General features: G+C 42.0%; 50 protein-coding genes and 1 pseudogene (3 of these 51 running past the window's edge). 29 read left to right on the top strand and 22 right to left on the bottom strand.

Features of this window, described 5'->3' with window-relative positions:
- The 7 genes and pseudogenes from BMW86_RS00420 to BMW86_RS00390 form a co-directional block, all read right to left on the bottom strand.
- Positions 1 to 857, bottom strand: the 5' portion of a protein-coding gene (locus BMW86_RS00420) for a serine hydrolase (protein ID WP_089777884.1). It extends 580 nt beyond the left edge of the window; 857 of the gene's 1437 nt are visible here — the first part of the coding sequence; its start codon is at positions 855 to 857; the stop codon falls past the left edge of the window.
- 182 nt (positions 858 to 1039) lie between these two features.
- Entirely contained in the window at positions 1040 to 1645 is a 606-nt protein-coding gene (locus BMW86_RS00415; RefSeq protein ID WP_089777882.1) for a hypothetical protein, read from the bottom strand.
- Positions 1642 to 2157 carry an RNA polymerase sigma factor gene (locus tag BMW86_RS00410; protein ID WP_089777880.1) on the bottom strand — a complete coding sequence of 172 codons (516 nt, stop codon included), beginning with the start codon at positions 2155 to 2157 and terminating at the stop codon, positions 1642 to 1644. The genes BMW86_RS00415 and BMW86_RS00410 overlap by 4 nt, the downstream gene beginning before the upstream one ends.
- A 12-nt stretch (positions 2158 to 2169) precedes the next feature.
- Positions 2170 to 3060, bottom strand: coding sequence for an alpha/beta fold hydrolase (locus BMW86_RS00405; protein WP_089777878.1), 891 nt, complete (start codon positions 3058 to 3060; stop codon positions 2170 to 2172).
- A gap of 177 nt (positions 3061 to 3237) precedes the next feature.
- Positions 3238 to 4371, bottom strand: a pseudogene (locus BMW86_RS00400) (epoxide hydrolase family protein).
- A gap of 77 nt (positions 4372 to 4448) precedes the next feature.
- Positions 4449 to 5288, bottom strand: coding sequence for a helix-turn-helix domain-containing protein (locus BMW86_RS00395; protein ID WP_089777876.1), 840 nt, complete (start codon positions 5286 to 5288; stop codon positions 4449 to 4451).
- A gap of 142 nt (positions 5289 to 5430) precedes the next feature.
- A complete protein-coding gene (locus BMW86_RS00390; RefSeq protein WP_089777874.1) occupies positions 5431 to 5802 on the bottom strand; it encodes a winged helix-turn-helix transcriptional regulator in 372 nt (123 codons plus the stop codon).
- Positions 5803 to 5926: 124 nt separating this feature from the next.
- Here BMW86_RS00390 and BMW86_RS00385 point away from each other — a divergent pair, with 124 nt between their 5' ends.
- Entirely contained in the window at positions 5927 to 6916 is a 990-nt protein-coding gene (locus BMW86_RS00385) for a quinone oxidoreductase family protein (RefSeq protein ID WP_089777872.1), read from the top strand.
- 4 nt (positions 6917 to 6920) lie between these two features.
- Here BMW86_RS00385 and BMW86_RS00380 read toward each other — a convergent pair whose 3' ends face one another.
- Positions 6921 to 7484 (bottom strand): hypothetical protein, encoded by a 564-nt coding sequence (locus BMW86_RS00380; protein WP_089777869.1) that lies wholly within the window; start codon positions 7482 to 7484, stop codon positions 6921 to 6923.
- Positions 7485 to 7685: 201 nt separating this feature from the next.
- Positions 7686 to 8585, bottom strand: a complete 900-nt coding sequence (locus BMW86_RS00375; protein ID WP_089777867.1) for an alpha/beta hydrolase — start codon at positions 8583 to 8585, stop codon at positions 7686 to 7688.
- Positions 8586 to 8673: 88 nt separating this feature from the next.
- Between BMW86_RS00375 and BMW86_RS00370 the strand changes: the two genes are divergently transcribed.
- A complete protein-coding gene (locus BMW86_RS00370; protein WP_089777865.1) occupies positions 8674 to 9543 on the top strand; it encodes a LysR family transcriptional regulator in 870 nt (289 codons plus the stop codon).
- Here BMW86_RS00370 and BMW86_RS00365 read toward each other — a convergent pair.
- The 3 genes from BMW86_RS00365 to BMW86_RS00355 all read right to left on the bottom strand — a co-directional run bounded on the left by BMW86_RS00365 (position 9520) and on the right by BMW86_RS00355 (position 11454).
- Positions 9520 to 10383, bottom strand: a complete 864-nt coding sequence (locus tag BMW86_RS00365; RefSeq protein WP_089777863.1) for an oxidoreductase — start codon at positions 10381 to 10383, stop codon at positions 9520 to 9522. The genes BMW86_RS00370 and BMW86_RS00365 overlap by 24 nt on opposite strands.
- 181 nt (positions 10384 to 10564) lie before the next feature.
- The gene (locus tag BMW86_RS00360) at positions 10565 to 11029 is read right to left on the bottom strand and encodes a MarR family winged helix-turn-helix transcriptional regulator (protein WP_218149078.1); all 465 of its coding nucleotides are present in this window, start codon (positions 11027 to 11029) and stop codon (positions 10565 to 10567) included.
- 5 nt (positions 11030 to 11034) lie between these two features.
- Positions 11035 to 11454: an SRPBCC family protein gene (locus BMW86_RS00355; RefSeq protein ID WP_089783501.1), complete on the bottom strand. Its 420-nt coding sequence runs from the start codon at positions 11452 to 11454 to the stop codon at positions 11035 to 11037.
- Positions 11455 to 11592: 138 nt separating this feature from the next.
- On the opposite strand from BMW86_RS00355, the gene BMW86_RS00350 reads away from it, so the two are divergent.
- From BMW86_RS00350 to BMW86_RS00330, 5 genes are all read left to right on the top strand, one after another.
- Complete coding sequence (locus tag BMW86_RS00350; protein WP_089777861.1) at positions 11593 to 12792, top strand: glycosyltransferase WbsX family protein; 1200 nt, start codon at positions 11593 to 11595, stop codon at positions 12790 to 12792.
- 434 nt (positions 12793 to 13226) lie between these two features.
- The gene (locus BMW86_RS00345) at positions 13227 to 16346 is read left to right on the top strand and encodes a SusC/RagA family TonB-linked outer membrane protein (protein WP_089777859.1); all 3120 of its coding nucleotides are present in this window, start codon (positions 13227 to 13229) and stop codon (positions 16344 to 16346) included.
- A 23-nt stretch (positions 16347 to 16369) separates the two neighbouring features.
- A complete protein-coding gene (locus BMW86_RS00340) occupies positions 16370 to 18070 on the top strand; it encodes a RagB/SusD family nutrient uptake outer membrane protein (RefSeq protein ID WP_089783500.1) in 1701 nt (566 codons plus the stop codon).
- 28 nt (positions 18071 to 18098) lie between these two features.
- Positions 18099 to 19214 (top strand): glycoside hydrolase family 88/105 protein, encoded by a 1116-nt coding sequence (locus tag BMW86_RS00335; RefSeq protein WP_089777857.1) that lies wholly within the window; start codon positions 18099 to 18101, stop codon positions 19212 to 19214.
- 14 nt (positions 19215 to 19228) lie between these two features.
- The gene (locus BMW86_RS00330; RefSeq protein WP_089777855.1) at positions 19229 to 21097 is read left to right on the top strand and encodes a glycoside hydrolase family 97 protein; all 1869 of its coding nucleotides are present in this window, start codon (positions 19229 to 19231) and stop codon (positions 21095 to 21097) included.
- A gap of 57 nt (positions 21098 to 21154) precedes the next feature.
- On the opposite strand, the gene BMW86_RS00325 is transcribed toward BMW86_RS00330, so the two are convergent.
- The gene (locus BMW86_RS00325; protein ID WP_255372817.1) at positions 21155 to 22684 is read right to left on the bottom strand and encodes a DUF1565 domain-containing protein; all 1530 of its coding nucleotides are present in this window, start codon (positions 22682 to 22684) and stop codon (positions 21155 to 21157) included.
- A 209-nt stretch (positions 22685 to 22893) separates the two neighbouring features.
- On the opposite strand from BMW86_RS00325, the gene BMW86_RS00320 reads away from it, so the two are divergent.
- On the top strand, positions 22894 to 23859 hold the full coding sequence (locus BMW86_RS00320) for an SRPBCC domain-containing protein (RefSeq protein WP_089777850.1): 966 nt from the start codon (positions 22894 to 22896) through the stop codon (positions 23857 to 23859).
- 40 nt (positions 23860 to 23899) lie between these two features.
- Here the strand turns inward: BMW86_RS00320 and BMW86_RS00315 are convergent, their stop codons facing one another.
- Positions 23900 to 24394 (bottom strand): MarR family winged helix-turn-helix transcriptional regulator, encoded by a 495-nt coding sequence (locus tag BMW86_RS00315; protein ID WP_089777848.1) that lies wholly within the window; start codon positions 24392 to 24394, stop codon positions 23900 to 23902.
- A 145-nt stretch (positions 24395 to 24539) separates the two neighbouring features.
- Here BMW86_RS00315 and BMW86_RS00310 point away from each other — a divergent pair, with 145 nt between their 5' ends.
- From BMW86_RS00310 to BMW86_RS00290, 5 genes are all read left to right on the top strand, one after another.
- Positions 24540 to 25874 (top strand): TolC family protein, encoded by a 1335-nt coding sequence (locus BMW86_RS00310; protein WP_089777846.1) that lies wholly within the window; start codon positions 24540 to 24542, stop codon positions 25872 to 25874.
- A 15-nt stretch (positions 25875 to 25889) separates the two neighbouring features.
- Complete coding sequence (locus tag BMW86_RS00305) at positions 25890 to 26966, top strand: HlyD family secretion protein (protein ID WP_089777844.1); 1077 nt, start codon at positions 25890 to 25892, stop codon at positions 26964 to 26966.
- On the top strand, positions 26966 to 28546 hold the full coding sequence (locus BMW86_RS00300; protein WP_089777842.1) for a DHA2 family efflux MFS transporter permease subunit: 1581 nt from the start codon (positions 26966 to 26968) through the stop codon (positions 28544 to 28546). Before BMW86_RS00305 ends, BMW86_RS00300 begins: the two co-directional genes overlap by 1 nt.
- A 189-nt stretch (positions 28547 to 28735) precedes the next feature.
- Positions 28736 to 29185 carry a DUF2141 domain-containing protein gene (locus BMW86_RS00295; protein WP_089777841.1) on the top strand — a complete coding sequence of 150 codons (450 nt, stop codon included), beginning with the start codon at positions 28736 to 28738 and terminating at the stop codon, positions 29183 to 29185.
- A 64-nt stretch (positions 29186 to 29249) separates the two neighbouring features.
- Positions 29250 to 29936, top strand: coding sequence for a DUF4397 domain-containing protein (locus BMW86_RS00290; protein ID WP_089777838.1), 687 nt, complete (start codon positions 29250 to 29252; stop codon positions 29934 to 29936).
- 55 nt (positions 29937 to 29991) lie between these two features.
- Here the strand turns inward: BMW86_RS00290 and BMW86_RS00285 are convergent, their stop codons facing one another.
- Positions 29992 to 30483 carry a GNAT family N-acetyltransferase gene (locus BMW86_RS00285; RefSeq protein WP_089777836.1) on the bottom strand — a complete coding sequence of 164 codons (492 nt, stop codon included), beginning with the start codon at positions 30481 to 30483 and terminating at the stop codon, positions 29992 to 29994.
- A gap of 87 nt (positions 30484 to 30570) precedes the next feature.
- Between BMW86_RS00285 and BMW86_RS00280 the strand changes: the two genes are divergently transcribed.
- Complete coding sequence (locus BMW86_RS00280; protein WP_089777834.1) at positions 30571 to 32097, top strand: serine hydrolase domain-containing protein; 1527 nt, start codon at positions 30571 to 30573, stop codon at positions 32095 to 32097.
- Here the strand turns inward: BMW86_RS00280 and BMW86_RS00275 are convergent.
- On the bottom strand, positions 32092 to 33123 hold the full coding sequence (locus BMW86_RS00275) for an LLM class flavin-dependent oxidoreductase (RefSeq protein WP_255372816.1): 1032 nt from the start codon (positions 33121 to 33123) through the stop codon (positions 32092 to 32094). The two genes, BMW86_RS00280 and BMW86_RS00275, sit on opposite strands and share 6 nt — an antisense overlap.
- A 101-nt stretch (positions 33124 to 33224) precedes the next feature.
- Between BMW86_RS00275 and BMW86_RS00270 the strand changes: the two genes are divergently transcribed.
- The 7 genes from BMW86_RS00270 (at position 33225) to BMW86_RS00230 (ending at position 47925) form a co-directional block, all read left to right on the top strand.
- Positions 33225 to 34013: a helix-turn-helix transcriptional regulator gene (locus BMW86_RS00270; RefSeq protein ID WP_089777832.1), complete on the top strand. Its 789-nt coding sequence runs from the start codon at positions 33225 to 33227 to the stop codon at positions 34011 to 34013.
- A gap of 54 nt (positions 34014 to 34067) precedes the next feature.
- Entirely contained in the window at positions 34068 to 35018 is a 951-nt protein-coding gene (locus BMW86_RS00265; protein ID WP_089777830.1) for a nitrilase family protein, read from the top strand.
- Positions 35019 to 35178: 160 nt separating this feature from the next.
- Entirely contained in the window at positions 35179 to 38433 is a 3255-nt protein-coding gene (locus tag BMW86_RS00260; protein ID WP_089777828.1) for a leucine-rich repeat domain-containing protein, read from the top strand.
- Between the two features lie 140 nt (positions 38434 to 38573).
- Positions 38574 to 40931 carry a TonB-dependent receptor gene (locus tag BMW86_RS00255; protein ID WP_089777827.1) on the top strand — a complete coding sequence of 786 codons (2358 nt, stop codon included), beginning with the start codon at positions 38574 to 38576 and terminating at the stop codon, positions 40929 to 40931.
- Between the two features lie 1365 nt (positions 40932 to 42296).
- Positions 42297 to 45509: a SusC/RagA family TonB-linked outer membrane protein gene (locus tag BMW86_RS00240; protein ID WP_089777820.1), complete on the top strand. Its 3213-nt coding sequence runs from the start codon at positions 42297 to 42299 to the stop codon at positions 45507 to 45509.
- Between the two features lie 29 nt (positions 45510 to 45538).
- Complete coding sequence (locus tag BMW86_RS00235; RefSeq protein WP_089777818.1) at positions 45539 to 46960, top strand: SusD/RagB family nutrient-binding outer membrane lipoprotein; 1422 nt, start codon at positions 45539 to 45541, stop codon at positions 46958 to 46960.
- A gap of 29 nt (positions 46961 to 46989) precedes the next feature.
- Entirely contained in the window at positions 46990 to 47925 is a 936-nt protein-coding gene (locus BMW86_RS00230; RefSeq protein ID WP_177189114.1) for a BT_3987 domain-containing protein, read from the top strand.
- 92 nt (positions 47926 to 48017) lie between these two features.
- Here BMW86_RS00230 and BMW86_RS00225 read toward each other — a convergent pair whose 3' ends face one another.
- From BMW86_RS00225 to BMW86_RS00205, 5 genes are read right to left on the bottom strand one after another with little or no spacing between them, the layout of a single operon-like run.
- Positions 48018 to 48593 (bottom strand): histidine phosphatase family protein, encoded by a 576-nt coding sequence (locus tag BMW86_RS00225; protein ID WP_089777814.1) that lies wholly within the window; start codon positions 48591 to 48593, stop codon positions 48018 to 48020.
- A gap of 38 nt (positions 48594 to 48631) precedes the next feature.
- Positions 48632 to 49297, bottom strand: coding sequence for a response regulator transcription factor (locus tag BMW86_RS00220; RefSeq protein WP_089777812.1), 666 nt, complete (start codon positions 49295 to 49297; stop codon positions 48632 to 48634).
- Positions 49298 to 49357: 60 nt separating this feature from the next.
- The gene (locus tag BMW86_RS00215; RefSeq protein WP_089777810.1) at positions 49358 to 50098 is read right to left on the bottom strand and encodes a sensor histidine kinase; all 741 of its coding nucleotides are present in this window, start codon (positions 50096 to 50098) and stop codon (positions 49358 to 49360) included.
- A 19-nt stretch (positions 50099 to 50117) separates the two neighbouring features.
- A complete protein-coding gene (locus BMW86_RS00210) occupies positions 50118 to 50783 on the bottom strand; it encodes a hypothetical protein (protein ID WP_089777808.1) in 666 nt (221 codons plus the stop codon).
- Positions 50780 to 51277, bottom strand: a complete 498-nt coding sequence (locus BMW86_RS00205; RefSeq protein ID WP_089777806.1) for a hypothetical protein — start codon at positions 51275 to 51277, stop codon at positions 50780 to 50782. Before BMW86_RS00205 ends, BMW86_RS00210 begins: the two co-directional genes overlap by 4 nt.
- A 31-nt stretch (positions 51278 to 51308) precedes the next feature.
- On the opposite strand from BMW86_RS00205, the gene BMW86_RS32665 reads away from it, so the two are divergent.
- Together BMW86_RS32665 and BMW86_RS00200 are read left to right on the top strand one after the other, a co-directional pair.
- Entirely contained in the window at positions 51309 to 51467 is a 159-nt protein-coding gene (locus tag BMW86_RS32665) for a hypothetical protein (RefSeq protein WP_177189113.1), read from the top strand.
- Between the two features lie 76 nt (positions 51468 to 51543).
- Positions 51544 to 52155, top strand: a complete 612-nt coding sequence (locus BMW86_RS00200; protein ID WP_089777804.1) for a MarR family winged helix-turn-helix transcriptional regulator — start codon at positions 51544 to 51546, stop codon at positions 52153 to 52155.
- Here the strand turns inward: BMW86_RS00200 and BMW86_RS00195 are convergent.
- Positions 52147 to 53559 (bottom strand): aminotransferase-like domain-containing protein, encoded by a 1413-nt coding sequence (locus BMW86_RS00195; RefSeq protein WP_089777802.1) that lies wholly within the window; start codon positions 53557 to 53559, stop codon positions 52147 to 52149. The two genes, BMW86_RS00200 and BMW86_RS00195, sit on opposite strands and share 9 nt — an antisense overlap.
- Before the next feature lie 81 nt (positions 53560 to 53640).
- Between BMW86_RS00195 and BMW86_RS00190 the strand changes: the two genes are divergently transcribed.
- Positions 53641 to 53940, top strand: a complete 300-nt coding sequence (locus tag BMW86_RS00190; RefSeq protein ID WP_255372815.1) for an ArsR/SmtB family transcription factor — start codon at positions 53641 to 53643, stop codon at positions 53938 to 53940.
- Positions 53941 to 53985: 45 nt separating this feature from the next.
- Positions 53986 to 54594 carry a TetR/AcrR family transcriptional regulator gene (locus BMW86_RS00185; protein WP_089777800.1) on the top strand — a complete coding sequence of 203 codons (609 nt, stop codon included), beginning with the start codon at positions 53986 to 53988 and terminating at the stop codon, positions 54592 to 54594.
- Between the two features lie 53 nt (positions 54595 to 54647).
- Entirely contained in the window at positions 54648 to 55877 is a 1230-nt protein-coding gene (locus BMW86_RS00180) for a TolC family protein (RefSeq protein WP_089777797.1), read from the top strand.
- Between the two features lie 6 nt (positions 55878 to 55883).
- Positions 55884 to 56795 carry an HlyD family secretion protein gene (locus BMW86_RS00175; protein WP_089777796.1) on the top strand — a complete coding sequence of 304 codons (912 nt, stop codon included), beginning with the start codon at positions 55884 to 55886 and terminating at the stop codon, positions 56793 to 56795.
- A protein-coding gene (locus BMW86_RS00170; RefSeq protein ID WP_089777794.1) for an ABC transporter ATP-binding protein crosses the window boundary here: on the top strand, positions 56776 to 57671 show its 5' portion. It continues 7 nt past the right edge of the window; the window shows 896 of its 903 coding nt (coding positions 1–896); its start codon is at positions 56776 to 56778; its stop codon lies beyond the right edge, outside the window. The genes BMW86_RS00175 and BMW86_RS00170 overlap by 20 nt, the downstream gene beginning before the upstream one ends.
- Position 57671, top strand: a 1-nt sliver of a protein-coding gene (locus tag BMW86_RS00165; protein WP_089777792.1) for an ABC transporter ATP-binding protein. 743 nt of this gene lie beyond the right edge of the window; only 1 of the gene's 744 nt is visible here; its start codon straddles the right edge of the window (only 1 of its three bases is visible, at position 57671); its stop codon lies off the right edge, out of view. The genes BMW86_RS00170 and BMW86_RS00165 overlap by 8 nt, the downstream gene beginning before the upstream one ends.

Here is a 57671-nt window from a genome sequence, read left to right as displayed (position 1 = left end):
TCGATGATATATTTTGCGAGGTCAGTTGGATTTGTCCATAAGCCTGCAGGAGCTTCTTCGGGATAGATATGGTAATTTCCCTCTACTGGTTTCCCATCTCCACGATAACCGGTAGCCAGGAGTCCCGGATTAATATCCACAGGTGGTTGGGAAAAGGTGCTGGCAGTCATGCCTAAGGGCTGTAATACTTCTTTTTTCATGTAATCAGCATACGGCAGATGTGTTACATCCATTACAATCAGCTGGGATATCGTGGTGCCACCGCCTGAATATTCCGATTTTATGCCAGGTTCATACATAGAACGTACAGGTGCCGAATTTGCCGGTTTCACACCATCCAGAATCTGTATTACCGTCGGTAAGGGAGTTCCTTGCCTGTAGCCTGCAAAACCATGTACTGTCAATCCTGCGGTATGGCTTAACAGGTTGGCCACGGTGATCTTTTTCCCTTTAGCCAGGCTGTCATAAGGGAAGTGCCAGCTGGTGAGGTAAGTATTGATATCCGTATACAAGTCCAGTTTTTTATCCTGTACCAGTTTGAGTATACCTACCCCATTCAGGGATTTACTGATAGAGGCTGCCTGGAAAAGTGTTTGTGTTGTAACTGGTACTTTCAAACTATCATTTGCCCAACCATAACCTTTTGCCCAGATTAGCTTATAATTCTGTATAACGGCTATACTTAGCCCGGGTATTTTGTAATGAGCCATTCGTTCAGCTATCGTCCAGGGCGTTTCGCCGGTTAATTGTATCGTGCCGACCAGGTTCTTTTCCACCTGTAGTATTTTTTCTTTGTCGGTTTGAGCATAAATGGTTAACTGAATTAACAGGAGTAATGGTAAAACGAATAGTTTCATTATTGGGAATTTAGGTTAATTGTATGGGTTCTCTAAGATATGGCAAAGGTTGGTACTTTTTGGAAAAACTTGCCTAAGATCCTTAAAGAAAACTAAGCGGGTTCAAAAATCAAAAAAACTGATTCCAGACTGGATAAGAGGTAAAGCCATTACATCTTTTGATGTAATGGCTTTACGGTTGTTTAGGTTTTATTGAGCGAATCATGTAATTGCTTCAGATCATATATGATCTCATCAATTTGGCGAAGCTGTTTTTTTGTTTTTCGAAACCAGCTCCATAGTGCAATACCCGTTAAATAAGCTGTGGTGATTCCCAGAGCCGTCAACGTAAATAAAATCGAAGCCCGCCTTGTGATCTCCACTGTATAAAGGCTTAAAGCAAGCCATAAAAGCACACAGTAAATCCACACGTAGGTTGTCAGAACTTTACGCTGCCAGTGTAACTTACTGATCTGGTAGTGAATAAAGTCAACACTCGATACTTCCAGACTTTCTTTTTTAAAGCCATAGCTTCTCCATGAGACGATGAGAAATATTATTAGGAGGCAATAGATGACAGCGATGCTTACCTCAAATGGCCATCGGTACTGATGACGGAAAGCAAAGAAGACCCATCCGATAGTTATCAGTGCTATCAGAAAGCCAAAACTCATTGCCAGATTGGCAAGCAATACTTTACGCTGTTGCTTTTGCCATTTATTTTGTACGAATTGTATCTCTGTTGGCTGAACCACATCATTTACCGGCTGCGAGAGCCAGTTTTTCTGAATATCTTCGAAACTGTTCATGGTTTTAAGTTTTCCATTAAATCAAGTAAGCGGGTTTTAATACGGCTAATTTTTACACCTGTATTGGTCATGCTTATACCAGTGATCTCGGCAATTTCCTTATAACTCTTGTTTTCTAACACCAGGGAAATGATCAGGCGGTCCTGGGCTTCCAACTGGCTGATGCAATAGCGTAGTTTATCCAACTTCGCCTCCTGTTCCTGTTTTTGAGAAAGGGTCTCCTCATAGGGCATTGAGAATAAATCGGGCATCGATTGGTGCTGATGCCGTTTGTTTTTTAAGTTAAAATTAATAGCGGTGTTCACTGCTATCCGGTATATCCAGGTACTTATCTTTGCCTGCTCTTTAAAGCTTTGTATACTCTTCCATATCTGGTAAAGAATTTCCTGATAGAGGTCATCGGCCTGAGAAGCTTCATAAAGATATGCCCTGCAAATCCGGAGAATGCTTGCATGATTGGCTTTCACCAGTTCATTAAAGAAAGCCTCCTGTTTCTGGTTGATATTTGGCACGGCAGACTGGGTTTATAGCTTTTGGATAAAAGTATCAATTTCGTTTAAAAACCATTCAGGAGAGTCATATAGCAGAAAATGCCTTGCAGATGGACTAACGTGAATAATGCATGTTTCACACTTCTCATATTGCTTTTTAAAGGTAGCTTCGACGTATTCACTGGTAAACTGAGGATACTGAGCTGAATACTTATAGGCAGCTAAAACCAATACCGGTACTTTGATTGATGCAATTCCCTCACGCAAGTCATTACCCATCATCTCATTCAGAGTGTAAGCCATTGTTTTGCGATCGGATTTGGCGCCCCATTCGGCGATCATGTCCCACTTCGTTGAATCTGCGCAAAGCGTACGGGCTATCCCCAGTTGATACGTTTTCAATTGTTGATCGTTCATATTATTATAAGCCGTCAGCATAGATTGGGCCTGATCCTTGTTGAACCCACTCTGGGCGTTGGGATTAATTACACCTGCATAGAAAGGCAATGCATCCACTATAATTAATTTCTCCAGTCGGTCCCGTAATTCTGATGCTATCCAGAGCGACAAAAAACCACCAATTGAATGACCAATCATCACTACATGATGTAAGTTTTTGTTTTTAATATAGGAGATCAGAGATGATTTAAACGTATCCAGATAAGGACCTTCCGCTAATGGTACAGCACCTGCGTAGCCTGCAAGCGTAAAAACATGGCATTCATAATTTTTAGCATAATGTGCAACTGTAGCCTGCCATTCATCGCCACTGCAGGTGGCGCCCGGAATAAATAACATAGGCTGTCCTTTTCCGGTCACTTTCACTTGAAAGGCAGGATTAGAAATACTTTGGGAGTAGCCTGATATCAGTATAAATGAAAAGGCTGTAATAGCTAAAATCTGAAATAGGAGTGTCTTTTTCATATGTTGAATTCATTTTGATATCTTAGTAAAGACAACTCCTGATTTATTACAGATTTTTTTTATCAGGTACATCTGAGGGGGGCAGTGTCAAAAATTTCATATGCGTATATTCATTGTCGCTTAACAAAAAAGAATGAGTGATGCTGTATAGCCAACCACTCATTCTTTTTAATATATTCAGGATATGCTATGAAAGAAATCTCTAAGTTCTTTTGCATATAGATCAGGCACATTCAATGCTGCAAAATGACTGCCTTTTTCTATGATATTAAATCGTTGCACATTCACTTTCCTGTTGACCCATTCTATTGGAAAAGGGGCCTCTCCCGGGAACAAGGATACGCCGGTAGGAACTTCGACCTTCATGTCTGATTTAAGTCCTGCTGTCCAGGCTACCTTACCTTCCTCTGCATATGTACGGATAGAGGTATTAATGGTTTGCGTAATCCAATATATCATGATATTAGTGATCAGTTCATCTTTCGAGTAGTGATCGTCTATATTTTCAGGTTTGCCGGACCAACCATGGAACTTTTCAATTATCCAGGATGCTAATCCCACAGGGGAATCATTTAAGCCGTAACCTAATGTTTGAGGCTTTGTTGTCTGAATAAGGTTAAAAGCTCCTTCGGCAAAGAACCATTGTTGGATAAAGCGGCCAAACTCTTGCTCCGGCGCTGACATCGTTGACCAATCTTCTTGTCCGTTTGGATAGCCAACATCCGTTATATGAATAGCAGATACCAGTGAAGGATACTGATTGGCCAATGATTTGCTGATTGTTGAACCAATATCCCCTCCCGCGGCAAAGAACGTTTGGTATCCTAATACCTCTGTCATCAGCCTGGCCCATAAACGGGCAGTTTGGTCACTGCTTTGGGGAACTTTATCCGAAAACCCAAAACCAGGTATTGAGGGGATGACAAGGTCAAAAGCTTCATCGGCATTGCCGCCATGGCTTTCGGGATCAGTAAGTATAGGGATTACTTTATGAAACCTGTAGAAGCTATCGGGCCAGCCATGCGTTAAGATCAGTGGTTTGGCATTCTTAGATTTTCCTTTAACATATATAAAATGCACAGTAATACCATCTATTTCTGTTTTAAACTGAGGAAATTTATTCAGATAGGTTTCCTGTGTTCTCCAATCGTACTCATTCTGCCAATGATCTACCAGTTCACGTAAATAGGTTGGGTTGGTACCATAATTTCAGCCAGCGTTTTCCGGTTCATCAGTCCAGCGCGTCTGTTTTAATCTTACAGATAGATCGTTTAATACTTCCTGGGGTACTTCTATTTTAAAAGGTGTCATTTGGGTTATCTTTTTGTTTACACAAATTTAGCTGCCTCCCGCCTAACCCCATTGTAAAAAATTTACCTACCCCTGATCTAAGGGTTAGCAGGAGGTTGTAAAATCATATCTGCAACAAGATGATTTTCTTCCATTTCCATTTGTGATAATAAATATTGTGTTGGTTTGATGCCGGTAAACCGGGTAAACTCTTTGACAAAATGTGCCTGATCATAATAATCATACTCATTAACAAGCGCCAACCAGTCTGTCTTCCCCTTAAAGGTTTGAATATCCCTGATCACCTTTTGAAACCTATGGAGCCTTTGCAGGTATTTGGTTGAAAAACCAGTATGTTGTTTGACGATATGTATGACATGTTTTTGGGAATAACCGGATTTCTTTATTAGCCAATCAATGGGTTTTTCAATGTTCTTATCAATAAATTTCACCAGAGAATCTTCGAAACGGAGATCGCTGGTGTATCGCAGGAAATAGCTTTCAATATGTCCAAACAACTGCGGGATATCATCTGTATTAATAAGTTTTTCGTATAAGTTCTTAAAGGAATTACCTAAAAGCAATTCGGCCTCCAGACAAACAGTATTTATGGCTGTTATAGGGATCTTTGTCAGTGCATAAAAACCACCGGTAGTGAAGCGTACACTGAGAATACTTGAATCCTGTTTGTTTTGATATAAAATAGCCTGTGTTTGTATACCTGATATCCACGCATTTTTCATGACCCTTTTCTCTTTCAGATCAGTGTCGAGGAATGCAGTATTGATGTTTTTTTCCTGCAGCTCAATGACCAGATTGACACCTTTATCCGGAAGCTCTTTGATATATGGGATGGAGGAGTTTGAACCACTAACATACACGATATGCTGAATGTAATCAGATAAAGGATAGGCCGGTATATGTTTATGGAACTTCATAATCAGCTTAAAATTTGAACATGGTTACAATTTCGAAAGATATATGTTCCTGGTTACTTGAATCCTAAATATACTTTATTTGTCTATTAATGCTAGCGTTGTCAGGCCCAAAGTTCTCTAGATGATTAATGTCAGATGGGGGCTACTTTGCAGTCATTTCTTTAATGACTTTCTCCCGGTGCTGTTTACCCCAGGCAGCCATTTCATCTGTGAGTGGTTTAAGTGACCGGGCATACTCGGTAAGTTCATACTCAACCGTAGCCGGCTTGGTTTCCAGCGGGGACCTGGTGATCAGGCCATTTAATTCCAGCTTGTTCAGTTCTTTCGAAAGCATTTTGGGTCCTATGCCTTCAACTATGCGCTGAAGTTCGAGATAACGTTTTTTACCTGATGCCAGACAAGCTACTATCATCACTCTCCATTTACCATTCAAAATGTACAACGTATCATTTATCGCTTTAAAGTGGCGTTTACAGTCATCGGATATTTTTCCATTTTTCAGTTTGTCAACCATTCTCCAAATTTAAATAATCTCTTTGAGGGAAGTACTTCCCTGCGGGGAAGTCACCACTATTACAAGACTGAGCTCATTAGCTTTGCACCCGGTACATATTAGTAACTCAAACAAAGTTAATTCAATGAACAACAGTAAACAAAGCGGTATCGTTCTTATCGAACAACCGGGAGCACCGGACGTATTGAAATATCAAAATATAACGCTTCAGCAGCCAGGTCCTGATGAAGTGCTGATTGCCCAAAAAGCCATAGGGGTAAACTTTTTGGATGTATTTTTCAGAAATGGAACTTTTCCGGCGAGTCAATATCCTGCACCCATTGGTTTTGAAGCTTCAGGTATCATTGAAGAGGTTGGAACAGGCGTTAAAGATTTCACTGTAGGCGACCGCGTAGCCTATTACGCATCGGTTGGGGCCTATGCCGAAAGAAGAATCATTAACACCAATGAAATATTTAAACTGCCGGAAGATATATCCTTTGAACAGGCTGCTGCTGTCATGATAAAAGGTCTTACCGCTCACATGCTGATTAAGCAGAGCCATAAGGTTAAACCCGGTGAGGTTGTTTTGATTCATGCCATGACAGGCGGGGTGGGAACTCTGTTGAGCCAATGGGTCAGGGCGTTGGGGGCTACAGTCATCGGAACTGTCGGAAGTGCAGTCAAAAAGGAGTTAGCCTTAAGACGCGGCTTCAATCAGGTTATTGATCTGGGGTCTGAGGATTTTATTGGTGCCGTTAACCAGTACACCGGGGGTAAAGGTGTTGACGTTGTGTACGATGGCACCGGCAAGGCTACTTTTGAGAAATCGTTAACTGTAGTTAAAGATGGCGGAAGTGCCGTATTATATGGATGGCCTTCCGGTATGCCTGATGTAGACGAAGACCTGCTGATGCAAAGAAAAATCAAATTTGCACATGATGCGCTCAATGACTACCCACTTTATCAGGACAAAAGCGGAAAGGGGATGCCTGAAATATTCAGTTTGTTAAGGAATGGTATATTTGAACGAGAACAGTCATTCATTTATTCATTAAGACAGGCAATTGCAGCTCATGCGGATATGGAATCAAGGAAAACAACAGGCAGTATCATTTTGAAACCTGAATTATAAATAGTTATATCGTTTCAAAGAAATTCAACCCTGCAATTAGCAGTGGTTCAAATCCATAAAAACAGATACTCAAAGGATTGCTACCCTCATGAACAATAAGCCTTTGAGTATCTGGCTCATAAAAATAATTGGTATCATCCTGGTCATCACTGATAATAGGAATTTTCCAGTCCCAGGGTGTCCATGGATTATTGAGAGTATTATCAACCCATGGGAATATAAAGATCTGTGGATTCAAATGATAAGTCAGTATGTCTACCTCATCTTCTTCAATAGTTATTACACCTGAATCTACATTTCGTGTATGATAATTCTGATGAACATTCATAGCAATCCATTGATTGCCGGATCGCATGAGTTCAAGAATCATGGAATAGAGTGTGAACAATTCACGCACATACAAACCTCTTAACTCAGCTTGCGTAGGTGCCTTCACATCATTTATCTGTATTATAACCTCCGGCTTACGTTTACTGATTACAGCTTTAATCTGCTCATAGCTAATACGTGCTGCGGCAGCGTCTGTAGCTTCCCAGCCTGAAGAACGTATAATAGGAAGATTATTCATGAATTTAAGATTATTTGATAGCGTTCAATTTACAGATTAAATGTTAAAGAATTGGATCCGGATTACGGATCTTTTTATTAGAGAATATTCCTTTCCGTAATTATTAGAGGCATTTTAAAATATTCTCTCATCAAATGACTCTTTATTAAATTGAATTTATTTTATCCAATAAGCCTGAATTCTGTTATGATCAAAACCTCCTTATTTTACTAATTTATATCTGATATATTTAGCTACAGTTTCAATTGCCTCTCTGCCCTGATCTATTATGCCTCCCATCTGGAAGAAACCATGTGGCATTTTGGGGTAAAGCTTTTCGGTTACCTGCACGTATGCATGGCGAAGCTTTTTGGCATAGTCCATAGCCTCATCCCGCAGTGGGTCATATTCTGCTGTTATAATGAACGTATCAGGCATGCCAGACAGATCATCGTTGAATATTGGTGCTGCCTTGATTTTATCTTCTGTATAATACTCCCATAACTCAATAGCACTCTTTAAGGTTAAAATAGGGCCTTCTGCAAACGTAGACCAGGAGGGAGTTGCAAGAGATGAGTCAGTAGCGGGGTATATGAGTATCTGACATAAAATGTTATTCAGCTTTCCTGCTACAGCAGTAGCTAATGTACCTCCGGCGCTATCTCCGGCTACAGCGATACAATGGCTATCTATACCCAGTTCTTCTGCATGGTTTATGATCCATTCTGTTGTGTCGGTACAATCATTCAAACCATGAGGAAACGGGTATTCAGGAGCAAGCCTGTAATCAACAGAAATAATGACTACCCCTGATAAATTAGCAAGCTGCCGTAAAGGACGGTCATGTGTTTCAATACCTCCTTTGAAGAACCCGCCGCCATGAAAATAGACTACTGCCGGTAATGTCTTTTTGTTATCAGGTCTGTAAATCCTGATGTTAATTTTTCGGTCAGTAAATTCGATGGTTTTGTCTTCGACTTCAAATACGGCTTCCTGCTCTCCTGCAAGAGGTATCAACTTTTCATAGAATACTCTTGAAGCCTGTAACTTGTCCTCGATATGCGTAACATTAACTGACTGCATGTAAGTCAGTACTTCCTGTACCTGTGGTAAAATTTCCATTTTATTATTATTTGAAGACAAATTTCCGCTGTAGAGATATATAAATAAAATAGCTTAATTTATAGGCGGTCATAAAAATATTTATTGTATGGTAAACCTGGAGTGGTACAGAACATTTAAAGCCGTCTATCAAACAGGATCACTAACTGCTGCATCAAAGGCTTTGTTTATATCACAGCCGAATGTGAGTCAGCATATCTCTTTATTGGAGGCACATGTTGGAAAGACATTATTTGAACGGAAGCCGAGGATAGTACCTACAGATTATGGTAAGCTGTTTTATACACAGGTAGTTGAGCCATTGGAAAAGTTGGAGAAAGTGGAGGAGAATTTCAATGCTGCCGGCTTTAAAAAACAGTTGCCCATCATCCGGCTGGGTACTGTGCAGGAGTATTTTCAGGCCGTATTATCAGAAAATATAGGCGCGATTGAACCGAATCTTATTTTGTCCTTTGGGCGCACCAAAGAGTTACTTGGCAGGTTGCACAAAGGTACATTGGATTTTGTGGTCGCTACTAAGTTGACCGATTATAAGAACCTTGTTTTTGAACCTGTCCGGCAAGAGATTTTTATCATCGCTGGTAGTAAAACAATTGACACCACTGAATTTGATAATTACGTTAGTGAAGAAAATTGGGAGAGCGGAGAAGCATGGTTGTTATCACAGCCCTGGTTTGCGTATACCATAGATCTTGCTATCATACGCAGGTTCTGGCAAAAGAACTTTTACAAACGTCTGGTTATTAAACCATACTGTGTAATACCAGACATGAATCTGATCTTAAAATCACTGAAACACTGTTCTGCTTTGACAATAGCGGCAGATTACCTGTTGGATGATGACCTCAAGGTAATCTGGCGTGGTAGGATACCCATAGAGAATGTATTGTATCTGGCTTACGATAAAACAAGAGTTACATCAGATCAGGTGGAGTTAATGAAGCAATTTTGCCGATGAACCGTTCAATTTAGTATCAACAGCTACCTGTTCCCAGGCGGCAAGATCTTTTAAAAGGTTTTCACTGTGCTGCTTAATGGCATTAACTGCATCCTCACCTAATTGCAGTCTTAACGGAGTGTTTGCGGCAAGCAGTGCTTTGTCTATAGCGGCAGCAGCTTTGAATGGATCGCCTTCCTGTGTGCCGTGCATCGTTTGGGCAAAATTTCTTGTTGGCCCAACAGTATCTTTGTAAGCAGCTAACTCCGGCATATACCTCATGGCAGCACCTGCTAATTCAGTTTTGAACTGACCTGGTTCTACAATCAATACTTTTATTCCCAGGGGAGCCAGTTCGGCAGCCAAAGCCTCTGAAATGCCTTCCAGTGCAAATTTTGAGGCAGAGTAAGCACCGAACCCGGGAACGGATAACTGCCCACCCAGACTGCTGATGTTCACTATCGCTCCTGATTGCTGTTGTCTGAATAGGGGAAGCAACGCACGGGTTACACTTACCGCACCAAAAAAATTTGTTTCCATTTGTGCCCGTAATTCATCTTCGGGTGTTTCTTCCACAGCACCTACAATACCATAACCCGCGTTATTAATGAGTACATCAACACGGCCAAAGCGACTCACTGCCGATGTTACTGCCTGAGATACTTCGGTGTTATTATTGACATCCATCCGTAATGCTTCTACCTGGTCGGGCGCAAGCGCTTTGATGCTTTCCAGTTTATCCAAACGCCTTGCAGTAACCACTACCTGGTAACCCTGTTGAATGGCATATTCAGCAAATGATTTTCCAAAGCCTGCAGATGCGCCTGTGATGAACCATACTTTTCTTGTATTATTTTCCATTGCAGTAAATTTTTTTTGATTTGATGGGTCTTTGTTGTGAGATAACGTATCGCGAAAATAATATTTTTATCTAAAAACTGAATATTACTGACATAGGGTTGTCATTATGGGATTTTGATGAAGAGAAATATAAAGGATTATCTATGGAAGAAACTGCCCTCGTGAACCGGTTAAATAATCATTACTCACCATTATCAGTGAGGAGAAGGAGCAGCTCACTGTTAAAATTGGCTGTTTTGCTTGCCAATGAGGAGAAAAAGGCTCCATCAAATTTTTCAATAATCTTTATAGCCTGCCGGGTGACTTTTATTCCCGTTTCAGTAAGTGTAATTGTCTTTGCGCGGGTATCTGTATGATGCTCCTGCCGTTGTACCATTTTTTTTTGCTGGAGGGTCCTTATGACCGTAGAGGTGGTCATAGGATCTATTTTGCTATGTTGCGACAAGTCGATCTGTGTTACGCTGTCTTTTTGTTTGGACAACCATAATAAACTTGCCAGCAATACAAATTGCGGATGTGTAATATTAATATCTTCCAGCGCTTTTTTGATACCTCTTTGCCAGAGCGTTGTTACCTGCCAGAGCAAAAATCCGGAGCTGTCTTCTGCTGCTTTTACACTAAAAGCCTTGTCGGGTTTCTTCATCATAATAGTCAATATTTACTGGCAGTTTCGATTTGCTTCTTCATATCAACAGGTAATGCGTTCACTATGTTTTGAGCCACGAGTTTAATCCAGATAAAGGACAAAGGACCTTTTACTGAAATAGTATTGGTAATTTTCAGGCCGTCTGTTGTCTCTTCAAAAGTATGGTTATCATACATTTTGGCCAAAGGGAATTTTGTAACATCAAGAAAGCTTTTGTTAACTACTGTTTCAAGCAGTTCCACTTTTACTTTGGGGCCTCCTTTAGGTTTTAGCATAAAATGATTGCCTTTCTCAAAGGTCCCTTCCATTTGAGCGAATTCAATGCCTTCATCCCAGGTATGCCAGTTGTTTACATCGGCAAATAATTTCCACATTTGTTCTTTAGTTACATCTTTTGTAACGACGGAGTGCGATTTTGTCCACATATTTATTATTTTATAAGTGCAAATATAATAAGTGTACTTATAATAAGCAAATAAAAACTTCCTTGCTAGATAACCTTTCATATTATTCTGGTATTTAATCATCTGTCAATTATTACATTTGGACTAATCAAGTACAACATGAATAAACACCCTCAATTGTTATTGTTAACGCTCTGGTTGATTGGAAACCAGATCTCTTTCGGCCAAACGAAAATAGCTACAGCAAAAAAAACGTATGATATCGCCGCTTTTTTATATCCGGCTTATGCCAGTGATGACCCAAGATTGCGTCCTTTCTGGCCAGCAGGTAATGGGGAATGGGAAACTGTGCTGAACATGCAGGAGAGGTTCCCGGGTCATTATTGGAACAGAAAGCCATTATGGGGTCCCATTAACGAGGCAGATCCATCTGTTATGTCGATGGAAATCAACCAGGCTGTAAAACATGGTGTAAACGTATTCATTTTCGACTGGTATTGGTACGATGGCAGAGCTTTTATGGAAACCACACTTGATAATGGGTTCCTGAAAGCCGACAATACTAATCAAATGAAGTTTTACCTTATGTGGGCAAACCATGATGTTGTCAACACCTGGGATACCCGCTTAAATAAGTTTAATGAAAATAATGTTATCTGGACGGGTAAAGTGAGCAGGGCAGAATTTGAAAAAATATGCAGGCGAAACATTGAAAAGTATTTTAAACTACCGCAATATTATAAGATAGATGGGAAGCCTGTTTTTATGATCTACGATATGCCACAGCTTATAGACGGGCTGGGAGGGATAGAAGAAGCTGCTGATGCGTTAAAATGGTTTAAGGAAGAAACAAAAAAGGCCGGTTTCCCCGGATTGGAACTACAACTCACAATGTGGTCAATCAATATGAATCACAGTGGTTTTGATGGTAGTAAAACGAAAAATCCTGAGAATGCATTTGTTAAAAAATTAGGCTTTACAAGTGCCACTCATTATCAGTTTTGCCATTTCGCGAATGTGGATGATGACTATCTGAATATTCTTGATGGAGTAAAAAAGGAATGGGCACGTATAGATACCACGTTTGATTTTATTTACTATCCTCACATTAGTGTAGGATGGGATAATAGTCCGCGTACAGGGCATAGCGCTGTGGTGAAAAATAATACGCCGGATAACTTTGAAAAGGGGTTACGTATGGCTAAAGCATATGCAGATGCACATCCAAAGCAGGTTCCCCTGATTACTATAAACAGTTGGAATGAATGGACGGAAACCAGTTACCTGCAACCTGATAATGTTTTCGGCTATGGATATTTAAATGCCATAAAAAAGGTGTTTATAGATGAGATACATTAAACGCTAACCTAATACCTTATACTGCAATAGCGTGGCAGGTCAGAATGAGAAAAAAGTACAAGTAATTGGTAAAATTAAACAAGTTGTATAGCAGCTTTTTTGATTAACTTTAAAACAGTTTCCACGTGAAAGCTTAGCATGCTAAGAAGCTTTTTTATGAAAATTGACTGTACCCAGATCCATAAGCATCAGACTATCTCTTTTAAAGATTCAATTATTAATTACTAAGGTTAAAGATTCAACAACAGTCATTTTTTATTGCATTAAAATGCAATCGTTTGCATAGACTCTTCCCGGTTCATTTATACAATAAATGAAATGGGATTTTATTGCCCTGATTATGCAATCGTTTGCATTAAGATAAATACTGCTCAACCCTTAACCAATATACGTTTGGACTGGGATTCTTTATTGTAACATTTAAAAAATACGTTATGAAATATCTGATATATTCAGGGATATGGGGGATTGTAATACTTCACTATTTATTTTTTTTCTCAGGCAGCTTATATGCCCGGCAATCAGTAAATGACACTGCTATAGCTATAAAAGGAATTGTTACCAATGAGCAGGGAGAACCTCTTCCTGGTGCTGTAATACTGGTGAAAGGTGCCACGAAAGGAACCACCACCCAAACTACGGGGAAGTTCAATATTAATGTTTCTCCGAATGCTACACTCAGAATATCTTTTACTGGATACTTACGTAAGGAAATCAAAATTGGAAATGAAAATCAGACAAACCTGGTGATCCCGTTACAACTGGATAAAAAAAGTCTGAATGAAGTGATAGTGGTGGGGTATGGCACACAAAAGAAATCAGATGTAACGGGTTCTATTGTTTCTATAAAGGAACAGGCATTAAGGGATGTGCCTGTCGCTAATTTAAGTCAGGCATTACAGGGAAAGGGAGCAGGCATAGATGTACAGAAGAACGGAGGTAACAGCAAACCTGGTACAAAGCCTAAAATACTGATAAGAGGTACAAGGTCTGTCAACGCGACCAACGACCCGTTGTTTATTGTAGATGGGATCCCTTTTAACGGTGATATTAATGACCTTAACCCGGATGATGTAGTGTCCGTAGAAGTATTAAAGGATGCTTCTGCTACGGCTATATATGGCTCAAGAGGCGCTAATGGGGTGATCCTTGTAAGTACAAGGAGAGGACGGTTGGGTAAACCGGTTATCACCTATAGTGCCTATGCGGGATTTGTTAAAAATATGGGGGAATATGATGTGATGAATGGATCGGAATTCACCACGTTTAAAAAATGGGCGCTTATTAATGAAACTCCCGGGAAATATACCGGACTGGATGATCCTGCTTTTTACACCAATGGCAGTTTCAGTCAGGAAGAAGTACAGGGAATTAAAACGGGCCGCAGTACAGACTGGCAAAAGCTGATCTATAAAACGGGGCTGACAACCAATCATCAGCTGGGAGTTACCGGCGGATCGGAAACTACACAATATGCGGTATCCGGTGGATATTATAAAGAAACAGGTATTTATCCGGGGCAATCTTTTGAACGTTTTTCAGTGAAAGCCAACATTGATCAGCAATTGGGAAAATCAGTAAAGGTTGGTATTAATACGCTGAATACTTATTCTATTACCAGTGGAGAGAACGCGAATCCGATGGGACAGGTACTGCGTGCAAATCCGCTGGTATCTCCATATGACAGTACCGGAGCATTGATGAATGCATATGTGCCGGGTACAGCCAGCCAGGTATGGAATCCACTAGCGGATCTTTTACCCGGTGCAGCAGTGGAAACACGTAAAAGATTTGGCACCTTTACTACTTTATATACAGAAGTTAACCTGGCTAAAGGATTAAAATACAGGTTGAATGCCGGTGCAGAAATAAGAAGTGATGTATATGGTAATTTCTATGCCAGCAAAACAACATACAATCAGGGTACTTTAAATACATCCAGCAATAAAACTGCTTTTTCACTCAATTATACCCTCGAGAATTTACTGCTGTACGAGAAGACCATTGCAGAAAAGCATAAGATCAACTTTACAGGATTGTATAGTTTGCAGGAGTCACAATCTCAAAACAATGAGTTTAATAATAATACTATCCTTGCAGATTTCCTGCAATATTATAATCCACAGTATTCATCAAATCTTAACGGAAAGGGTACATACGAAAAATGGGATATTCTCTCTTATATGGCGAGGATTAACTATAATTATGATGAAAGATATTTACTTACACTAACCCTGCGTGCTGATGGTTCTTCCCGTCTGGCACCGGGAAATAAATACCATGTGTTCCCATCCGTAGCAGTGGCATGGAACCTTTACAAAGAATCTTTCCTGAAATCCAACCATACTATTTCAGATCTGAAATTAAGAGCAGGATATGGTACCGTTGGTAATACAGCTATTTCTCCTTACCAGACACTGGGTGCTTTATCAGCCCTCACCTATAATTACGGATCTACAAATGTAACCGGAGCTTATCCTACAAATGTGGCTAATCCTGCACTTACCTGGGAGTATACTTCTACCCTGAATGCAGGGGTTGATTTTGGCTTCTGGGAGAATCGTGTTGCGGGTTCTGTAGATGTTTATCAGCAGGCTACCAGATCTCTGTTATTACCACAAACATTACCGCCTACATCCGGTATCCCCAATGCGATAGTGACCAATGTGGGGAAGACATCGAACAAAGGGATAGAGTTACATCTCAGCACAGTAAACATTCAGCATAAAGGGAACGGATTTGGCTGGACGACCGATCTGAATGTTTTTATCAATCGTGGAAAAATAACCCAGCTGGCGAATAATGTTAAGCGGGATATTACCAATAACTGGTTTGTAGGACAACCCATAGGAGCCATCTTCGATTATAAAAAGCAGGGAATCTGGCAAAATACAAAAGGTGATTCTTTACTGGCTAAAAGATATGGACTGACGGTCACCGGTTCCGGTTCCGTTATTGGCCAGATCAGGCAGGCAGATACCAACGGAGATTCTGTTATTAACGCAGATGACCGTGTAATCCTGGGATCCAACCAACCCAAATGGGAGGGAGGTATTACCAACCGTTTTACTTTTAAAGGATTTGATCTGACGATAGTAGCATTTGCAAGAATAGGCGGAACTATCGTGAGCAGAATGCACCAGAGCAGTAGTTTTATCAACACTTATCAGAGCAATTATAATAACCTGGATGTGGATTACTGGACACCGGGGAGTGGTGAAAATTTCTATCCCAAACCTAACCATGCAAATACCAATACACCAAACAGTGCCCTGCTAAGTTATTTTGATGGCAGTTATCTGAAGATCAGGAGTATAGGCCTGGGTTATAACCTGGAACCGGCAGTCGTGAAACGGTTAGGTATTGGTTCTCTGAGGGTATATGCCACTGCACAGAACCCATTCATTCTTTTTTCACCATACAGGAACAAATATAAAGGGATAGATCCTGAAACGGCCATGGGGTCTGGTTCAGGTACCAGTAACCAGGGGTATATGAATGTGGATACTCCGGGTACCTGGTCTATGATATTTGGTATCAACATGTCTTTATAATATGAATGATTAAACACCGTGTTATGAAAAAAATAATCATTTTCCTGTTTGTAACAGGGTTGTTTTCCGGTTGCGGGAAAAAGTTAATCGAAAACCCGATGTCTATTCTCACCCCGGAATTTTTTACTACCGCACAGGGTTTTGATGCCGGTTTAAATGCCGCCTATGCTGGTAACCGCTGGATCTGGGGCCCACAGGATTTTTATACCCTGACGGTGGCCGGAACGGATGAATTTAAAAAGGGAGTTGATGGTAACACGGAGCTGAATGGTTATACCAGTAATTATACACCATCAGCCGGTAATGTAGCTAACGTCTGGAAATATTGTTATACCTATATTAATACCTGTAATGGTTTGGTGGATAATGCACCGGGAATAAGCGGGATGGATTCTCTGCTCAAAAAGAGGATGGTGGGAGAAGCAAAGTTTCTGCGTGCGAATTATTATTTTATACTCGTACAGTTCTGGGGAGATGTTACATTGAATAAAAACTTCCAGAGTACTCCCACTACATCTGCTACCCGTGCTCCGATGGCCGATGTGTATGATTTTATTATTGAAGATCTGAATGCCGCTATTGCAGTTCTTCCGGCAAGTCCTCTCACTGCCGGTGTACAACCTGGCAGAGCTACTGCGGCAGCAGCCATGCATCTGCTGGCCAAAGTGTATCTGGCAAGGGCCGGTTCTTCTGCAAAAAAAGCGGATGATTACAGGAATGCTTATGCCACAGCCACAGCACTGATCAATAGCAGCGCCTCATCAGGACTGGGGTTATTGCCTGATTTCGGAAAAGTATTCCAGGAAGGGAATGAGGCTAATATGGAAGTATTATGGAGTATACAGCATACATCGAACCTGGCATATAATGGTTCTCCCAAGCAGGATAACCGGGATATGGATAATCTGTTATGCCATTTATGGGTGCCGCAATATGAGAACCAGCCAGGTATGCAGCGGGATGTTTTTTATGGGCGCCCCTACATACGCGTTATTCCTACCCGTTGGTTAACAGATACTGCATTTGCAGAAAGAGTGAATGATACCCGGTATAATAAAACCTTTCAAACGGCATGGATCTGTAATAGCCTGAAGTTAATTCCTACTTGGCCAAATCCATTGCCACCGGGTGCTCCGGCCAGTGCACAGCCGGGTCAGCCCAAATTTAAACCGGGAGATACCGCTATATTTATGCCCGGTCATGAAGTGCCTGATGCTCAGATAAAAGCTACCCCTTACCAGGTTATTCCACCCAGCAAATATGTACCCACATTAGCGCCAACATTAATCAAATATTTTGATACCAAACGCTCCGATATGAATGCGCCTTCTATAAGACCCATCATTGTTTACCGGCTGGCGGATACATACCTGATAGCAGCGGAAGCTGCATTTATGGATGGCCGTCCGGCAGATGCGGTGCCTTATATCAATGCCGTCCGGAGAAGGGCAGCATACCCGTCCGGTGACCCGCAGGCTATGGAAATACAGGCATCCGACCTCAGTCTGGATTATATCCTGGATGAACGTTCCCGGGAGTTATGCGGGGAATTAGTGAGATGGCTGGACCTGGTAAGAACAGGGAAGTTACTCAGCCGGATAAGATTACATAATACAGATGCACAGGCCAACATACAGGATAAACATGTACTCCGGCCTATTCCACAAACGCAGATAGATGCGACGACTACCGGTCCCGTATATCCGCAGAACCCACTTTGGTAAATGATCTATAATCCATTAAAACAATAGCATGAAACGCCTGATGATTTTTATGATGATTCTTAATTACGGTATTGTCAATGCACAATCCGGTACACTGAAACATTTTCCCAAAGGTAGTTCGCCGGAAGAGATCGGGAAAAAGGTGGCCAACCATTTCCTTGACTCTCCGCATCCCAATTTTGGCAGGGCAACACCACCTTCTGTTATTACATATCCGGAAGTATGTGCATGGTATGGAGCATTGTCATTTGCCAAAGCAAGCGGAGATAAGGCCCTTACAGGCAAACTGGCCAAACGTTTCGACCCTCTTTTCGGGGCAGAAGCGGCTTTGGTACCACCTTCAGATCATGTAGATCATGCCGTTTTCGGGGCTGTGCCTTTAGAGCTGTATCAGCAACTGAAAGAGCAGCGCTACCTGGATATGGGAAAGGCAATTGCAGATAAACAATGGGGAACACCCGAAGGGGCACACGTAAAGCCGGAATCTGCTATTTATGCTAAGCAGGGACTTACCTGGCAAACCCGTTTGTGGATAGATGATATGTTTATGATCACAGCAGTGCAGGCGCAGGCCTATCGCGCTACAGGTAACCGGCAGTATATTGATCGTGCTGCGAAAGAAATGGTGGTTTATCTGGACTCATTACAACAACCTAACGGACTATTTTATCATGCACCTGATGTGCCCTTTTTCTGGGGAAGGGGTGATGGCTGGATGGCAGCAGGCATGAGTGAATTGTTACGCTCATTACCGTCAGATAACCCCGACAGGCCCCGCATCATGCAGGGATACAAAAAGATGATGGCTACATTACTTAAGTGCCAGGCAGCCGATGGTATGTGGCGGCAGCTGATTGATGATCCGGCTTCATGGCAGGAAACTTCCTGTACAGGTATGTTCACATTTGCGATGATCACCGGGGTAAAACAGGGATGGCTTGATGCTGCTGTCTATGGACCTGCAGCGCGTAAGGGATGGCTGGCACTGATAACTTACATTGATGACAACGGTGATATCCGGGAAGTATGCGAAGGCACCAATAAGAAAAATGACCGTCAGTATTACCTGGACCGTAAACGTATTACCGGTGATATGCATGGACAGGCACCCGTACTATGGTGTGCAGCAGCATTATTACGATAAAATAAAAAACACGTATGAAAAAGCAAATGTTTGTTTACTTAATGCTCTTCATTTCAAAAGCTTTTGCTGCCGATACCACAGTAGTTGCTAGTCCTGACGGACAAATCCGGTTCAGATTATTTATCTCTGATCATCAGTTACAATATACAGTTACCTTCAGAAATGAGCCGGTTATTGAAAGATCACCTATGATCTTATCTGTTGATGATAAAATACTCACAGATGGGGTAAAAACCGGTACGGTTAAACGTTATACGATCAATGAACGTTATCCCTGGATGGGCGTACATGCATGGGCCACCAATAATTGTAATGGTGCAAGTATTGCCATGCAGCAGTATACATTGGATGTACGGGTATTCAATGACGGCATTGCTTTCCGGACAGTAGTCCCAGGTGTTGCAGGAAAACTGCGTGTCCCTGACGAAGCAACAGTATTTAATATTCCAACAGGTACTGAGATATGGTATCACGACCTGGTGATGCATTATGAAAGTGTTCATGCAAAAAAAGAGATTTCAGCATTGCAGAAAGGAGAATGGGTAGCACCGCCAGCCACTTTAAAATTACCGCAGGGCATTTATGCTGCTATTACAGAAGCTAATCTTGTGAACTATAGTGGTATGGCGCTGGAAGCAGATGGGAATCGCGGTCTGGTGCTGCGTCTGGCACATCAGCAGCCGGTTTCATATCCTTACAAGTTACGCTACAGCGAAGAAGATGTTATCCGTTTATCAAAACCAGCGGCTGTCAGTGGTACTATTACAACTCCCTGGAGGGTAGTGATGATTGGTGCAGATCTGAATGCCATGGTGAACAATGATATGGTACATGATCTTTGTCCGCCTCCTGATCCCAAACTCTTCCCTAAAGGAGTACAAACAGATTGGATCAGGCCTGGGCGTGCAGTATGGAAGTACCTGGACGGTGGGGGAGAAGGCACACCTGAAGTAATAAAGGACTTTTCAGCAAAAGCGGCTGCTTTGGGTTTTGAGCACAATATCCTGGAAGGCTTTTGGGAAAAATGGAGTGATGAACAGATCAGGGATGTGGTGAATGATGGTAAAAGGCAGCATGTAAGTATTTGGGTATGGAAGCATTCCAAATACCTGCGGGATAAAAACGTACGCCTTGCTTTTTTTAAACGATGTCATGACCTGGGTATAGCAGGAGTAAAAATCGATTTTTTTGATCATGAAGCTAAAGAGGTGGTGGACCTGTATACAGCTATTCTGAGAGAAACAGCGGAATACCATCTTTTGACAGATTTTCATGGAGCCAATAAGCCTACAGGTCTGGCCAGGACCTGGCCTAATGAACTAACAAGGGAAGCCGTAAAAGGTATGGAAGCCAGCAAACTGGCAGACAGGGCCACACATGAAACTACGATACCTTTCACACGTTTACTGGCCGGACCCGCAGAATATACAGTAGTCCATTTTGGAGAACGCAGGAAGAATACTACCTGGGCCCATCAGATAGCCAGCGCAGCTATCCTGAGTGCCCCATTGCTTACATATGCTGCACAGCCGCAGCATATCCTGGAGAATCCGGCCGCAGACATGATCCGGCATATTCCTGCCAACTGGGATGAAACTATTGTGTTACCACAATCCGGAATAGGACAACTGGCGGCTTTTGCCCGGCGTAAGGGAGATACCTGGTTCCTGGCTATCATGAATGGCACTCAGCCACAAACGTTAAGGATCCCGCTCAGTTTCCTGAAAGCATCAAATTATAAGGTGTCTGTTGTAAAGGATGATGTGGACAGCAGCGCGGCAGTGAAAGTGGAGGATACTTCCTGTACACCACAGGATGTCATTTCTCTGCAACTGGTACCGGGAGGAGGATATGTAGCCCGTTATACTATAAATAAGAAGTAGTTTAACGCTACAATAAATTAAAAAGGGAAACATAAATTTTATGTTTCCCTTTTTAATTTATTGCTGTGCTCCTTTACTGATCATATTATTCTTAATACGGGTATTACCATCAATATCCAATGTGCCATTTATCGCAGTACTAATTACAAATCCGGTGTTTTTAGCAGGAGAGGATGCCTGTATATGGAGATCGGGTGTTGCTATACTCACTAGTAAAGGATCTGCTCCGTTGGTGGAAGTAGCATCTGTTCCGCTGGTAACCTGCCAGGAATGAAAATCTGTTATTGGTGTATCATTGGTGCTGTTCCAGATCCATTGCGGTGTACCGGTAGTATAATAAAGGTTATTATCTATGATATTTCCTGATCCTGTGTTTGTGTATTTGTGAATGAATACATCTACAGGGCTTGCATATACGATATTATTACGGATCACATTGTTAAAACATCGTTCAGTAAGCCGGATCTCTCCTTCTATTTCACCGAAAGCGCCAATAGCACTATCATTCTGAAACAGGGTATTATTCACTACGTAGCAGTCATATGTGCCACCGGAAGTATAGTTCAGATAATCTCCCATATAAATGCCTGTCCGCCAGCAGTTGTACACGAAGTTGTTTCTTACGATGGTCGTTTTTGTAGGATAGATATTGCTTTCACTCACCAGTCCGATACCACGGTCGCTGTCACGCACTATATTCCTTTCTATTACAACACCTGCCCCTCCGCAAACGTAGATAGCAATGGCGCCATAATTACCGGCGCCCCATATATCCACGCTATTGCTCATCGAAATGTTATATAGTTCGTTATCACTTATTACCCCATTGCGGGCGTAGTTAGTAGCCACATCACCTTTAGGATTCAGACCATCTCCACCAGCAATGATGATCCCTATGTTTTCAGTATGGTATATCTTATTATGGCTGATTGTGAAACTGTCAATATTCCCTGCCAGTGTAATATTCTCACTGGTTCCGGTTTGTGTATCATGTACCGAACAGCCGGTGATGACCAGTTTGGTAATAGCTATAGTGCCATTGCCAATCACCAGTATTGCATGACCGCTACGCCAGTCTTTCAGTGAAGCGCTGCTTTTTATATTGTAGATATTGCAATTCTTTATGGTAATATGATGTGAGTCACCATTAATTGCAATACCCTCAGGGTCTGTGTTGAAAGCGGAGGAAATCAGGTTACATATATCGAACCCCTCTATTGAAATATACCTGGCATTGCTGATGGTCACAAGAGCCAGCCAGCCTGTTACTAAAATATTACTGCCGTCTATCAGGGGCTTTTCACCGGGATATGCTTTCAATGTGATCCAGTTGTCTGCTGCACCTGAGCGGGGAAATGTGATCTGTTCATAATAAGTTCCTCCTCTGGCGATTACAGTATCCCCTGCCACAACTTTGCTCAGCGCTGTTGTAATGGACTTCAGGGGGGCTGTTAGTGTACCTGCGTTGGCATTGTTGCCAGTTGGAGATACATAGTAAGTATGGTGCTTGTTGATAGTGTTAACTTCCGCAGGCAGACTACTTTTGCTGCAGGCTGCGACGATCATAGCTGCTAAGAATATTTTCATTATGATGCTTTGTTTCATGATTAAGTTAACTACACACGTTTGACGCAAACGGGTGAATCCGGCAGCATATTTTAAAAATAATTTTGCGCAATCGATTAGTTGCATATATATTTGCAACTGAATGGTTGCAAATTACAATTCCGCACCCTTTGGGAAAATCGCTTTGATCAACTTGACAATTTATTGGGTAACCTTAAAAATAAAAAACCATGATAAACAGGGAAACAGTCTTTACAAAGGATTTACAAAAGAAGAAACTGACCGTTGTAAGGGCATTTGATGCTCAGTTGGAACACGTCTGGAGGGCCTGGACAGAAAGTGAAATGCTTGACCAATGGTGGGCGCCTAAACCTTACAGGGCTGAAACAAAGACAATGGATTTCAGGGAAGGTGGTTACTGGCTGTACTGCATGGTAGGACCAGAAGGTGATAGGAACACCTGGTGTAAAGAAAACTATAAAAAAATCGGACGCTTAAAGAGCATCACCAACTCAGTTCATTTTTGCGATGAAGTAGGGAATGAAAACCTGGATTTCCCAACTATGCACTGGAGTAAAGAATTTAGTGAAACGGATGATAATACAACTGTAAGAGTTGAAATCACTTTTGATAAAGAAGCTGATCTGGAAATGATCATTAACATGGGCTTACAGGAAGGATTCAATGCAGCTTTAAGCAATCTGGATCACTACTTAAGTACACAGTTTAAAATCAGGAAAGAACTGAAGAAAGATAATAACGCAAGAGTCACTACGTATCTGAATTTCCCGGGGAAAACAGAGGAAGCATTCAACTTTTACAAAGAAGTTTTTAATGGAGAATTTACAGGTGTAGGTTTAAGAAGATTCGGTGATATAGAGATGCCTAAAGAAATTCCACCAATGAGTGAGGCAGATAAAAAACTCATTATCCATGCAGAACTGACCATCATGGCAGGTCATGTATTAATGGCGACTGATTCACCTGAAAGCATGGGTTTCAAACTGGAACTTGGGAATAATATGCATATAAACCTGGAGCCTGATTCAAGAGAGGAAACCCAAAGATTATTTAATGCACTTTCTGCAGGTGGTATAGTTACCATGCCTTTGGAAGATATGTTCTGGGGAGCTTACTTCGCTGCATTTACTGATAAATTTGGTATCAACTGGATGCTAAACCACCAGCTCAAATAATAAAAAAAAGGGAAATATTCCGGGCCGGAATGTTTCCCTTTTAATCACCGAAATGTTCATCCTCAGCTATATTCAAGCTTTCATGATATGCAATGATCTTATTAATAACTTCAATTGTAATGTCAAGATTCTTTTCTCCTACCAGCTCTTTATAAGTGTCCAGCAACTTTGCTGATTCAATATTGGCATCAAGGATCAATTGCTTCCCGCTATCTGATAATTCAAGGTATTCGCTTCTCTTATCATTTTTATTTGTTTTACTTGCTATCATCCCTTTTTCCTCCAGCTCCTTTAGTGTACGGCTCATTGTTTGTTTTACGATCATAGATTTCCGTGCAATATCCATGGCTGTACTCCCTCCATCTACCGTAATATTACAGATTACCGGCATGTAGGATAACTTCATTTGTCCCCAGTAAGGCTTAATGTGCTTATGACTCCATATATCCAGGTGTTTTCTTAAAAGAAAAATCAGACGCTGCCAGTTTCTATCATAATCCTTTTCATATTCTCTAATTCTATCCTCGATTTTCATATCATTTTTTTGTAAAAATAATAAATTTGGTAAACAATGATTACTTTTTAGTAAACATTGCTTACTTTTGTTCTGCAATTGTAAAGTTCTAATATTTTCACTGGAATACCATAGTTATTGCTATGGTCTAAATCAACAGCATCAAATGTTCTCTTTAAAAAATGTGACTGCACGGTTCATACCGTTGCTCATGGCTCTTCCTATGTCTGGTTATTCGCAGCAGGTGAGGCCCTTACCTTTACAGGAAGCAATTATGCTGGCGCGTAAGCATAGCAGCCAGCTTAATGCTGATAGCCTGCAATACCGTATGGCCCGGGAAAGGGTTAAACAGGTATCCGGTAACGCCTTACCCCAGGTGAGCCTGAATGCGTCATACCAGCGCATGAGTAATAACATTGAGCCCTTTTCCATCAGTCTTCCCAATGGTTCATTTGTGTTAAATCCGCAGATACTGGACCAGTCGTACAACTCTGTACACCTTACTCAGCTACTGTACAGCGGTGGAAAGGTAAGCTCGGGGAAAAAGGCTTTAAAAACAGAAGCAGAGGCAGTAAGAGCAGATTATGACAAAAGTATACTGGAGCTGGACCATACAGTTACAGACTTATGGTTTAATCTATATAATGCCAATGCTTCTCAGAAGATCATCATGGCGAATATTGAAACGTTGGGCAAGAAACGTGATGATCTGGAAACATTTCGTGTACAGGGAATCGTATTGGCCAATGATGTGCTGAAAATTGATCTCTCGATCACTACACTCCGTTCAAACCTTGCGGATATCTCCAGCCTGGCAGGAAGCCTTAATTATAATCTCTGCCTCGCAACAGGCATCGACGTCTCCACCATCATCGATATCCCTGATGAGTATCTGCATCCCGTAGCAGCCATCGAACCACTGTCGGCTTATGAGGAGGCTGCATTATCTAAAAGACCCGACTTAAGGGGCTTTAAATGGAGAACTGAAGCGGCTGAATACAGGATAAAATCAGCAAGAGCAGATTACTTCCCCACATTAAGCCTGGTGGGTCATTATAATTACGACAGGCCCAACCAGCGCGTTATTCCCAGTGTAGGCAAGTTCGACTACTCCGCTTATGCCGGCGCCAGTCTGTCGTGGAGAATATCCTCCCTTTATACAAACCGTTCAGTGGTAAGTGAAAGCAAACTTGGGTTGGCACAGCTAAACAGCACGCTGCAACAAACAAAGGAGAATATCCAGTCAGAAGTAAACAGGAATTATCTCGAGTATAAAAAGACCCTCGATAAAATGAGTCTGGCTCAAACAGAAGTAGATCAGGCTACAGAAAACTTCAGGGTTGAACAAAATAAACTGAATGCGCAGACAACTACGCCAACGGATTTTCTGGATGCTAATACCCGGTTGCTGCAGGCTCAGCTAAACTTTGCGTCTGCTAAAGCCAATGCAGAACTCTCTTACAGAAAATTGATCAAGTCAACAGGTGAAACCGCTAAATAGTCAAAATCAAATTATATGAACACTATCAATACGCTCTTACTTTCTTTTTCTATTTCAGTATTTATGATTGGTTGCTCCGGTGAAGGGACCGATAACGCGCAACTTGAAGCTGATATCAGCCCGGTGATCCCGAAGATTTATAGCACCGTAACAGAGATCCGCGTGAACGATAATGAACTGGTGAAGGCAGGGGATACACTGGTAATACTGGACGATGCCACTTTCAGGATAGCTGTAGAACAGGCAGAAATTGGTTTGTTGCAGGCTTTACGGAATGTAAAGGTAGCTGGCATCAATACTGCCTCTGCTAATGTAAATGTCTCCAATATGACAGCCAACTCCTATGCTGTATCGGCCACTATGTCTTCTGCAACTGCGGCGATTGAGGCGGCGAAAGCAAGATTAGCCGTAGCAGATAAGAATTATGAACGCTACTCGCAGTTACTACAGCAAAAATCCACTACACAACAGCAATTCGATCAGGTAAAAGCTGATAAAGCGGATGCAGATGCTAAATTACAAGCAGCTATCGGCCAGCGGGATGCTCTGGTTAAGCAGATTGATGCAAGCAAACTGCAGGTAGAAAATACACGTACCCAGGTATCAGGTACGCAGGAGAATATCGGGCTGGCAGAACTGGCAGTGAAAGAGGCAAGGACTAAACTCGAAGCAGCAAAATTGCAACTTTCTTATTGCACGATAGTGGCTCCGGTAAATGGTATCGTATCTAAGAAAAATGTACAGATAGGACAGGTAGTGGCCACTGGTACTCCTTTAATGGCCATCGCCAACAATAAGAAATTCTGGGTAATGGCCAACTTTAAGGAAACACAAACACAGAAAATGCGTACCGGACAAAAGGTGGATATAGAGGTAGACGCTTATCCGGACACTACCTTTACCGGAAAAGTAGAATCACTCTCTCAGGCAACAGGCGCCAGGTTTTCATTCCTTCCAGCCGATAACGCTACCGGTAACTTCGTAAAAGTTACACAGCGTATCCCTGTAAAAATAACGATGGCAGATAATGAAAGCCCTAATTACCAGTTACGTGCAGGCATGAGTGTGTACGTAAAAGTTAAAACCAATTAATGATGGAAGCAATTGCTGAGTTAAAACCCACTTATGAAGTGGGGGCACGTAAATGGCTGATCACCATCACCGTAATTACCTGTGCTATCATGGAGCTTATTGATACTTCTATCGTTAACGTGGCTACCCGGCAGATCGCGGGTAACCTTGGTGCAACTGTAGAGGAAACGGCCTGGGTAATTACTGCCTATGCTATCTCCAATATCATCATTATCCCCCTGACAGGCTTTCTGGCAGATATCTTTGGCAGAAGGAATTATTTCACCGCATCCATCATCCTGTTTACTGTTGCCTCTTTCATGTGTGGTTTCTCCGGCTCTATCTGGACGCTCGTATTCTGGCGCTTTATACAGGGCATAGGGGGAGGAGCATTACTGGCAACAGCACAGACGGTACTGGTTGAAACATTCCCACCGGAAGAACTGGATAAAGCAAATGGAATTTTCGGCGCAGGTATTGTAATGGGGCCAACTCTTGGCCCTGTCCTGGGAGGTTATCTGACAGATAACTTTTCCTGGAGCTGGATCTTTTATATCAATGTACCTATCGGGATTACAGCAGCTATCCTTTCCTGGAAATTCATAAAAGGTGCAAAGAATAAATTGCAGGGAAAAATCGATTACCTGGGTATACTGGCTTTAATTGTTGGTATCGGCAGTTTGCAGATGGTATTGGAAGAAGGGGAAAGAAAAGACTGGTTTGCCAGTAACTTCATTATTATTTTCTTTATTCTGGCAGTAACAAGTATCGTTCTTTTTATTGTACGGGAACTCAAAGCTAAAAATCCTGTGGTAGACCTTCGCATATTACGCTTCAGAAACGTGGCAGTTGGTTCTGCATTAAGGTTTGCGTTCGGGTTAAGTATTTACTGTTCGGTATTCCTTTATCCGGTATTTGTACAGGGTTTCTTAGGATGGAATGCCACAAGAACAGGGTTGCTTATCCTGCCCTCCGCTTTCCTTACAGGTATGTTGATGGGCGTAAATGGTGCATTGATAAAAAAGGGGATCAGTCCTAAAATACTGCTGCTTTTCGGATTTGGAGCCGTGATTGCTTATGAATATTTCACCTATGGTCTGACAACACCGGCCGCCGGAGAGTGGGATATGTTATGGCCCCAGCTGGTACGTGGCCTGGGATTCGGTTTCATATTCGTACCAGCAGCAAGTCTGACGCTTGCAGGATTAAAAGGAAAAGATATCAGTCAGGCTTCCGGTCTTTCAAATATGCTCCAGTTACTGGGAGGCTCGGTAGGTCTGGCTATCATTAATACATATGTGACAAGGAGAATTGCTGCACACCGGGCAGACCTGATGACAAACTTATCGTTTTACAATCCGGCCTCTAATGAAAGAATGATAGCCCTGACGAACCAGTTTACAGCTCAGGGAAATTCAGCCGAACAGGCCCATAAAATGGCGATGGGTATGATGGAAGGATCATTAAATGTGCAATCATCGATATTAGCCTATGGAGAAGGTTTTATGATGATTGGTATCATCTGTGCCGTTATCCTTCCGCTGGTATTTCTGGCAAAAATTAAAAAAGGAGAAAGTGTGAATATAGGCGGAGCGCATTAAATATTTTAGTTACAAACAGTGTAACAGTTGTAGGTTAAGTATACACCGGCATATTCTTGTGCCGGTGTTTTTTGTTTTACATCCTGAAATTTCCGCTCCGTTGATAGTTTTGTCCGTTTGATTAAGTTCTGTGTATGACAAAATGTGGCATCCAATTACTTTCGTTGCATAACTTTTAAATGTACAACAATGAAAAAAACAATCCTCTTCTGCACTGGCATCATGTTTGGCCTGCTGGTTATGCTGAATGTATCCGCTGCTTTCGCCCAAAACATCCAGGTAAAGATTACAGGTATCAAATCTGATAAAGGTCAAATCGTTCTTAATGTATTTAAAGACAATAAGACCTACGATGATCAGAAACCTTACAAAAAATTTGTATTTGAAAAGAAAGATGTTCTCGATGGAACAGTTGTATTGAACTGCACACTGGAAGCCGGTACTTATGGTATAACACTGCTGGATGATGAAAATAAGAATGGAGTTATTGACAAGAACCTGGTTGGGATACCAAAAGAAGGATTTGGCTTTTCAAACTTCTATATGACTAAAATGAGTAAGCCATCATTTGATGATTTTAAGGTAGACGTAAAAAGTGCCGCTGAAAATAAGATAGAAATAAAGGTAAAATATATGTAAACAATATATGCCGTGACAACTGACCATTGTCCGGCATATGTTTTAAAAAATTAAAACTAATATCATGGAATTAAAACCATTATTGAAGAACCTGTTCTCTGGACTAACGATTTTATCATTAGCTATATCCATTTCATCCTGCGAGAAAAACGATGTAGATGAGGGCGGAAGTGTTAACCTGAAAGTGGTGAATGCTTCCCCCAATTCTACAGGAATGAGTTTCATCCTTGCCAATAATGTACTGATTAGCGGCGGACTTGATTATACAGAGTCGTCCGATTATATCAATACCAGTGCCGGATCAAGAATGGTGGCCCAATTCAGAACTGAAGGATCGTCTTCCAATTTTGCATCAGGAGAATTGTGGATCTTCAGAGATCTGACTTATACCGTTTATCTGGCAGGAGAGGGGTCAAATGCAAGAGTTAAATTTTATCAGGATAATCTTTCAGCTCCGGCTAGTGGGAAGGCAAGGGTTAAGTTCCTCGATTTCAGCAATGGGATACCTGTCAATATTAATATTAAAAATGGGGCCGGTAACAACCTGGTAACAAATCTGGTAAGAGACCTTCCAAGCAGCTACCAGGATATTGATTCAGGAGCCCTCTCTTTACAGATTTATGATACTGCCCTGAAAACCAGTATTGGTAGTTTCGATGCAGGTACTTTGGTGGCCGGTAAAATTTATACGATTTATATTACAGGGTCTTCTTCTGATAATGTGAGTGTTCATCAGGTGGTACATAATTAAGGTATTATAACCAAAGCAATCAATAAATAGAAAAGACCTAACAGGTCTTTTCTATTTATAATTCTAAATCATATCTTAATTCTGTCAGTTCCTTATCAAATGCATGTGATTTTTTTTCTTCAGTAAGTTTAAATCCATATCTGATGTAAAGAGAGATGGCTGCCTGTTGCTCATTGGTTGTCCATAAATAAGCTTTATTACATCCGCTTTCTTTCATGTATGCGATAAATTCGTTCATCAGCACTTTACCTAATCCAATACCCCGGTACTCCGGCAGGAAAATGAAATACCGGAACTGCACAATATCATGGCGATGAACCCCGACTAAAAACCCAATGATCTTTTCGTTATGTGAGCAAATCCAGACACGGTCTTTTTCTGTATCATACTGGCGGGCAAACTCCTGTAACCCGCCAAGCACATAGGCTTCAAAATTCAAACCATATCCTAATTCCCGGGCATATAATAGTCCATGTATATAGGCTATGTACCCCAGGTCTCCTGGTAATAATTCTCTTCTGATGTGTATGTCTGCAAGACTCAACATATCATTGTTTGTTTGTTTGTTGTTGTTCACAAGATATTAAAAAAGATGATGCTATAGTTTCAGGGAAATTTTTCGTAAATATGTAACATGATCCTGAAATCCTTTCATACCATATTATTAACTACCTGCTGTAGTATCACGCTGGCCCAAAACTACAAACCTGCAAAATTCACAGATCCTGACAGGTTAAAGAAGATAGAAGCTACTTATCCTGTAATCGATCAGATTTATAAAGATTATGCAGCGCAGAACCATTTCCCGGGCCTGGTATATGGTATTATTGTAGATGGTAAACTGGTACATACCGGTAGTTTTGGTTATACGGATATCAAGGCTAAAACTCCGGCCACTTCCAAATCTGATTTTCGCATAGCCTCCATGACTAAAAGTCTGGCTGCTATGGCCATATTGAAATTGCGGGATGAGGGTAAGTTAAAACTGGATGACCCTGCTTATCTCTACATCCCCGAAATGAAGAATACGCATTACTTAACTAAGGATGCAACGCTCATCACCTTAAGACATCTGCTTACCCACACCGCTGGTTACCCGGAAGATAATCCCTGGGGCGACAGGCAACTGGCAGTTAGTGATGATGAACTGTTAGCCATTTACAAAAAGGGTGTTTCCTTTTCAAATAATCCAGGTACGGGATATGAATACAGCAACCTTGGTTTCGCTACTCTGGGCTATATCATTAAAAAAGTATCAGGCAAAACTTATGAGCAGTATATCAATGATAATATCCTGAAACCGCTGGGCATGACGCATACCTACTGGGAATATGCAGATGTACCTAAAAATCAGCTGGCACTAGGTTACCGCTGGCTGGATAATGAATGGGTAGAGCAGCCCCTGTTACATGATGGCGCTTACGGTGCTATGGGCGGACTTATTACCAGTATCGAGGATTTCAGCAGATACATTGCTGTACATATGGATGCCTGGCCAGCAAGTGATGATGCAGAAACGAGTCCGGTTAAAAGGAGTTCCATCCGCGAAATGCAATATCCCTGGGACCTGAGCTATTTATCTGCTAATGCGAAAACGACTACCGGTCGCCCCTGCCCCAATGTAAGCGCTTATGCTTACGGTCTGCGTTGGGCAAAGGATTGCGAAAATCGCGTTTATATAGGTCATACAGGCGGGTTGCCTGGCTTTGGCAGTAACTGGAACATCTTGCCGGATTACGGGGTAGGAGTGGTCTCATTTGCCAATTTAACGTATGCCCGCGCCAGCTATCCCAATTCCGCTGCATTGGATACACTGCTTGCCCTGTCTGGAATAAAACCAAGAGCATTGCCTGCATCTGATATATTAGACCAGCGTAAAAATGATCTCCTGAAAGTAATTGCCGATTGGAGCAAGGCCAAACAAAGTGGCATATTTGCCGATAACTTCTTCATGGACTATTTTCCTGATAAATTAAAAATAGCAACTGAGGAAGCATTTGCTAAAGCCGGTAAAACAATTACGATCTCTGATGTAGTACCAGAAAATCAATTAAGAGGTTATTTTATTATCAAAGGCGAAAAGGCGAACATCAAAGTAAGCTTTACGCTAACGCCTGAAAATCCACCTTTGATACAGGAATACCATCTGGATGTGTTATAATATTAATGGTTTCAATCGTGTACCTATCAACCCTATGGATTCCATTAGCTTCTCGTGAGTTAATGCTGCACTATCCATCTGGAAAGTAAGTCTGGAAATACCTCCAAGTGCATCGGCATGACGAAGAACTTTTTCCGCTACTTCTTCAACACTTCCCACCAGCAAAGCCCCTTTGGGCCCCATCTGGTCAAGAAATCTTTGTTTGGTCATCGGTGGCCAGCCACGTTCTTTCCCGATATTAGTCATACTTGCTGCATAACCCGGATAAAAACCATCAATAGCTTCTTCTGTGGTATTGGCTACATAACCTAATGAATGTAATCCTACTTTTAATTTTTCAGGAGAATGCCCTGCTTTTAATCCAGCCTCTCTGTAAAGATCTATTAACGGACGAAAACGGTGTGTTTCCCCACCAATGATAGCCACCATCAGTGGCAGACCCAGCATTCCTGCACGAACAAATGATTGAGGGGTACCACCTACACCTAACCAGACAGGGAAGGGGTCCTGTAAAGGTCTTGGATATACAGGCTGGTTTTTCAACGCGGGCCTGAACTTACCAGACCAGGTGACAAACTCATTCTCACGGATCTTCAGCAAAAGATCCAGTTTCTCTGTAAAAAGCTCATCATAATCCTGAAGGCTATAGCCAAATAAAGGGAAAGCATCTGTAAACGAGCCTCTTCCCACCACCATCTCAGCCCGGCCATTGGAAATCAGGTCCAGCGTGGCAAAGTTCTGGAATGCTCTTACCGGATCGATTGCGCTGAGTACTGTAACCGCACTGGTAAGTTTTATACGTTTGGTACGGGCCGCGGCGGCAGCAAGAATAAGCGTAGGGGCAGAATCAAGAAAGCCCTTCCGGTGATGCTCTCCGATACCGAATATATCAAGGTTTGAATGATCTGCATGTTCAATTCTTTCGAGCAATTGTACCATCGCATCTTTGTCACTAATGGCTGTGCCGGCATTTTCACTAAACCTGGCAGCGAAACTATCTATTCCTATCTCCATAACATTTTTCATAGTATAAAATTAAGCTTTGTAATAGGTTTAGCGGTTGGATAGAATGTCGGAAATGATGGACGATTTGTTCATTATTGCTACAGTTAAAGTAAATTTATGGTATGCAACTATTGCCTTCTCCTGTTTTATCCAATATTGTTAAACACTTTCTGATATTAGAAAGTGATACGAATGTTGCGACAGATCACAGGTTTTTTCCTGATGGCAATTCCGGGATGACCTTTCATTTTGGAGATCCTTTTATTGATGGTCCTTTACAGATTAAACATCCCCGCAGTTTTGTTTACGGGCAGATAAGCAAGTTTCACAATGTTATTTCAAATGGACGTATCGGGATACTGGTAGTTGTTTTTCAGCCTTATGGCGCTTATTCTCTGCTTAATATTCCTGCTCATGAACTTACTGATACCATTATCAGTTTACAAGACCTTTGGGGTAGCGAAGTAAATATCCTGGAAGAAAGCATCCTGCATGCAAATAATAACCTGGATAGAATTAGTCTTATCGAAAAGTTCCTGATTAAAAAACTGCATAAAACACCGGATGTCATTATTGAAAAAGCAGTGAATGTTGTTTATCAGCATCATGGATTGATTTCGATGGGACAATTAACAGGGCATATGCAAATAGGTGAAAGGTTGCTGGAAAGGAAATTCAGGGAAAATATAGGGATTTCTCCAAAGAATTTTGCCGGTACAATAAGATTACAATATTTTCTAAAATTACTACGCAATAAATCATCTGATACCAATCTGACTAAGCTGGCCTATGAATGTGGTTATTATGATCAGGCGCATTTAATCCGTGAATTCAGAAAACAGGTAGGTATCACGCCTGGTAAATACATCTCGGCTGCTAATCTACTGGCGGTGAATTTTATTCAGATCTGACAGCGTGTCGGGTTTGTACAATTCCCGGTAATTCTCTTCTTATACCTTTGGTATATGAAAAAGATAAAAATTGCTACAGCACAATTTGAAAACAGCAGTGGTGACAAAAATTATAATCTTTCCATTATAAGAGAACTTTCTGCAAAGGCCGCTGCCGCAGGAGCAGATGTAATTGCTTTTCACGAATGTTCCATCACCGGGTATACATTTGCCCGGCATTTATCTAAACCTGCTCTTTTCGACCTGGCAGAATATATTCCTGATGGCCCCGGTATCCGGCAACTCATCTCAATTGCCCGGGAATTCAACATTGTTATTCTTGCGGGGCTATTCGAAAAGGAAGAAGATAAGGTCTTCAAGGCATATGTTTGTGTAGATAAAAATGGCCTGATAGCTAAATACCGGAAAATACATCCTTTCATTAATCCGCATATTACCCCGGGAGATAAATATGTTGTTTTTGATTTGTATGGCTGGAAATGTGGCATTCTGATTTGCTATGATAATAATATCATTGAAAATGTAAGAGCCACCACATTATTAGGTGCAGAGATCATCTTCATGCCTCATGTAACGATGTGTACCCCTTCATCCCGTCCTGGTGCCGGTTTTGTAGACCCTCTTCTCTGGGCAAACAGGGAAAATGATCCTACTTCATTACGTATTGAATTTAATGGCCTTAAAGGCAGGGAATGGCTGATGAAATGGTTACCTGCAAGGGCATATGACAATGCCATCTATGCCGTCTTTTCCAATCCTATAGGGATGGATGATGACCAGTTGAAAAACGGGTGTTCCATGATCATTGATCCTTATGGGGATGTAATAGCAGAATGTACTCATCTTGGTAACGACATTGCCATTGCCGTAATTACGGATGATAAATTAGAGAGAGCAGGAGGGCATCGGTATAAAAGTGCACGTAAACCAGAACTCTATAAAGACATTATCGGGCAGCCGAATATTTCAAGGCAGCATGTTGTGTGGCTGGAAGGGAAAAAATGAATAATAGATTGATAATCTGTGTTATAAGACATTGTATAGCATTTGTAGAGTGCTTTTTTACTCCCATGTAGAGTATTTGTAGTAGACCAAAATAAACTACATCTGCTTTGAAGCTTTACTTTTGAGTCATAAATTATAATGCTTTACTATATATAATCTTATGACACAGTACTTCGAACTTGAAACTAAATTCTGGGAGATCACCCTTGATACCCTCATCGTAAAAACCCGTTACGGTAAGATCGGTGTTGAAGGGAAAGTCACTGAAAATCAATTTGAAACCCCTGAAAAAGCCCAAAAGGAATATAATAAACTGGTAGCTGAAAAGACTAAAAAAGGGTATAAAGAGATACAAAAGCAACCAGGTCATACCATGATTTCCTGGAAAGAATTCGAAGAACTGTATGCCCCCACCTTTGATATGCCCTTCGGAGATTTTGCTGCTGATGTACCTGTTCGCCTGATAAAAGGCGAAAACCTGCATTATACCTCTGACAGAGTATTATATGAAGAAGAGCACCCTTTCAACGTGGTCATAGATGGTAACGTAAAGATTGATGGTAACCTGAGAGTGAGCTCAGAAGGCAGTGGCAATTTTCTGCTGATAACCGGTAACCTGGAAGTAAATGGCATCATCGTTGACGGTTGTGCTACATTGGAAATAAGAGGCAATGTACAGGCAAAAAACGGTATTCTTACGATGTACGGTGATGATGGGGGATATCTCAGTATCGGAGGAGATATAGACACCAAATTCCTGCTCAACGGATTCTATTTTAACCTGGAAGTAGGTGGAGATATACAAGGTACTACCATTGATTATCAATCAAATGGAATGGAATCGCCCGACTATACCCGTGATGAAGTAGCAGAGATCATCATCCCGGAACTGCTGGAAGCAGACGGAGATCTGTCAATAGACAGTATTATAGAATACCTTGAACAAGGCAAACAAATCCTGATCAACGATATACAGGCAGCAGAAGGAAGTACCCCGGGTACAGAAACAATACCTCAGCTCATCTCCAATAAAGAAGCAGATGAACGCTTTGATCTCAGCGAATATGAACCCTTCGGCGATATGAACTTTGCCAAAGTAATCCTTTTAGAAGGGGATAGCTTTATAAAGGGAGACCTCAACCAGGCCTGGGCCGCAAATACCTTAAAAGTACTGGGACAAAAAACAGAGGTAGGGGATACTTTAATCCTGGTAAATGGGTCACTCACCGTAGCAGGTACTATACATCCTGCTAATGACAGTTTTCCTTACTTACTGGTATTAGGGGATGTAAAATGTGATGTATTGAAAAGTTATGATGAGTGTATCTTCATCACCGGCGATGCTGATATAAAATATGCTTTTGATGGTAACTACAACCATGGTAGTATTGTTATTGGAGGTACCACCCGTGTTCCCTACCTGCTCAACTCTGACCATGATTCTCAAATTACTGCTGAAAGTGCCGTTTTGATTAATTATTATGGAGACGATAATGATTTCTTCGAATATGATTACACTGAAAAAGATTTTGAACGTGTATTTGTATCCACAGTATTTAATGAAAAGAAAGAATTTAGTCAGGCTAATTTCATAGAACTACTCAAAACCGGAAAATCACCACTTAAGAAAGGCGCTAAACCTGCCCGTTTAATACTACAGGAAGAACTGCAGCAAATGGCTGCCGGCGAAAAAGGAGAAATCACAGAACTGGACCTCTCTGATAAAAACCTGAAGGAATTTCCGAAATTCCTCACCAGGATGACTTCTATCCGCAAATTAATATTCAATGACAATCCCATCGGTACACTGCCTCCGGAAATCAAAAACATGATTAACCTGGAAGAACTGTACCTGGAAAAATGTGGTCTGCATGAATTACCCGAAGAATTCGCAGAACTCCCTAAATTACGCATACTGGATGTCTCCGGTAATTTTGGTACACCTGAAGGAGAAGAAGAACATCAGGACTTCGTTTTACCGGAGAACATAGGTAAACTGCAAAGCCTGGAGAAATTGACCTACAACTATCTAGAAAATCTGGATAAATTACCGGCTGGGTTAAGTGAATTGAAGAACCTGGAAGAGATTGAAATGTACCAGTGTTGCAAGTCTGCGCCTATAGATTTTCCGGAGGTATTAACAAAAATACCTTCTCTCAAACGTTTATTATTAGGTAGTAATTCATTCAGAACAATTCCCGATAGTATCCTGAACTTACACAACCTGGAAGAACTGAACCTCGATGCCAGCCTATGTTACCTGGATAAATTACCGGATTTATCAAAGTTGAAAAACCTGAAAATCCTGCATGGTGATGGATTGATATCCTACACCACCCGCCCTAATCCTAAACAGAGTCTGCTGAAATCGTTTTTCACCATTCCTAGCCTGGAACAGTTATATATCGACAGACACGGTGAACGTAAAGAAGCCTTTATCAAAAAAGATCTTTTTGCTGAGATAAAAGAGAACCTGGCGCATGATCCGGAACGTTTTAAAGAGTTCGAATCTCATCTTAGCATAGTACCTAATGCGGTTTGGGGAGATGGAAGAAAAGGTATAGTACGTCCGAATCTTACACCGGAATATTTAGAAGGCATCGGTAATCTCAAAAACCTGAAAGTACTGGACCTGTCCTTTAATGGCCTCACAGACTTACCGGCAGATTTATTTGAACTCACAGGACTGCAAATACTGAACCTGCGATATAATAAATTCTCTGTAAGACAAAGACTGGACATCGCTAAAAAGTTACCTGACTGTTCCATCGATTTCCGTGATAACCGCCCTGACAATGATGAAGATAAGAGTGAAGAAGTGGTATTGTGGAAAGAGATGAATAAGCTGATGACAGAAGCCAATGCGTTAATGAATGCAAAGGATGACCCTAAAAAGCTGCATAAATCATTAAAAGTATATGATGCTGCACTGGGCTATTTCAGCTCGGGAAAAGTAGTGGATGAATATAACCTGCTCTATGCCAACTATGGTAAAACCTGGGCATACAACTATCTCAATACTTTCCATAAAGCCACCTTCTCTAAGGAGAAATTATTAAAAAGTAACCAGGATGCTATTCAGCAGGGATTAAAAACATTAAGTATGATCCCGGTCATGATCTGGCATTTCACTGATATGGGTAAATTCCATAAAGAGGTGACGCGTATCACAGCTAACTCTGTTGCCTGGCAGATGATGGAGATTGCGCAAAACACAAAAGAGCTGGAAGAAGCATTGAACATCATTGAAAAAGCAGTACAATATGTAGAAGATGGAAGTCAGTATTTTGTATACGATACACAGGTGAGAATCCTGATTAAACTGGGAAGAGAAGAGGACGCGTATAAAATAGTAAGACGGGTTCTGGCAGAGGATCCGGCATTCGCAGATTTCCAGGATTTGAAGAATAAATAATCATGACAGATGCTCTGCAAGTGTTTGCAGAGCATCTTTTTTATATAAAAAATTCCCGAATCAGTAAATGACCCCTTATAAATTCCCGAATCGATAAACGCTCCGCGCAAACGTATGCTACCTTTGCAAAAAATTCGTACATGCCAAGATTTTTAATCAGTGCTGTTCTGGTGGCACTTTTTAGTCTTCCTCTTATATCTCAGGGACAATCAAATACAGGGAAAGTTACAGGTCATATCACTTCAGTAGATAAATTACCATTAGAACTTGTTTCAATATCATTAGTCGAGTTAAAGAAAGAAACGCTTACCAACAATGAAGGAGAATATGAGTTCACAGATATCGCTCCTGGTAAATACACTTTAAGGATCCAGATGCTGGGTGCTAAGGAAAATGACCAGACGGTAGAGGTTGTTGCCGGACAAACAACCATACTCGATTACCAGCTGACAAAAGAAAATATCCGGGCCTTACAGGAAGTAAGAATAGTAGGGACTACGAATAAATTTTCCAAAAAGGAAAGTATTTACGTAAGCCGTCTGCCTTTAAAGAACCTGGAGAACCCACAGGTATACAACATTGTTCCAAAGGAATTGATTGAGGAACAAATGGCTGTGGATCTGGGAAGTGTCTCTAAAAATGTGCCCGGTGCCGGTATTCCGATGTTGGCTAACCAGGGCAGGGTTACTTTCCGTTCCCGTGGTTTTGAAACAGAACCTAATGCAAGAAATGGTGTGGCGGGCGCTGCCTTTTCTTTTATTGATAATGCCAACCTGGAAAGGGTAGAAGCCATCAAAGGGCCCTCTGCTACCTTATTCGGTACAAATGTATCCAGCAGTTATGGCGGATTGTACAACCGTGTTACCAAAAAGCCTTATAACGCTTTCGGTGGGGAAGTAGCTTTTTTGGCTGGTAGCTGGAACTACAACCGCCTTACTGTAGATGTGAATACACCTGTTAACAAAGAAAAAACGATGTTATTCAGGTTGAATGGCGCTACCACTTTTGAAAAGAGCTTCCAGGATATGGGTTTCACCCGTAGTCTTAGTCTGGCGCCCAGTTTCTCTTACCAGATCACAGACCGCCTTTCATTATTGCTGGATGTAGAATTTGGACAGGCAAAAGGGACTTCTGTAGTACGTTTCAACCCGTACACCAAGAGCAACAAAATACAGTCTATTGCAGACATGAAGTTCCCTTATAATCGTATGTTCATAAGCAATGATATTGCTTACCAGACACAGATGATGAACATTTTCGCACAGGTGAACTATAAGATCTCCGATAAATGGACTTCCCAGACAGTGGTTTCCCGTGCACGTTCTACAATCGACGGTTACATCACTGCGCTAACAGGCGCTTCTGATACTACTATCCGCCCACAGGTAATAGTAGGTAATACCAGCTTTATCGCTACTGATATACAACAGAACTTTATAGGAGATTTTAAAATCGGTCCTTTCCGTAATAGGTTAGTAGTAGGATTGGATTATTACAATAACTCCAATTCATTCGACAGGGTAACAGTAAATGCTCCTGCTGTTAATTTCATCAATCCGGGTAAAGGTTACAGGTTAAGTCAGAGTAAAGTAGATTCACTGGCCCTGGCGCCTACAGCCGTTCCCCGTGTGGAAAATAACGGAGACAATACCTATGCTGCTTATGCTTCTGATGTCATCAACATCACGAATAATCTGATGGCGATGCTGAGCTTACGTGTAGACCGCTACCATAGTCAGGGTGTATATAATATGACTACTGCCATCACTACCGGTGCTTATGACCAGACGGCTTTATCTCCTAAACTGGGATTGGTATACGAACTGTATAAAGATAAACTCTCTGTATTTGGAAGTTATATGAATGGCTTCTTTAACAGGGGAGGATCAGATAAAAATGGTAATACATTCAAACCCGAACAGGGTAACCAGGCTGAAGGGGGTATTAAAGCGGATGTATGGGACCATAAACTGGTTGGTACCATCAGCTATTACGATATCCGTGTGAAGAATGTTTTAAGAACAGATCCGGACGATGCCAGCTATTCCATCCAGGATGCTACACAGCAGAGTAAAGGTGTGGAACTCGAACTGACAGCTAACCCTGTGAAAGGCCTGAACATTGTTGCCGGTTATGCTTATAACGACAGCAAATACACACATGGAGACTCTTCTATCCTGGGATTAAGGCCAGCATTATCCGGCCCTGATAAGACGTTGAACTTCTGGATCAGCTACCACATTTCCAAGGGTGCGTTGAAAGGATTCGGTGCAGGCTTTGGCGGTAACGCAGGTAGCGCCTCTTTCCAGACGAACACCAAAACAGCTAAAGTGATCATTCCTTCCTATACGCTGCTGGATGCATCAGTTTTTTACGAACACAGCAAGTTCCGTATAGGATTTAAGGTAGATAACCTGACCAGCGAAAAAGCATGGTCTGTGCGACTGACGCCTCAGAACCCTGCCCGTTTCATTGGTAGTATTAGTCTTAAATTTTAATCCTTACAACTGTTATAAATCTATTTAGACAGGGGGCTGGCCTTACGGGGCTGGCCCCTTTTTTATCAGTAACCACCCAAAACACCTTCTCAATAGTCGTTTTTAGGCGAAATGGCGAGGTCTGTAGGCTTGCCTTCGTATTATGTCGCAAACAGCTTAAATGAACCTGTATAGGCCAATTTCGGCCCTGTTTCCCTATGCCCACATGTAAAGGCATAAAACAGGGGTAAAATAGGCGCTGGTACTGGCATTCTATCATCATTCCTTCATCACTCCTATATCACTCCTATATCATTCTACCGGCATTCCTATATCCAAACGATATAGGAATGATGAAAGAGTGCCGAAGGAATGAGGGTTCCATGACGAAGGGATATAGGATTTCCACAGATATCAGGACCTGGTAGGGAGGAATACAAGGCTTTGAAACAGCATCCCAAAGGATATTAAATCACGTTTTTATGGTACGTTTTCGCAGAATAGTCGAGAAATATATCCGTTTTATAGATTTTACTAGATAAGAAAAGGGTAATCTTATCAAGTTATTGATTAATTACGTAATTTTATCATGCTTGTGAGAATGCAACCAACAACTTTAGAGGACAGATAACTATTGTAACAGACAGTGATAAATTAGTATGCCAGAGAGCCGTAAAAACACCTTTCCATTTGCGGGGCAATAATGAGTGAACAATATGAAGTAAGCATTGTATCGTACAGATAATGGAACGTTATCAGCGTAAATTTTAATGACTACAACAAACTTACCTGCCAGATAAATCTATCTGGCAAACAAGTACGTATTACAACACTGCAAGACAGTTGTAAATACTTTTCAGATCAGGATATTTATGGTCAACCAATATTAGTAAATCGTTCGTTTAACAATGAAATCTTGTCATCAACCAAATCGTAACAAATGAGAGCAACTATCTACACCGCCCTTCAAGAGGGAAAGACCTGTGCAAGTCTTATTCATCCGGCAAACAGGAAGTATAGCGAAAAAGATTATATACCTATTGATTAAACAATCATCAGGTACATAAGGGTACATTCACAAGCGCATTACAAAAATTTCCCTACAGTAAGCATTGTTTTATTATCGGTGAACAAATGAATCCATACGGCAAACCGTTCCGGATCTGGTATTCCTTTGCCTTGTATTAAAACCGCAATTACTATTGTAAAACTATAGGTCATCACCGTTCCGGAGATGATACGGGGAATGCTTTGCCATATATCCATCACCGTTATAGTGATGGTAAGGGGAATGCTTTGTCTTACAAACGCTACAAACCAACTGTTGCAATTGCCTGTACAACCAGGGGATAGGGCAATCTATTTTTTCAATCAAAATCAACATGCATGAAACAATTCGCCTCACTGCTATTCGCATTGCAGGTGCTCATCAGCACTATGACTTATGGGCAAACAAAAAAAATTACCGGAAAACTTACAGATGGGAGCGGAAGCCCTGTCCCATTTGCTACGATCCAGTTGAAAGGAACTTCAACAGGAACAGTATCTGATCCTGAGGGAAGCTTTAGCATTAAAGTGAAAGAAGGAGATGTACTGATTATTTCTGCAATCGGGTATACTAAAAAAGAAATACCCGCTGCTGATAATGTATCAATAGTATTATCAACAGATGACAAAGCATTGAAAGAAGTTGTTGTAACAGGTGCATACGACATGAAAAGGTCATCAAGAAGTACCTCATACAGTGCGCAGATTGTCGGTGGAGAACAATTGAACGTTATCCGCCAGACTGACCTGAACAATGCGTTGGCAGGTAAAGTAGCAGGTATACAGGTTAGAAGCCAGTCTTCTGCTATGCTGGGTACTACAGGTACTGTAAGACTTCGTGGTACCAGTGGCCTGGGCGGAGATCAGGACATTCTTTATGTTGTTGATGGTACCATTTTGCCGAGCCCCAATGACATAAATATGGACGATATCGAAAACGTTACCGTATTGCAGGGACCTGCTGCTGCTGCGCAGTTTGGAAGCCAGGGTGCAAACGGCGCTATCGTTATGACTACTAAAAAAAGTAAACGTGCAGAGGGTGGAATTGGTGTTGATGTGAACATCGGCGCTACCGTAGATAAAGTTTATGTAGTACCACATTACCAAAACTCATATGCTGGTGGTAACTCTGCCGATCTTATCAAATATACATGGCAGGAAGGCCAGCCCACAGACTGGCAGGCGCTTAGCGGAAAGTATTATCATAACTATTCCGATGATGCCAGCTGGGGACCTCGTATGACAGGACAGGAATATATTCCCTGGTATGCATGGTATGGCGGAACTAAATATTCTTATAAAACGGCTTCCCTCACACCTCAGCCCAATAACACCAGGGATTTCTGGAATACAGGTACTACCCTGAATAACTCAATAAGCGTTTCAAAGTCAAGCAAGGATATCAACCTGCGTCTTTCTTATGGGAATGTTGCTATAAAGGGTCTGATTCCAAATTCAAGTCAGCAGAAAAATACGCTGAACTTTAATTCTACAATGGATCTCAACGAACATTTTGTAGCTACTGCGAGTCTCAATTATATCAATACCAAAACAAACGGACAGTTTAATCAGGGTTATGCCAACCAGTCTTCAGGCTCCTTTAACTCCTGGTTTCATAGGGATCTGAATATGGGTATCATGAAAGAATTGCAGAACCTGAAAACACCTTCCGGCATTTATGCCAGCTGGAACCATAACGATCCTACTACTTATGCCTCTTCTGCCGATGAACTTACATTCCTGGGTGGTAATTATTGGTATAACTTTTACAACTATTTTAATCAGATCCAACCCGTATCACAAAATGACCGGCTGTATGGAGATATATCATTAGCCTATAAACCGACTAATGATATATCTATAAAAGGTACTTACCGTAAACAGCAGAATACTACCTGGTATGAAACAATCGTTTCATCTGCATTGCAAAGCAGCGCAACCCAGACAGGTGTGAAGGCCTCTTATGCAACCGCTAATACTTATGCAAACAGAAGTAATGTCGAATTCTCCGCAGCATACACTAAAAAGATCGGCCAGTTCCAGGTAGATGCAACAGCAGGTAGTGATTTTTTCAAATATGTGTTTAAATCAAACGGAGCCAGCACAGTAGATGGACTGACCGTTGCAAACCTTTATTCTATCTCTAATTCCAAGAGTACACCAACTGTCTTCAATGGAAGAACTGCGGAAGCATATCACGCGCTCTATGGATTGGGAAGTGTAGGATATAAAAACTATTTGTTTGCAGATTTTACACTGCGTAAAGACTGGTATTCCACACTGCCACCGAATAATAATTCCGTATTGTCAAAATCAGTCGGAGCCTCTTTTATATTCAGTGATTTAGTAAAAGTACCGTTCCTGAGTTTTGGTAAACTTCGCGCGTCATGGGGTGAGGTACCGCAGGCTTTAGGGGTTAGTACCACTACCTTCGGTGCTTACCGTTATCCAGGGTTTACTTATTCTCCGGGCACTTATCAATGGAATGGTAACATCACCATGTACACACCAGATGCTTTGGTAGATTCAAGTATCCATGGTTCTGTTAAAACGATGAAAGAAATAGGATTAGAGCTGAGATTCCTGAATAACAGGGTAGGAACTTCTGTCACTTATTGGGATGGTACAGAGAACGATATTCCTACTTCCGTTACTATCAATGGAGCCAGTGGATTTACTTCCAAACTGACGAACACAGGAAAAATAACCAAAAAAGGTATTGACATCACATTGAATGGCAGACCTATTTCAACAAAGAACCTCAAGTGGGAAGTTAATGCCACCTGGGCATACCTGTTGGAAAACAAGGTCGCAAAGATAGCTACCGGTGTAACTTCCACTAATTCGGTTAGTACTATCTGGAGCACATCTACACCTTATGTGCTGCATACGGAAGGTATGGAATGGGGGCAGCTTTACGGAAGTGGTATTAAGCGCATAAAAGGTAAACCTGTAGTGAATGACGATGGTAGCTATGCGAGTGAATTTAAATATTTCGGAAGTGTATTACCCAGATTTACGGGTGGTGTTCAGAATACTTTTCAGTATAAAAACTTCCTGCTGAATGTGAATATTGATTATCAGGCAGGTGGTAAATTCTTTTCCTTGTCTGATATGTGGGGATCTTATTCTGGTCTTACAGCCAGAACTGCTGCTGTGAATGATCAGGGCAAATCTGTACGTGATCCCCTTGCTCAGGGTGGTGGTGTACACGTGAAAGGTGTAGATGCTGACGGAAAGGACAAAGAAATGTATATAAGCTCACAGGCTTATTACCAGGGTCTGTACAGTCACTCAACATTTGATGAGTATGTATATGATCTGACTTTTATAAAACTGCGTGAGGTTTCCCTTGGATACCAGATCCCTTTTAAAGGCACTGCAAAAAAATATATCAGAACTGCTACGCTTTCGTTGGTTGTGAGAAATGCACTGCTGCTGTATGCACAAACAAAAGATCTGGATCCGGCAGAGGTTAGTTATATAAGTGGTGAACAAGGCCAGTTGCCAGGCACCCGTGGACTGGGTCTTAACCTGAAAGTAAGCTTCTAATTATTGCTGACCGTAAAACTTAATTATCCATGAGACAACATATAAAGAATATAATAAGTGCAGTGCCATTGGTGATCATGGTGGCGTCCTGCAATAAACTAAGCGATTTCGGAAATACAAATGTGGACCCGGGTTCAACTACCACACCACTGGTAGGTGCTTTGCTGACCGGCGTAGAAGTAGATCTTGGCGCCAACTATGCTACCAGTACTGCTGGCGGACTTTTCTGCCAGTATTTTTCAGAAACGCAATATCCCGGCACTGGTCTTTATGCCAGCTCCAGTTTAATAGCTTCCTTTGCAGGTTATTATTCCTCCGACCTGGAAGACCTTCAGAATATTATTAATACCAATACCAGCAACAATGAAAATGCTGTGGCCAGGATCCTGAAGGCATATATTTACTGGAATCTTACAGACAGATGGGGCGATCTTCCTTATAGTGGAGCACTGAAGGGGAACGGTACACCGGTATATGATACCCAGGAGGAGATTTACAAAGGCTGTATCCAGGAACTCACAGACGCTATCACACAATTCGATGCCGGTACCTCCCTTATTACAGGAGATATCGTCTATAGCGGTGATGTTGCTTCATGGAAAAAACTGGCTAATTCCATCAGGATGATGATGGCTTTACGGTTAACTAAAAAATATCCTGCTGCTTCAGATTTTGCTGCTACCCAATTTAAGGCCGCATTAGCAGATGCTGCCGGATATATCACTTTAAATGCGGAGAATTTTTCTCTTACCTATCCTGGCGACGGGTACAAAAGTCCCTGGTATAATTTATATGATGGCCGGAAAGATGTTGGTGAAAGTGCGCCAATGGTAAGTTTACTAGGCTCTCTCAGTGATGGCAGGCAGGATGCATATGGCAGCTCTACCACAGGAGTACCTTATGGATTAGCGCGTACGGATATAGAAACATGGGCGAACGCCAATACTGGTTGGGCCCGTATATTGGCCGAAAGTTACAGACCTGCTGCGGGCGGTGTGGTAACGTTTGTTACTGCTTCACAGATAGCCCTGGCAAGAGCAGAAGCTGCAGACAGAGGCTGGACAACAGAAACTGCCCTGACGCTGTATCAGAACGGTATCAATTTGTCTTTCGAACAGTGGGGCCTGAGTGCTCCGGCGGCTTCCTATTTCACACAATCTGCCGTTGCTTTCAGCGCAGCACAGGGAACTGGCGCAAATCTTCAACAAATCGCTATTCAAAGATATATCGCTACTTATCCTAATGGTAATGAAGGATGGGCAGAATGGAGAAGAACCGGATACCCCGCGCTGACTCCTGCTGTTGCTGCCACCAATACTTCGAAGGAAATTCCCAGGAGATATACTTATGCTTCCTCTGAGTATAGCAGCAATAGTGATAACGTCACAGCAGCAGCAGCCAGATTAAGCGGAGGGGATTCCCAGGATTCTAAAATATGGTGGGATCAATGATCCTTTTTATTTATTACTAAATGAAGAAAATGATGAAATATAAAAGCATTCATATAGCTGTTGTCTTTGTACTGGGTACTTTATTGCTCACATCCTGCCTGAAGGATAATGTCAAAGATCTCGGAACAGAAGGTGATACATTCATTAAGTTCCTGGAAGCGCCTCAAAACGCGCTCTATTTTACTCCTTTTACTACCGTCGATACAATAGGCCTTTTCAGTGTGCGAAAAGACGCGAACAGTTCACAGAGCCTGAAAACGGCCACTGTTGTTAAGCTGACCAGTCTCCCGGAACTGATCGACACTTATAATACAACAAACAGCACAACTTTTGAAGCGTTGCCAGACAGTTTATACACACTGACAAATTCTTCTTTTGTAGCAAACAGCACAGGATATGATCTGACATTCAGCTCCGGCGATTTTGCCAGAGAGTTCTCTATTGCACTGGATGGTTCAAAGTGGGACGTAACGCATAAATATGCATTGGCATTCACATTATCAGTGACTGGTACCGGTATAACAGCATTGTCTGATCTTGATACTATCCTGGTATTTCTGAGCGTAAAGAACAAATATGACGGTACATATAGTTCAACAGGATATTTTTATCATCCGTCTTCACCGCGTGCGCTCAGCGCTACCAAAGATGTGAAAACTGCAGGATCTAATAGTATAACTGTTTCACTGGGGGACTTAGGTGGTTCAGGATATACGGCACTTATCACAGTAGATGATGCTACCAATGCTTTAACGATCACAGCCGCCGCAGGAGCTGGTGGAGCACCGTATACCATGTTCACCGATGGATTGCCAAGTACGAACCCTGGTTATACGGCAGGATGGAGCAGTTCTGCGCTATGTAATAATACATATGATCCGGCAACCGGCACTTTTTATGTAAGATATGGATACCTGGGAGGCACCGGATGGCGTGTTACCGAGGAAATTCTTACTAAGCAGTAGCCTGACAAATTATAATACTATCCCGGATCCCTAGTAGAATGAACGCTGTCTCACAAAAGGTGGGGCAGCGTTTTTAAGGAGTAAAGAAAAACTTATACCAGATGTTTAGTGCAATTATATAATTCACAATCCCACAGGTTGTCTTTAATAGTAAACCGGGTAACAGAAGTGTTTTTAAGATGCTCCGTAATAGTCAGGGAAGGGGCCAGTTTCCGTAGCAGATGGCGTATAAAACTACCATGACTCACAATCAGAATATGTTTTCCCGCATGCGCTTCCAGTAAATCGTCTATAAAAGCAAGCCCTCTGTCACAAACCGCTGCTTCTGTTTCCATGCCCAGTTCCAGTTGCCGCCAATCAGGTCCCCATTTAACGATCCTCTCTTCCTCAGAAGTGCCTTCTGTTTGCCCTCCGGATACTTCCCGCAGGCGTTCATCCTGGAAAAAATTGTCAATCTTCAAATGGGCAGCAATAATTTCACCGGTTTGTCTGGCGCGGGATAAGTGACTGCTATATACGAGGTCCCAGTGTTCGTCGGAGAGGCGCAAGCCTAATTTCCGGGCCTGAAGGATACCTTCTGCATCAAGGGGGATATCGGTGCTTCCCTGCATTCTACCTTCTTTGTTCCATGCGGTACTTCCATGACGGATAAGGGCAATACGTGTCATGAAGGCAAAGATAAGCAGGGGATTTCATGATTTATAGCCTAAAGTAGTTCGGCTTCACTGATAAGATTGTGTTTAAGCGCAAATACCACTACACCAGCGGTATTCCGGACATTCATTTTTTCAAGGATCCGGGTACGGTGACCTTCCACCGTACGTTTACTAAGGAAGATTTTATCTCCTATCTGCTGGGCAGTAAGCTGCTGGCATATCAGGCGGATGATCTCTGTTTCCCGTTCCGTAAAAGCAGGGACAGCATCTTTTGAAGGGTTGAAACGGCTTTTCACGATCATGGCGGCCAGTCTGGCAGAGGTCTGGCGGCAATAGAATATATTGTCCTGGTACACGCAGGTAATGGCTTCTATAATCTCCTGTTTATCTGCATTTTTCAGCAGGTAACCTTTAGCGCCCGCTTCCAGCATTTCCACTATCAGCTCCTCTTCATCAAACATGGACAAGGCGATGATCTTAGCGCTGGCATCTTTCTGTAATAAAGCACGGGTAGCGGTAATGCCATCCATTAATGGCATTTTCAGGTCCGTCATGATCACATCTGCTTCCACGGTATCCAGTAATTCGAGTAGTTCGCGGCCATTGCCTGCCTGTCCGACAAGCGCAATATTCGGTTGCCTGGAAAGCATTAATGCTAGTCCATCACGGAAAATTTCATGATCGTCAGCGATCACTAATCGGATGTCGTGATTCATGTAAGTTTAATCTTGGGGGTATGAAGTGGCTCTCAATAAATTATTGGCCATAAATATACATTATTCAACGGGTATTTTAATGAAATAGTTGGTCCCCTGGCCTGGTGTAGAGTCTATAGAGATAGAACCATTGAGGATATCCGTGCGTATGGCCAGGCTTTTCATTCCCAGTCCGGTAGATTCTGCCTTTACTTTTTTAACATCAAACCCTATCCCGTTTTCCTTTATCAGCACCAGGAAAAAACCGTTTTCCCGGCTCAGAACTATCTGCATCTGAGTGGCTTTCGCATGTTTCAGCGTATTATGAGTAATCTCCTGTATGATCCTGAAAACGTGGATTTCCCTGTTGGGGGGAATGTCAATATTACCGGATGTACGAAAATGAATATCCAGTAATTGTTTATCAGATATCTGTCTGATAAATTCATGCAGGGCTTCTGTTAATCCTTTACGCTCCAGGGTAGCTGGTAACAGGTTATGAGAGATCTGCCGCAGGCTTTGGATTACTTCATCAATATACTTCCCCGATTTTTCAATAATATGTTTATCCGGTTCGTCAGTAACATGAATACTATGGATATTCAGTTTGATAGTAGAGAGGAGAGGACCCATGCTATCGTGCAGATCTGCCGCCATCCGTTTGCGTTCATTTTCCAGGATAGTGATTTCTGCTACTATGCGTTCCCGTTGCAGCTGTATATACTTGCGGTGATACAGGATGATAGACACCACGAAAAATATGATGATGATAGCAATCAGCAATGAGATGAAGACAGTCGTATAGAATATTTTATCAATCATGGGGTATTAACGCTATCTGCTATGCATCAAAATGTTTGTTAAAGTAGTATTCTTCTTTAACCGGAATGTAGAGAACGGCTATAGCATAGATCAAATTTACGAAAGCATTGATAGAATTAAACATTGAAACGATCTTTAAAAGCAATGCTGAATTATCTGTCCCTACAAAGTATGAGGCTTCGTAGATAATCTGGTAGATAAAAAAGGTGATAAACCCCAGGCAGACAAGGAAACGGGAGTTTTTGAGGAGATTCTTGTTATCCCGCACAATCATAAAATTGATCTCATTAATACTGAGTAAGACTATTACGAAGGCGTATGACACCCTGAAAACAGGGCTAAATGATTCTATCTTATTGAAAATCAGGTTTTCTGTGATCCACACGGAGCTGATGCCGCTCACTAGTACAATAAACAAAACGCGCTTTCTTTTGAGGAAGCCCCATACATAAAACTGGTAGAGGATCACCATGGATTCTGCCAGTCCGTACAAATTGAACGGTGCGGCATTACTTGCATCCAGCACGCGGATACAGATAAAACCGATCGTTTCTGAAATAAAAGCCAGTGCCAGTAGTAAAAGAAAGGGCTGAAAGCTGGCAACAGTCCTGTTGAAGCGGATCAGCCCTATCAATAACGGTATAAGAACAGTCTGGCTTATCAGGAAAGCACTTATTGTATTCATTTATCTTGTGTAGTTTGACACATCGGAGGACAGCGTTGACCACTTTCCATGGCCTGGGCACCATCACGGGCAGTAGCGCTCGAAATACCCGGTACGCTTACAGCTCTTGGTCCCGGAACAAGGGTGGTAAGAATATCTCTGCCTTCAGCATCTGCCGGTAGTAATACAAACCTTACCTGTCCTTTTTCATCCCTGCCCAGATAAATACGCAGGTTTTTAGCGCCTTTGGCATTCAGCAGGGCAGCAATAGCATCCCGGTTAAACATCTCTGCATCCGGCAGGTTAAAGGCGCTGTCCAGGTAATTGCCCGGTATCTGGCGGCGCAGTTCTTTTTTCGCCTGTTGGAAACCATTCTTCAGTTGTTCAGCTTCTTGTATGGAAATTACGTGCCGGCTTGCTTTTACGGGGTCCAGGGGAATTTTATAATCCCGCTGGGGGGTACATTGTGTAAGGAACACAATAAGGAAGAGGGGTACGATAACATTGCGGTTCATAATAAATGATTGTGGTTTTATTGTTGAATAAGTGTGCAAATTAGCTGATATGGCCGGTATGGTGCCGGGTACTATTGCTGAAAAAATAGCGTATTTATACGTGAAATTAATTGATGCTGATTACAGTAATGTGTCTTATGCCGGGGCGATTGCCAATAAAGATAAGGAAAAAGGATATACAGCAGGGTAGTCCAGAAAAGGGGTAAAAAATAATCATCTGGTACTGGCAGGGGTAAACGGGCCGGTGTACTTTTGTGGGCTGAACAATGAACAGGAAAACGAATTTTAGTCCGGAACAACAACTGACAGACCTTGATGCAAGGCTGGTGTTGTCCCTGCAACGACTCAGTGATATGCTGAAAGCGATGCAGTGGGAACAGGCCAGGCTTTTAGGTATCACCCCTCTACAGTTACAGATCCTGCTTTTTGTAGGATATCATTCACCAACAGTAAACAAAGCCGCTCACATTGCAGCTGAATTACAGGTAAGCCGTCCTACTATCAGCGATGCCGTAGGCTCAATGGTAACAAAAGGACTGCTGGAAATGCATAACGATAAACGCGACCGTCGCAGCTTTTCGCTGGTATTAACTCCCACAGGAACAGAAATGTTGCAAAAGGCAGGAGAATATATGGGGCAGATAGAACATCTGCTGAATAATAAGCCTGCTCAGGAAAAAAAGCTCCTGTATCAGTCGGTATATTCAATTATCGCCGGATTAATAACACCTGATAAAGGTGGTGTACAGAGGATGTGTTATAACTGTGCACACTATAGTGGAAATAAGAAACGGCAGCATGAATGTCTGTTCCTGCAAAAGCGTTTATTATCTTCAGAGCTACAGCTGGATTGCATGTATCACTCTTCTCTATCTTAATATCTTCCCCAGTTTTTCCAATCCATTTAAGATCTCCTTCTCTTCCAGAGAAGCATAACCCACACGTATACCCATAGCGCCACGATGTGACGCATTATAATAACGTGCAGGATTCACAATGTTCATGCCGCCTGACTGTATCTTCTGTAATATCTCTGCCGGAGTGTTTACCAAAGGCAGTTCCAGCCAGATTGCCAGGCCACCTGAAGGTTTGGTAAAAGGAATAACACTGGCCGCCAGTTCCATCTTTTGCTGGTAAATGTTACGGCTATACTGCTGGTGTCTTCTGATATCTCCCGAAGCTAAAAGGCTGGCGATAGCCAGTTCCAGTATGTTATGTTCCTGTTGATGGGTCACTGAATAATAAGCTGCCAGAGAATGAATAAATGCAGCAGAACCGCAAACAAAACTCAATGGAAACTCATTACAGAGAGTGCCTATATAAATGACATTACCTGCCTGCTGCATTCCCGCCACAGGTAATATCCGTTCTTTATTAAAATGATATTCATGATCGTAATCATCTTCAATAATCATGAAATGATAAAGCTCACTCAAAACCAATAACTGTTTACGGCGTTCTGTCGAAAGCGTTACAGTCGTAGGGTACTGATGATGAGGAGTGATATACAGCGCTTTCAATGTCTGTTTCTTGCACAGCTCTTCCAGATGGTCGATACTGATCCCTGCATGATCTACAGGAATATGGTGAAGTTGTGCACCTGCCTGTGTAAAAGCATTCCAGGCTGGCTGGTAACCAGGATATTCCACCGCCACATGATCCCCCTGCCGTAATAAAGTCCGGGCTGTCAGATAAATGGCATCCTGGTGTCCGTGAGTAACACAAATGTTCGCCGTGGTCATAGCAAGGCCCCGGTCATTATTTAATATAACATTGATCTCCGTCAGTAATTTCTCGTTACCCCGTTCACTGCTATACTGATAAAGCTGTTGGTTGGAATATTGTTGCAGCAGGCGCCGGCATTCCCGGGTAATATCCGTGACGGGCATCAGCTTTACATCCGGCAGTCCGTCGTCGAACGTAATCTCAAAACCGCCCCTGGAATGGGGATGTGTCATTTTAAAATCAAAAACAGGAAAATCAATGTTGATGAGGGCCGGCTTTTCCAGTTGTTTTCCGGAAGGTATGGAATCACTTACCCTGGTCCCACTCTTATATTGAGAGGACAGCCATCCCTGTGCCGTGAGCTGTTCGTACACCGTAATAATGGTATTCCGGTTCACTTTCAGCTGCTGGGCCAGGATGCGGGTACCCGGTAGCAATACGCCCGGAAGTAGTCTTCCCCGTTGTATTTCATTGATAATGTACGTTTTGATCTGCTGGTAAATAGGCTCTCTGCTGTTAAAGGACAACTGCAAATGCGCATGTCTGAAACTCTTCATGGTTGGCTCACGAATATTATTTTATATACGTATAAATGTATTTTCTGGTTGTATATCAGCCAATTATTACACAAACATGGGATGAAGTATAAAATTTTATATTTTTACCATATGGATGCAGCAATGGTAGAAAAGGCGGCAAATGCTATAGCGGACAAGCACCGCTTATCTATACTGCTGGCAGCAGCGCAACAAACAGCTATTCAATGTTGTGCAATAACTGAGTTAACCGGGTTATCCCAGCCAACAGTTTCCCATCATATAAAGATCCTGGTCGATAGTGGGGTCCTTATCTATGATAAGACCGGCCGCACCGTACAATTGACCATCAATAAAGAGATGATGAAATATTTATCCGTCTTTTTTGGAAAATTGAGTTAATCCATTACCTTTGCATTAACCAAATGGTTAAATCAATTAGTTGCAATGGCACAAGAGAGAAATACAGAGGAACTGATTATTGAAGCGGCCAAGAAGATATTTGTTAAACGCGGGCTGGCTGGTGCACGTATGCAGGACATTGCAGACGAAGCCGGGATCAATAAAGCCATGTTGCACTATTACTACCGTAGTAAGGATAAACTATTTGAGATCGTATTTAATGAGGCAATAGGTAAGGTGTTAGGTCGCCTGAGTGCAGTACTCAACCAGCCGATGCCAATGCTGGAGAAAATTCCGGCTATTGTGGAGAGTTATATAGATGGTGTGATTGATGCGCCCTATCTGCCCATGTTTGTGCTGAATGAGATCAACCAGCAACCGGAAATGTTTATACAACGGCTGAAAACAATGGGGAACTTTCCTAATATATTGTTGTTTCTGAAGGAAATTGTAGAAGCAGGTAAACAGGGACAGATTAAAGAAGTGAGTCCTATACAACTGCTCCTGAATATCTTATCACTCTGCATTTTCCCCTTTGTAGCCCGGCCACTGGCACAGGGTATTTTTCAACTGGATAGTGTACAGTATAATATACTGATGGAAGACAGGAAAAAGGTGATAACAGAAGTAATTTTTGCATGGATTAAAGTATAGAATATTTTTTTGCCTGGTAATTAACCATATGGTTAGATTAAACAGTTAGTATTATGAGATATCTCGTTTGGATATGCCTGTTATATAGTACACAGGCATTGGCACAGGAACCACTTACCCTGGACAGGTGTTATGAACTGGCCACTAAAAACTACCCGCTTATCAAACAGCGGGAGTTAATTAACAAATCAGGGGCCTATTCTGTGGAGAATGCGGCGAAAGGATACCTGCCGCAGCTGTCTTTCTCCGGGCAGGCTACTTATCAGTCGGATGTAGTGCATTTTCCGCTGCCCGGTGTCCCTCAATTAAGTAAGGACCAGTATAAGGTACAGGCGGAGATCAGTCAGACCCTATACGATGGTGGCAGTATCCGCTATCAGAATGAACTAAGTAAAGCAGCTACCGCCACCCAGGAGCAACAGCTGGAAGTAAACCTTTATGCTGTCAAAGACAGGGTAAGCCAGTTATTCTTCGGTATTCTTTTATCAGAGGAACAACTGCGGCAGAATGATCTTCGCAGAACGGATATTGAAAGTGGGATCCATAAAATGCAGGGAGCGGTGGATAATGGTACCGCGCTGAGAAGCAGTGCAGATGAACTGAAAGCCGAATTGCTGAATGTAGAGCAGACAGGTACACAACTGACGGCTACTAAAAATGGATATATGCAGATGCTGGCCCTGTTCATCAATCAGCCTGTTACTACTTTAGTGAAGCCCGCTGCTATAAATATCCCTACAGATATCAAACGGCCGGAACTCAGTTTATATGCTCGTCAGCAACAAACTTATGAGATCCAGGAAAAACAGTTGAAGTCGAACTACCTGCCTAAAATAAGTGCGTTTGTGCAAGGTGGTTATGGACGACCTACCTATAATATTGTAGACAACAGTTTTGGTGTATTCGGTATGGGCGGCCTTCGTCTCAGCTGGTCTTTGAACAGCCTGTATACACTCCATAATAATAAGCAGACATTGCGTATCAATCGCCAGGACCTGGACGTACAAAAGGAAACATTCCTTTTTAATACCCGCTTAACGTTAACACAGCAGCAGGTGAATGCACAACAATACGACGATATGATCTCGCAGGATCAGCAGATCATTGCTTTGCGTACTTCTGTTAAAAACGCTGCCGTGGCACAGTTAGAAAACGGTGTCATCACCTCTCATGATTATATCAGTCAGGTGAACGCAGAGAACCAGGCAAGGCAAAACCTGGTATTACATGAAATCCAGTTGCTACAGATACAATACAACAGTAAAAACACTTCCGGTAATTAATCGCATATGAAACACACATTATCTATTATGCTCCTGCTCCTGGCTTCCTGTACGGGTAAAAAGGATGAAGGGGATGCCTCCGGTTATTTTGAAGCAGACGAAGTGATCGTGTCTGCACAACAGAACGGACAACTGCTTTCTTTTATAGTGAAAGAAGGGGATACTTTACATAAAGGAGCTGTGGTTGGGCAGATTGATGTAACAGGCATCACCCTGCAGAAAGAACAGGTAAAGGCATCCATTATGGCCTTGGGTGAAAAGACGACTGATGTGCAGCCACAACTGCTGCTGGTGAAGAAACAACTGGCTGTGCAGGAAGCGCAGATGAAACAACTGCTGCATGAACAACAAAGAACGGTGAACCTGGTGAAAGCAGATGCTGCTACACCTAAACAACTGGATGATATCAATGCACAGGTAGATCAGTTGCAGCAATCAATGAATGTTACAAGGCAGCAGTTAACGGTCAGCTCTACCAATGTAGCTACCCAGAACCGCAGTGTGCTGAGTGAGAAAACTCCGCTGGAAAAAGCCATGGCGCAATATGATGACCAGATCAGGAAAGGAGTGATCGTCAATCCTCTTTCAGGTACTGTGTTAGCCCGTTACGCCCTGGAAGGAGAAATGACAGCTACCGGTAAAGCATTGTATAAAATAGCTGACCTGGATACGCTGACATTAAAAGCCTATATCACGGGAGGGCAACTGCCACTGATTAAACTGGGGCAAACCGTACAGGTGACCACAGATACTAAAACATACAAAGGGGTGATCTACCAGGTAGCGGATAAATCGGAGTTTACTCCTAAAAGTATCCAGACAAAAGACGAACGCGCCAACCTGGTATACGCAATCAAAATAAGAGTACCGAATGATGGTTATCTTAAAATAGGGATGTATGCCACAACAAAGTTCTGACGCTGTTACGCTGAATAATATTACAAAAACATACGGGGAAACTGTTGCCGTAAAAGAGCTCTCTTTCTCTGTAAAACGTGGAGAACTGTTTGGATTGATAGGCCCCGACGGGGCAGGTAAATCTACGATCTTCCGCATCCTCACTACTTTATTACTGGCAGATTCTGGTGTGGCTACAGTAGATGGATATGATGTAGTAAAAGACTATAGGGAGATAAGAAAACGGGTGGGATATATGCCCGGTAAATTTTCTTTATACCAGGATTTAACGATAGAAGAAAATTTAGAGTTTTTTGCTACTTTATTTGGCACCACTGTCACAGAGAACTATTCACTGATAAAGGATATCTATGAACAGATAGCCCCTTTCAAAACAAGAAGGGCGGGCAAATTATCTGGTGGGATGAAACAGAAGCTGGCGCTCTGCTGCGCACTTATTCATCGCCCTGAAGTACTGTTCCTGGATGAACCTACTACTGGTGTAGATGCGGTGTCACGAAAGGAATTCTGGGAAATGCTGCAACGTTTAAAACAACAGGGTATCACTATCGTAGTCTCTACTCCTTATATGGACGAAGCAGATCTCTGTGAGAGAATTGCGTTGATGCAAAGCGGCAGTATTTTATCTATAGATACGCCCGCAGCTATTAAACAGGCTTACCCGGATGAGTTGTATGCGGTGAAATCCGGGAATATGCATCAGCTGCTAAAAGAGTTACGTGCCTATGGTAGCTGTTATGCCTTCGGGGAATACCTGCATGTATCAGGTATCAGCGAAAATGCACTAGCAGGTTATGTAAAGGAACATACGGATGTTGTCATAAAAAAAGTAGCACCCGGTGTTGAAGATTGTTTTATCAGATTACTCTTAAAGCA

It is taken from the genome of Chitinophaga sp. YR573, from assembly GCF_900110995.1.
Classification (GTDB): Bacteria; Bacteroidota; Bacteroidia; order Chitinophagales; family Chitinophagaceae; genus Chitinophaga.
Note: the sequence above shows the minus strand (reverse complement) of the source record. Positions and strands in the feature narration are given on the sequence as shown.

Excerpts from the sequence above, each read along its gene's own strand:
- BMW86_RS00415 (WP_089777882.1), bottom strand. The coding sequence starts at position 1,645 with ATGAACAGTTTCGAAGATATTCAGAAAAACTGGCTCTCGCAGCCGGTA.
- BMW86_RS00405 (WP_089777878.1), bottom strand. The coding sequence starts at position 3,060 with ATGAAAAAGACACTCCTATTTCAGATTTTAGCTATTACAGCCTTTTCA.
- BMW86_RS00395 (WP_089777876.1), bottom strand. The coding sequence starts at position 5,288 with ATGAAGTTCCATAAACATATACCGGCCTATCCTTTATCTGATTACATT.
- BMW86_RS00390 (WP_089777874.1), bottom strand. The coding sequence starts at position 5,802 with ATGGTTGACAAACTGAAAAATGGAAAAATATCCGATGACTGTAAACGC.
- BMW86_RS00385 (WP_089777872.1), top strand. The coding sequence starts at position 5,927 with ATGAACAACAGTAAACAAAGCGGTATCGTTCTTATCGAACAACCGGGA.
- BMW86_RS00380 (WP_089777869.1), bottom strand. The coding sequence starts at position 7,484 with ATGAATAATCTTCCTATTATACGTTCTTCAGGCTGGGAAGCTACAGAC.
- BMW86_RS00375 (WP_089777867.1), bottom strand. The coding sequence starts at position 8,585 with ATGGAAATTTTACCACAGGTACAGGAAGTACTGACTTACATGCAGTCA.
- BMW86_RS00370 (WP_089777865.1), top strand. The coding sequence starts at position 8,674 with ATGGTAAACCTGGAGTGGTACAGAACATTTAAAGCCGTCTATCAAACA.
- BMW86_RS00365 (WP_089777863.1), bottom strand. The coding sequence starts at position 10,383 with ATGGAAAATAATACAAGAAAAGTATGGTTCATCACAGGCGCATCTGCA.
- BMW86_RS00360 (WP_218149078.1), bottom strand. The coding sequence starts at position 11,029 with ATGATGAAGAAACCCGACAAGGCTTTTAGTGTAAAAGCAGCAGAAGAC.
- BMW86_RS00355 (WP_089783501.1), bottom strand. The coding sequence starts at position 11,454 with ATGTGGACAAAATCGCACTCCGTCGTTACAAAAGATGTAACTAAAGAA.
- BMW86_RS00350 (WP_089777861.1), top strand. The coding sequence starts at position 11,593 with ATGAATAAACACCCTCAATTGTTATTGTTAACGCTCTGGTTGATTGGA.
- BMW86_RS00345 (WP_089777859.1), top strand. The coding sequence starts at position 13,227 with ATGAAATATCTGATATATTCAGGGATATGGGGGATTGTAATACTTCAC.
- BMW86_RS00340 (WP_089783500.1), top strand. The coding sequence starts at position 16,370 with ATGAAAAAAATAATCATTTTCCTGTTTGTAACAGGGTTGTTTTCCGGT.
- BMW86_RS00335 (WP_089777857.1), top strand. The coding sequence starts at position 18,099 with ATGAAACGCCTGATGATTTTTATGATGATTCTTAATTACGGTATTGTC.
- BMW86_RS00330 (WP_089777855.1), top strand. The coding sequence starts at position 19,229 with ATGAAAAAGCAAATGTTTGTTTACTTAATGCTCTTCATTTCAAAAGCT.
- BMW86_RS00325 (WP_255372817.1), bottom strand. The coding sequence starts at position 22,684 with ATGAAAATATTCTTAGCAGCTATGATCGTCGCAGCCTGCAGCAAAAGT.
- BMW86_RS00320 (WP_089777850.1), top strand. The coding sequence starts at position 22,894 with ATGATAAACAGGGAAACAGTCTTTACAAAGGATTTACAAAAGAAGAAA.
- BMW86_RS00315 (WP_089777848.1), bottom strand. The coding sequence starts at position 24,394 with ATGAAAATCGAGGATAGAATTAGAGAATATGAAAAGGATTATGATAGA.
- BMW86_RS00310 (WP_089777846.1), top strand. The coding sequence starts at position 24,540 with ATGTTCTCTTTAAAAAATGTGACTGCACGGTTCATACCGTTGCTCATG.
- BMW86_RS00305 (WP_089777844.1), top strand. The coding sequence starts at position 25,890 with ATGAACACTATCAATACGCTCTTACTTTCTTTTTCTATTTCAGTATTT.
- BMW86_RS00300 (WP_089777842.1), top strand. The coding sequence starts at position 26,966 with ATGATGGAAGCAATTGCTGAGTTAAAACCCACTTATGAAGTGGGGGCA.
- BMW86_RS00295 (WP_089777841.1), top strand. The coding sequence starts at position 28,736 with ATGAAAAAAACAATCCTCTTCTGCACTGGCATCATGTTTGGCCTGCTG.
- BMW86_RS00290 (WP_089777838.1), top strand. The coding sequence starts at position 29,250 with ATGGAATTAAAACCATTATTGAAGAACCTGTTCTCTGGACTAACGATT.
- BMW86_RS00285 (WP_089777836.1), bottom strand. The coding sequence starts at position 30,483 with ATGTTGAGTCTTGCAGACATACACATCAGAAGAGAATTATTACCAGGA.
- BMW86_RS00280 (WP_089777834.1), top strand. The coding sequence starts at position 30,571 with ATGATCCTGAAATCCTTTCATACCATATTATTAACTACCTGCTGTAGT.
- BMW86_RS00275 (WP_255372816.1), bottom strand. The coding sequence starts at position 33,123 with ATGAAAAATGTTATGGAGATAGGAATAGATAGTTTCGCTGCCAGGTTT.
- BMW86_RS00270 (WP_089777832.1), top strand. The coding sequence starts at position 33,225 with ATGCAACTATTGCCTTCTCCTGTTTTATCCAATATTGTTAAACACTTT.
- BMW86_RS00265 (WP_089777830.1), top strand. The coding sequence starts at position 34,068 with ATGAAAAAGATAAAAATTGCTACAGCACAATTTGAAAACAGCAGTGGT.
- BMW86_RS00260 (WP_089777828.1), top strand. The coding sequence starts at position 35,179 with ATGACACAGTACTTCGAACTTGAAACTAAATTCTGGGAGATCACCCTT.
- BMW86_RS00255 (WP_089777827.1), top strand. The coding sequence starts at position 38,574 with ATGCCAAGATTTTTAATCAGTGCTGTTCTGGTGGCACTTTTTAGTCTT.
- BMW86_RS00240 (WP_089777820.1), top strand. The coding sequence starts at position 42,297 with ATGAAACAATTCGCCTCACTGCTATTCGCATTGCAGGTGCTCATCAGC.
- BMW86_RS00235 (WP_089777818.1), top strand. The coding sequence starts at position 45,539 with ATGAGACAACATATAAAGAATATAATAAGTGCAGTGCCATTGGTGATC.
- BMW86_RS00230 (WP_177189114.1), top strand. The coding sequence starts at position 46,990 with ATGATGAAATATAAAAGCATTCATATAGCTGTTGTCTTTGTACTGGGT.
- BMW86_RS00225 (WP_089777814.1), bottom strand. The coding sequence starts at position 48,593 with ATGACACGTATTGCCCTTATCCGTCATGGAAGTACCGCATGGAACAAA.
- BMW86_RS00220 (WP_089777812.1), bottom strand. The coding sequence starts at position 49,297 with ATGAATCACGACATCCGATTAGTGATCGCTGACGATCATGAAATTTTC.
- BMW86_RS00215 (WP_089777810.1), bottom strand. The coding sequence starts at position 50,098 with ATGATTGATAAAATATTCTATACGACTGTCTTCATCTCATTGCTGATT.
- BMW86_RS00210 (WP_089777808.1), bottom strand. The coding sequence starts at position 50,783 with ATGAATACAATAAGTGCTTTCCTGATAAGCCAGACTGTTCTTATACCG.
- BMW86_RS00205 (WP_089777806.1), bottom strand. The coding sequence starts at position 51,277 with ATGAACCGCAATGTTATCGTACCCCTCTTCCTTATTGTGTTCCTTACA.
- BMW86_RS00200 (WP_089777804.1), top strand. The coding sequence starts at position 51,544 with ATGAACAGGAAAACGAATTTTAGTCCGGAACAACAACTGACAGACCTT.
- BMW86_RS00195 (WP_089777802.1), bottom strand. The coding sequence starts at position 53,559 with ATGAAGAGTTTCAGACATGCGCATTTGCAGTTGTCCTTTAACAGCAGA.
- BMW86_RS00190 (WP_255372815.1), top strand. The coding sequence starts at position 53,641 with ATGAAGTATAAAATTTTATATTTTTACCATATGGATGCAGCAATGGTA.
- BMW86_RS00185 (WP_089777800.1), top strand. The coding sequence starts at position 53,986 with ATGGCACAAGAGAGAAATACAGAGGAACTGATTATTGAAGCGGCCAAG.
- BMW86_RS00180 (WP_089777797.1), top strand. The coding sequence starts at position 54,648 with ATGAGATATCTCGTTTGGATATGCCTGTTATATAGTACACAGGCATTG.
- BMW86_RS00175 (WP_089777796.1), top strand. The coding sequence starts at position 55,884 with ATGAAACACACATTATCTATTATGCTCCTGCTCCTGGCTTCCTGTACG.